This window comes from Emticicia sp. (assembly GCF_049241225.1).
Taxonomy (GTDB): domain Bacteria; phylum Bacteroidota; class Bacteroidia; order Cytophagales; family Spirosomataceae; genus Emticicia.
On the sequence record NZ_JBMLRC010000475.1, the window covers coordinates 75,384 to 133,054 of the forward strand.

The window sequence follows — 57,671 nt, forward strand, 5'->3', positions numbered from 1 at the left end:
TCCAACGTATTCATCGGTCTTACATCGTTAACATAAAACACATCAACGAAGTAGCACAAAATCATATTACGGTTGAAAAAACCATCCTACCTCTCAGCAAAGAGCTAAGAAAAGATTTACTGAGTAGGCTAAATATGATTTGAGTTACGCAATCGCTAAGGTTTGTATATTTGCAAAACCCTCAATATTCGCGAGCATCGTTTCTTCTAAATCATAGTCATCTTGTAGTCCAAGCCAAAATTTTGCGGAATTTCCAAAGTATTTACTTAGCCTAATTGCGGTATCGGCTGTGATTCTCCTCTTTCCTTTAATAATTTCAGAAAGCCTTGTCTGCGGAACATCAATTTCTTTCGATAATCGATATGTAGAAACTGAAAGTGGTATCAAAAACTCTTCTTGAAGGATTTCGCCAGGATGAATATTTCTTAATTTTTCCATACTATTCTGATTTAATGATAATCGACTATCTCAACCTCGAAGGCGTTTCCATTTATCCATTTAAAAACAATTCGCCACTGGTCATTTATTCGGATACTATAAAAATCGGATGCTTTTCCACTTAGCTTTTCAAGTCTATTAGCAGGCGGAATCCTTAAATCGTTGATATTTGTGGAGTTATTCAACATTCTAAGTTTTCTTCTTCCAATTTCTTGAATCTCTAAAGGTAGCTTTTTGACCCTTATACCATTCCAAATTTTTTCTGTATCTGAGTTTCCGAATGAACAAATCATTTAATATCGCCCTACGTTACTAACGGCAAAAGTAAGTATATATTTTTATTTTCAAAACTATTAAACTAATTCGGTAAAAAATATACCCCCTTCGGACACTTTTCAGTAGTCTTCATCCTTGATTTGTTTTTCAAGACCAACTTCCTGCCCTCTTTTGCATCAAGATTTTCAGCTACATGATTATCTAAAACAAAACCTGATGATGCAAAAAATCTTGGTAATCGTACACCTCAAAGGTTCTTCAACATTGCACTACGATGCTTTTGCACAAGACCTTAGCCATGCCGGAAAACACTTACTTCATGAAAGATTACATCATTTTGCCTCTGTCAATGAAAGTGAAATCTTAATAGCTGATGTTTGGAAATCTGCTGAAGTTTTTAGCAAATACGTCGATATTTTAATGCCTTTAGCATTGGAAAACGGCTTTATTCCAAAAGCTGAAGTAAATAAAATATATCAGGAACTCTCTTAAAAACATTCTCAACTCAAAAGCCATGAAAATAATCATTTACCTTTTCTTATTCATACTTTTATCTCTACAAATCCAAGCTCAGAGGCCAAACATTGCATACTTCTCACCAATGAGCGGACCAATTGGCTCAACCGTTACTATCACAGGCACCAACTTCAATTCGACTGCCATCCAAAACGTAGTCTATTTCGGAGCAACCAAAGCCACGGTGTCGGTAGCTTCGAGTACAAGCTTGACTGTAACAGTACCCGTTGGAGCTACCAATCAGCCGATTTCAGTACTGAATGCGTCAAACGGATTGTTTGGCTACACAGTAAAGCCATTCCACGTAACCTTCACAGGTGGAAGCATTGCGAGCAGTACTTTTGAAACCAAAGTTGATTTTGGGGCAAATACCGAATCATTGAATATGGCAACGGGCGATTTGGACGGAGATGGAAAAACCGATATAGTAACGGTAAATTTTAGTGCAGGTAATATTTCGATACTCAGAAATACTTCGACTGCTGGTACTATCAACAGCGGCTCTTTTGCAACAAAAATTGATATTTCGACAGGTACAAACCCTCGTGGTATAGCTATAGGCGATGTAGATGGTGATGGGAAACTCGATTTGGTGGTTACCAATTTTAACAGTAATACTATTTCTATCCTTCGCAATACCTCATCAATCGGATTTATCAGTTTTGCTGCAAAAGTTGATTTTGCGACCAATACAGGGCCTCGCTCGGTCTGCATCGCTGATTTTGATAGTGATGGAAAACCTGATTTGGCCATCGCTCATTCCAACATTAATATGTCAGTTTTTAAAAATACTTCGACAAGCGGGAGTATTTCTTTCAATGCAAAGGTAGATTTCGTTTTGACGGCGGGCAATAACTCGACCTATATAGGTAGTGCAGATTTTGATGGTGATGGAAAATTAGATATTGCTGTCAATAACAACGGATTAAGCACCGTTTCGATTTTCCGGAATACTGCCACCAACGGCACCATTGATGCCAGTTCATTTGCTGCCAAAGTTGATTTTAATACGGGTGCACTTCCATTTGGTTTTAGTATTGGTGATATTGACGGTGATAATAAAGCCGACCTTGCAGTCGCTAATTTTACTGGTAATTCGATGTCTATTCTTAGAAATACGGCTACAAGCGGCACCATCGATGCCAATTCTTTCGCTGCTAAATTTGACATCGCTACCGGAACTTCTTGCTCGGCAACCAACTTGGCTGATATTGATGGAGATGGAAAATTAGATTTATTGGCTGTCAACTTAGGAACCAATACGGTGTCTATTTATCGAAATACCGCCACAAGTGGTATCATTGATGCCGGCTCATTTGCAGCCAAAGTTGATTTTACGACTGCCACAGGACCACGTTTTGTATGTATCGGAGATTTAGACGGAGACAATAGACCCGACTTGGCAGTTACTACCCAAACCTCCAATGTTGTTTCGGTTTTGCGTTATGTTGAAGTGATTTCTAATCCAACTGTTGCCACCACTCAAACTACTTGTATCGGAAATACGGCTTCATTATCAGCCACTTGTGCTGTCGGAACGGTAAATTGGTATGATTACCTTGGCGTAGCTATTCCATTTGTGGGTTCGCCTTTTGTAACGCCAGTATTAACCGCCAACAGTCTTTATAAAGTACGTTGTGAAGGCTTAACAACGAGTGCCTTTGTAGATGTATGGGTTACGGTCAATCCCAAACCAACCGCCCCTACTATAACCGCCAGTGGACCAACTACTTTTTGTAGTGGAGGGTCTGTTACACTCAATTCAAACATGGGCAATAATAATGCTTTAAATTTTGCAAAAGTTAATAGCCAGTACATTACAGTGCCGCATAGTGCCAGTCTGAATCTTACCACCAGTTTTACGATGGAGGCTTGGGTCAATTATTCGGGTAGTAATGTTACCATTCTTGATAAAGGAAATTATAACTATTTGTGGTCATTAAACACCAACGGAAATGGAAATAAAATGGGATTTTATGAGCTAAGTACAGGAACATGGAAATATTCAAATGACCCTGTACCTCAAAACACTTGGACTCATGTAGCGATTGTACTCACGGGAAATACAATATTTTTCTTTATCAATGGTTTACCTTCCGGAGCAGCGAGCATGACGATTTCACAGGACAATCAGCCTTTAAACATTGGCAGACAACAGCCTACCTTTTGTGCGTGCAATCATTTTAATGGCACAATGGACGAACTCAGGATTTGGAATGTGGCAAGAACGTATGAAGAAATTATTGATAACAAGAATAAAACAGTGCCAACTAATAGTGCTGGATTGATTGCTTATTATAAATTTGATGAAGGTACAGGCACTACCACCGCAGACGCCTCTGGAAATGGCAATAACGGTACGTTTGTGAATAATCCAACTTGGCAAGTGCCTGCCACTTCGCCTGTCAATCAAATCGTTTGGTCGCCAGGAGGAGCTATCACTCCTTCACTCACCATAACTTCCGCAGGTACATACACTGCTACCTTAACAAATGGATACGGTTGCAGTAGTTCAACAAGTATTACCGTAAATACTGGCTCAAATGCCGCTTTGGTAAATCTAACAAGCCCTACCGACGACTACTCAACTGGAACTACATTAAAAACCGCTTCGAGTGTAAATGGCAAAATAACTGCCACCAACAAAGTAACTGGCACAGTCAAAGTCGATTACAGAGCAAAATCCGTAGAATTAAATGCAGGTTTTAGAGCTGATGGCGGTACAGTTTTCAGTGCTGCCATTGGTGGGTGTAATTAGATGCTCAAAATCTTCTGGTAAATAAACTGTTCCCTTCGGACAGTTTTGAAGGCGGTTCGTCCTTAATGCTTTTTTGAATAAGCATATTTACTCGTACTTCATTTCAACAATGCTTGAACTTTTTATAGATACCCATGAAAACTAACAATCTCATTCATCTTGGCAGCCGAAAAAATATTCCATCGTCAAGTATTCTGATGCTCAAGTCAGATAGCAACTATACGATTATCTATCTAAAAGATGGTAGTAAAATACTGTCCTCAACTTCGCTCGGCAAAATCGAAAAACGTTTGAAAGACTTTCAGTTTTTCAGACCCAATCGCTCAACGATTTTCAATCTTGATTTTATGGTAGATTTTGAAGGAAAGACCCAAACAGGTAGTTATGGTAAGATTTTGCTTAAAAACAACGAACAAATAACTCTTTCAAGACGAAAAAGTGAGGCTTTCTTAAAAATCATTCAGTAACAATTAAATTATCTAAAAAAGCATTAGCCATGAAAGCAAATTATACAAAAGCATTAACATTAATTTCGATTCTGTTTTTTCAAATTTCCTTTGCCCAACAGCTAAAAATCCCCATTAAATTACCTCCTAACTTGGTAAGACCTGGTGAGTTTTTACCTGTTGATACTATATATGTAACAGGTAGCAATGGAAATGTAGCCAGTTCAGGGATTCAAATTATTCCCTTGGGCAGAACGCAAGATGAAAACTATAATTATCTTACCCAAGAACAAATGATTCAGGAAGTTTTGAATAGCACTCCACAAGAAAAATACCTTAAAGCAAAATCAGGCGAAGCATTCAATCTAACGTTTGCATTTAAACTACAAGCAGGAAACTATATCAGCCCTTACATTGATACTAATGGTGGTTATCAATATCCACCTACGAGTGGAAATGATGACCAGAGTATTCAGGCATATGCTGGTCAAGAGGATATAACCAACTATCCCAACCAAATCTATCCTCAATTATCTTTATCCAATACAACTTACGAAAATGGTGGTAATACGAAAGTAGTCAGTTACACCACATCACTAAAGTTCAATATGGGCCGGTTCAAAAGTTGGTATGTATTTACATTTGGTCTTTGGCAGCGTGACGAGTTTTATAATGTTCCAAGATATAATAAATACAGTGTGGTAATTCCTTTTGTGGTAGAAGGTCCTATGATTACACCTTCACAAGCAAATCCTGTGGCAATTAAAGGGTATATAAGAGAACCCGCCATTCCACAATTCATATTACATAATCCTCCGGGGGATATGAGTTCGGTAACTTTCCAGACAAACCAAGAAGCTTGCCGTAGTATGAGTGAATCATTGACGACCGACGAAACGAACAACGGAAAACTGGACGTTACTTTAGGTATTGCAGGCTCGGCAGGGTTATTTGTATCAGTCAATTATGAATTTTCTGTAACGGCATCACTAAGTGGCGGTGGAGGCTCAACCCTTATGAAATCGAGTGGCAAACAAAATTGTGTTTCAGTTTTAAATGCTATTTCAACCGTTCCTGGCAATGCTCGAGCCAACGAAGGCTCTATTTATATTGGTTATTCATCTGATATTGCTTATGGCATGTTTCCAATTATTGCGATAAATACCACCCCCACGGTCTCAGTTGTAAGAGATTCGTCCGTTATTTTTGGATTAGTACCAGGTTCGGCAACTCCTTTTTATTATACCAAAAATGATATTTTAAATGATATTTCCCTCAACCGTGCCATTATGAATAACATGTCAAATACCCCAAAGATGAGGCATCAAGCCCAAAGTCAGATAAAAATTTGGGAGCAAGTCTTGAAAAAGGATAGCACTAATATCAATGACCCCACTTCTCCTGTTATTGAAGCCCCATTTACATTGGGAAGTGGACAGTCACGTACAACTTCTGTGACGCAATCTATCTCCACCACAGACACCTATGAGGTAAGTCATTTTTTAGAGTTGGGAGCAGGAGTAAGTTTCGTCGTAAAAGTTGGAGGCTCTGGAGTAGCAGGCGGATATGAATTCAAAACAAAAAAAACCAGAGGGGCATCTGTTTCTAATTCTAATAACAGTAGCACAACCATTGCCTATACTTTGCAAGATAATGATGCTGGTGATAGCTTTAGAATAAAAATTGTAAAAGATAAATCATACGGAACACCCATATTTTTAATAGATGAGGCTCTCACAAGAACCTCTTGCCCCTACGAAGGAGGCTACCAACGAGACCAACCACGTCTGGAAATTGTTGGAACGAGTCAGAATGCAATAAATGTTCAGAATGTAACACTCGGAACCCCAGCCTCTTTTCAAGTGCGAGTCTGTAATAATAATACTACCGAAGCTCGTGATTATAGATTAGGGTTTGTAGCTCAATCGAATAGTAGCGATTTGTTGATTACCGCAGCAGGAAGTACTGGCTCAGAATTTGGTGCATTCACAATTCCTGCAAACTCATGCCGAATACAAAACTATGATGTGAATGTCTCACGCCGCTACCCTACCAGTGACGTAAATTTTCCAAATCTCGAATTTAGACTTTATACTGAATGTGAACCCGCTATCAAATCAAGTATTTTTGCTAATGTTGGTTATGCTGCTCCACCCCCAGCAACTGTAAGTGCCAATAATACTGCGGTTTGTGCAGGTTCGCCAGTTACTTTAACAGCAAGCTGCCCTTTCAACTATACAACCAATTGGTACACTTCTTTCACGGGCGGAATCGTAGTGGCAAGTGGGGGAACCGTGACAGTCAATCCTACTTCAAACACTGTCTATTATGTAGGTTGCGAAAGCCTCAATCACGTACCTGCAAGAGTTGCGAGCAAAATTGTTTTAGTTGGTTCACCTTCTACGGTATTGAATTTAACTTCAAATTATATATCCGATTCTTTCCAAATAGCCAATACGACAATCACCGCTAATAATAAAATATTCTCGCCTGCAAGTGTAACGTATAAGGCAGGAAACTCCCTGACATTTAACCCAGGTTTCGAGGCAAAAAGTGGCAGTAACTTCATGGCGAGAATTGGAGGGTGTGGGAATTAGAAGTCTTTTAAAATACGTGTTGCTATGCCAATTCTCACTTTAAGCTTTTTTGCATTTCTATTTTTTTTTCACTAACTTAAATAAGCCTTAAAACAAGGTTTTTAGCAATGATAACTTTACACGATTGGCAATTAAATAAAGAAAAATGGCTCGATAAAGACCTCGCTCTAATGACTACTGAAGAAGGCTGGATAGAACGAACCCAGAAGGGCGGCATCAGTGTCTGGCAAAGGCCCTTTGATGATGACAAAAACGACCTTTTTAGGTGGAGATTGCCCAATGTTGCCGCCAGGCACACTGAAGTTTTTGATGTTTTCACTAATCAAATGATTGATTTTCACCATTACTGGACGGCCGAATATACCGGCGGATATGTAGTAAAGGTGATTGATGAAAACACACAAATTATCTATCAGCAATTCGACCCAAATAAACCATTTATTTCAAAAAGAGACCTTTTGTATATTCAATGGTCAAGAAAGATTGATGAGAAAACCATCCAAACCAGTTTTAGGTCAATTACTTTAGATGAAGTTCCTGTACCAAAAGGTTTTGAGCGAATTGATTGGTGGGGCGGGCATCTTTTCGAGGCAAATAATGATGGAACAAGCCAATTGGTTTTGATTGATAGAGAAAATCAAGGCGGATTTTTTCCTTCATTTATGATGAATAAAATTATGCCTCAATACCTCATTCATCAGTTTGAGAGTATCATTGCATTTTTTGAAAAAGGTGGCACAAAAACTCATCCAAAACTATCAGATACTCGAAATACGGCCCTAAGAAATAAAAACTCAACATACTAAAACAAATAAATATGGCACTTTTTGATTGGTTATCTCAATACGAAGCTACTATCAACCAGATTTGGTTATTTACAATCATTTCAACAGTAGTTCTGTACGTTGTGTGTAATCTCCTACCCGATAAAATCGTAGGAAAATTTTTACCGCTGCACAACGTTTTCAAACCACAAACTAACATCGACTTAGACTATCAGTCAATCGGTTATGTACTTTTACATACTACTTGGGCAACGAGAATCACTCATTCTACCATTATTATCGAAGCGGTTTTATGGTTTATAATTTTTGAGAGTTGGCATTGGAGTATTCCTTTTATTGCATTGCTCACAATTTTGGTTCAATCTTTTTTTATTGGAGATAAAAAGTTCGGGTTTTTCTTTATCATCATTGGAATCCTTACCTACTTCGCTGCTATTTCATGTATTCAGTTAATAGGATTTTCAGACGCAATTTTACTCTCGAAAGTTCTCTTGATGCTTGGAGGACTCATGCGGATGTTGAGCCACTCGGCTGAACTTATACCTCCGCTTTTAATCAACGAAACCGACCAGTTTGAGAAGTTAGACCCTAAGAAAATTACTTTCAGACTGCTTCTTTCTTCCCCAATCGGCTACATTGGTGAATTTGGCAGCAGCTTGCCGAATCGGATTTTACCAATCCAAGTAAACTATATTTATCAAACTATTTTTAGAATTACTCCCGAAAAAAACTTAGCGTGGAGCGAAGTAAAAGACGCTGCTAAAATGGTACTAAAGGGTGGCTATTCAAAATTAAATTCGTTGAAAAATTATTATGAAAGTGTAGTAAAAAATTGAGATATAAAATTTTGAGATTGAAGTAAAAATGCCTCATTTAACAGTAAAATGAGGCATTTTTTATGTTTTTCTTGAATAACCCTTTACTTTCCATTCACAATCGGTGAAACTTTTGTGCCAATTAGTTCAATGGCACGCATCAATTTTTCATGAGTCAAGCCCGCATTATCCATCTGAAATGTAACTCTGGTAATGCCACCCAATGCTTCACTGTGGCGAAGGATTTTTTCGGCTACCTCTTCGGGATTTCCAATTAAAAATGCTCCAAGCTTACCAGTTTGTGAATCGAAATGCTCTCGTCTAACCGGCGGCCAACCTCTTTCTTTACCAATATTCGTAAACATTTCGGCATAACCTGGATAAAATTCTTCGTGAGCATCATCGGTGTTTTCGGCCACATAACCCAATGAATGCAAACCAACTTGCAATTGATCGAGCGAATGACCTGCTTTCAAACCTGCATTTCGATAGAGATCAATCAATGGCCTGAATCGGTGGGTTTCTCCGCCAATGATTGCTACCATCAATGGCAAGCCCAACATTCCCGCACGCACAAACGACTGCGGAGTTCCGCCCACTCCTATCCAAATGGGCAGTTTTTCTTGCAAAGGTCTTGGATAAACAGCTTGATTATATAATGCTGGTCGAAACTTACCTTTCCAACTTAAAACCTCATTTTCTCTAATTTTAAGTAAAAGGTCTAATTTTTCGTCAAAAAGTTCATCATAATCTTCCAATTTTAAGCCAAAAAGCGGAAAAGCATCGGTAAACGAACCACGCCCAACTACCATTTCAGCACGACCTTGCGAGATTAAATCCAAGGTAGCAAAGTTTTGGAATGCTCTTACGGGGTCAATAGCACTCAGAACAGTAACGGCACTAGTGAGTTTTATGCGTTTGGTACGAGCGGCAGCAGCAGCTAAAATCATTGTAGGAGCTGAATCAAGAAATTCTTTACGATGGTGTTCGCCAATGCCAAAAACATCAAGCCCTACTTCATCAGCTTTTTCGATTCTTTGTAACAATTCTCTTATTGATTGCTCGCTACTTATCGTTTCACCTTGATTATTTTTTAAAACCGCCGCAAAACTATCAATGCCTATTTCCATTATTCTATAATACTTTTCGAGAATCTATTTCTTTTACTACTTTTTCTACTTTTCCAGAGTATTTGTTGCCTATAAATAAAACTAAGAAAAGTATCGCAAAAGTCCAGAAACCACCCTTGTGTGTTGCACTCCAAACGGAGCACCCAATAAGAAAACCCATTATTATTGCAATAATTATTCTCTCTTTCTTTCGTTTTTTTAACTCCTCGACTAACTCTTGGTTTGTAAATTCTTGCAACAATTTATTCTCCATAAGTCTTTAATTTTGTAAAGATTTCTCTTTCACTAAATCAACTAACAAATCAATCCAAGCATCAGAATCGTTCAAACTTTCTACCAATTGCCAGTGTTCGCCACCGTTTTCTTCAAATAGTTCTTTATATTCCTCTCCTACTTCGAGGGTTGTTTCTAAACAATCGGCCACAAACGCTGGCGAAAATGCCAAAACTTTTTTGATACCTTGTTTAGCAAAACCTTTTACAACATCTTCAGTATAAGGCTGAATCCAAGTTTCACGCCCTAGTCTAGATTGGAAACAAGTTGTATAAGTGCCTTCTTTCAAACCCAATTCTTTTACCAAAAGACGAGTTGTTTCAAAACATTCAGCACGATAACAATGCTGATTCATAGCCGTAATCGAATCACAACATGAGCCTAGTTTACAGGTATTTCCAGTACAATCTCCTTTACGAATATGACGTGCAGGAATACCATGGTAACTAAAAATTACATGTTCATAATCGTTCTCCGCCAAGTACTTTTTACCTAATTCGGCAAATGCATTGATAAATTTTGGATGATTATAGAAATAATTGAGAAACTTGATTTCAGGAATGACTTGCCACTTAGTTACGATTCGCATCACTTCTTCGTAAACCGAACCAGTAGTAGCCGAAGCATATTGCGGAAAAAATGGAATCACAATGATGTTGCTCACACCTATTTGTTGTAATGCTTTCAAACCCGACTCAATACTTGGGCTTTGATAACGCATTGCCAATTTCACCACATATTCATCGCCCAAAGCGGCTTGAAGTTGTTTTTCGTTGGCCTCTCCGTAGATTTTTAATGGAGAACCATTCTCTGTCCATAATTCTTTATAGATTTTGGCAGATTTTGGCGAACGGAACGGTGCAATAATCAAATTGACCAGCATCCAACGAGGAATGAAAGGAAAGTCAATTACTCGACCATCCATTAAAAATTCTCTCAAATACTTTCTTACATCTGGCACACTCGGACTATCGGGCGTACCAAGGTTTACTATCAAAACACCTGTCATTTTCGTTTGAATGTAGAATTAAGAATGTAGAATTAAGAATGTATTTTAAAGCACTGTATCAGAAACATTCTTAATTCTAAATTCTCAATTCTTAATTTAAAACTCTATTTTATCTTTTTTCTTATTAAAATCTTTTGCTTTGCTAAAATCTGGCTTTTTGAAATCGGTGTAAATTGATTCGGGTAAAGCTTCAAAAACTTTGATTTCTGTTAAGTCACGGTCGCCACGCTCGCCAGACAAAATAATTTTTCCATAAGGTTTATAATCTGTCCACGGGCGAGTAAAACCTGGCTTTTCATCGGTTGATTTTGCAAAGTAAGCCCACTGAGTTAGTAAATTACTTTCTTTCTCAACCCAAACTTTATACATATTGTTTGGCGTATTGCCCACTTCTTTAAAAGTCATTTGCAATAAGTACGCTTCTTTACCTGCTTCGGTTTTCTCTTCACCCAAATATTTGAGCGTTACACCATTGTCTCTCAATTTGAATGGCATCGTGAGCCAATAAGAATCATTGATCCAAGCCCCTTTACCCGCTTTCATATATTTCTTAACTGAATCCGCAGCTGTTTGTTCGGTCCCGTACTTAAAAACTTTTCCAGTATCGGTGTTGATGTTCATTAAAATCACTGATTTGTCTCTCGGAAAATCAATTCTTACATTGCCAGTCCATTTATCCCATGTGAGGGTTCTGGCACCAAAGAAATTCCAAGTAATATGGCGAGTTTCGTCCCAAGCTTTTTTGCCGCCCATGGCTGCCATTACTTTATCAGCAATTTCAATGGCTTTTGCATCAGAAGCTTCTTGTGCTTTGAGCGTTTGGCTAAATAAAGCCACGATACAAATAAATAGTAGTTTTTTCATTAAATTATAATTCTAAAGGGTTGAAATTTCTTGGCACAACATATAACAGAAATCAGTATTAATTGACCAAAATAAAGATTTTAAAACAACAATGATGGCGTCAACAACGTAGTCTACCGTATAATAAATATTTACAAAAATAAACGTTAAAACGTTTTGCGAATATTCGCTTTCTACACTAACTTTGCTCTATAAACACAAACTCCATTACCAATGAATACTTCTACCTCTTCATCGACACCAGCAATGCCCATGACTAATGAAACTGTAAATATTATAGATTTGTTACGAGTGATTGGTATGCAAGAAGTTACAAACAACGTTTTTACATTACCCAAAAAGAAGAAAAAATAAAATAGTCGACTGTCTACAGTCCACGGTCAACAGTTAGAAAACATACAACTATTGACTGTGGACAATAGACCATCGACTAATTAATAAGCTCTCACCAATTTGCCTTCCATAAAGTTTACGAACGCACGGTTCACTACTCTATTTCCGCCACGAGTTGGATAATTTCCTGTAAAATACCAATCACCAGTATGATTTGGACAAGCCTTGTGAAGATTCTCAACGGTCTGATATACCATCGCAACTTCCGCTTTCATGTTTTCTGGTGTAACGATTTCAGCAATTTTCTGAGAAATCTCCTCATCAGTAAATTTGTCGTATAATTGCTTCACGAAATTTTGTTCATAAGCATTATCAGTTTGCAATGCACCCACACTCTGTGCATAAACTTCCTGCTTCATATATTCAATACCGTTCTGACGAAGTAAATCGAGCATCGCTCTGAAAGCCACAAATTCTTTCATCTTCGACATATCAATACCATAACAATCAGGGTAACGAATCTGCGGAGCCGATGAAACAATGATTACTTTCTTAGGTCCAAGACGGTCAATCATTTTCAAAATACTCTTTTCGAGGGTTGTTCCACGCACAATCGAATCATCAATCAAAACTACGGTGTCGATGCCTTTACGCACAACTTCGTAGGTCATTTCATAGACATGCGAAACCATTTCGTCACGCTCATCGTCGTTAGTAATGAAAGTACGAAGTTTTACATCTTTCGATACTAATTTTTCGATTCTTGGACGGAAAGATAAAACTTTCTTGATTTCTTCGGGCGAAAGATTGCCTTCGGTGATGCGTTTCAAACGCCAATCGGCTAAATATTGTTCTAAACCTTCCACCATTCCGAAAAACGCACTTTCGGCTGTGTTCGGGATGTAAGAGAAAACGGTATTTTCAAGGTCATAATTGATTTCTTCCAAAATCTGAGGGATCAACAATTGGCCGAGTTTTTTACGTTCTTCGTAAATCTGAGGGTCAGAGCCACGTGAGAAATAAATACGCTCAAAACTACACGATTTTTTCTCCAGCGGTTTCAATATCTGAAACTCATTATATTCGCCGTGTTTATCAATAATTAAAGCATTTCCTGGCTGAACTTCCTTAATATCATCATAATTGGCATTGAAAGCAGCTTTGATGGCCGTTTTTTCAGAAGCCACAATCACTACTTCATCGTTTGCCCAATAGTAAGCCGGACGAATACCCGCAGGGTCACGCACAACAAATGAAGCACCAAAACCTGTCACACCAGCCATTGCATAGCCACCGTCGAAATCACGGCACGCACGGTGCAATACTCTTGGCAAATCCATGTTATCTTCGATAATATCAGAGAGGGCGGGGTTTTCGTAGATGCCTTTGAAGCGGTCGAATACTCTTTGGTTTTCTTCGTCGAGGAAGTGTCCGATTTTCTCCATTACGGTTACGGTATCTCCCAAGTCTTTCGGGTGCTGACCCAATTTTACTAATTTGTGGAAAAGTTCTTCTGCATTGGTCATGTTGAAGTTTCCTGCTACCAACATGTTTCGGCTACGCCAGTTGCTCTGACGCAACATAGGATGGCAATTTTCGATTTCGTTTTTGCCGTGTGTACCGTAGCGAAGGTGTCCGAGCCAAACTTCGCCTGAGTAAGCTACATTTTCTTGCAACCATTCGGCATTTTTGAATTTGTCGGGATTGTTGCGAAGTACATCTTTGTATTTCTCGTTAATCTTGTTAAAAATATCAACAATCGGTCGATTTTCAACGGAACGGTATCTACTTATGTAACGATGGCCAGGGGCAACATCAAGTTTTACATTTCCGACTCCTGCTCCATCTTGGCCACGATTCGATTGTTTTTCCATTAAAACGTACAATCGTTGAATGCCATAAAGGGGCGTACCGTATTTGTCGATGTAGTATTGAAGTGGTTTGCGAAGACGAACAAGGGCAATGCCACATTCGTGTTTAATTGCGTCGCTCATTGAGAATTTTTGGAGATTGGTTATGCAAAGTTCTAAAGAATATACGTGCCTTGCAAAGAAAAAGTTCTATTTGTTTTAAGAGAATGTTAAGTCGATTTTGGGAAGTTTGATATTATCTAAAATTAAGAAAATATTTTCTTTGAAAAAGGCTAATTTAAACCAATTTCAAGCTCTCAATTAGATTAATTAGCCCGCTCGGACGCATAAATAAATAGACGATAAAAAACAGAAATATCAACAAGAAGCCTTTACGAATAAAGCCAATTTGATAGTAGCGAACTCCAATTTTAGGTTCTTTGAAAATCATAAAATATGGAATCTTGATATAATAAAATATCGAAATAGCTGTGTTCAATAAGCCAAAAATCAAGACAATTAATAACATATTGCTACCCGATGTTTGGTACGATTCCCACAAGGCAGTGAAGAGGAGTAATTTACCTGTAAAACCTACGGTTGGAGGTAAACCAACCAAAGCAATCATAATTATTACAGCCGCCAAGCCCAGAAATATATTTTCCTGTCCCAACCCTCGCAGACTTTCGAGTTCGTAGCTTTCAGTTTTTAAGGCCAATAAATCTATCAGTAAAAAGGCTGCAAGTGTAATAAAAAGATAGGTAGCTATATAAAAAATTGTTGATTGAACACCAATCGTATTAGTTGCCAACAAACCCACCAGCATAAAGCCCGCATGAGCAATCGTTGAATAGCCGAGCATTCGTTTAGTATTGGTTTGCCATAAAGCCGATAAATTTCCAATCGTGATAGATGCCATGATTATGATAGCCATTATCATACGGAAATCAATACTCAATGAAGAGAAAAGACGAATCAAAACCAACACAACGGCTGCTTTTGGAGCAATTGAAAGAAATGCTACGATAGGTGTTGGAGTGGCTTCGTAAACATCGGGTGTCCAGCTATGAAATGGAACAGCCGAAAGCTTAAAAAGTAATCCACCAATTGTCATAAAAATGGCAATTTGGGCAATCCAAGTAGGATTTTGACCTAAAAATGTTGCAAATTCTTGTCCAACAAAGTTGAGTGTACCTGTCATGCCATAGAGCAGCGAAATGCCATAAAGCATAATTGCCGAACTCGTTGCTCCGAATAAAAGGTATTTGATACCAGCTTCGCTATTGTTTTTTCCTTTATTGAAAACAACTAAAATATATGAGCAAATAGAAACCATTTCGAGCGAAACATAAAGCATGAGCCAGTTGGTGGTCATGGTCATGATAAACAATCCCCAAACCAAAGCCATAAAAATAGCGTAGAACTCCCCTACTACTTTATAGCCCACCACCCAAACATGAATCAAAACCGCTACCGATGCAATAGAAATAATAAGTTTGAAGAATAAACTGACGGAATCTAAATAAATCAGTTGCCCAAAAAGTACACTTCCCGACTCGAAATATTGTTTATAAAATCCAAAAAAGGCATAAAACACAAAACCAACACTAATTAATACACTGATTATTAGCACATTAAACAATACGTAGGTGCGTTCGACATCTAATTTTTGAGAAAAAGCAATAGCGGCTACTATCACCAAAAACACTACTCCGAAGAGTAAGTCGGGCAATAGCACACGTGAACTAAAGAGAATATGTGATAATTTTTCGAGCATTGAATATTGGCTATTGGCATTTAGCTTTTGCGAAATACCAGTTAAAATTAAGTGAATAACTCATGTTACGCAGAAACAATAAAATTTACCACAAAAGACACTACGGAGACACGATTGACACAAGACATATTTTACTGAAACTTGTGTCCATTGTGGAAATCCATTGTGACTATTGTGGTTAAACATGTTAATCGTATTTTGAACATGTCTGCTAAACCTGAGTAAATAAAGTAGCTAAAAATCGAACCACCGAAGCAGCCGAATGCTAATAGCTAACCACAAAATCTAAAACCCATTTAAAAAGGCCTTCACTGATTCACCTGAAATATCAAATATGAGACTTGGGAAAATTCCAAAAATAATCGATAGGGCCGCGAGCGAATAAAGCATAACTATTTCACGGAAATCAAGGTCTTTCATATTTTCTTCCTGATTGCGATTCGCCCAAAATGTTCCGAAAAACATTTTTTGTAATGTCCAGAGGAAGTAACCGGCCGAAAGTACAATTCCAAGCATAGCAAGCATCGAAACCCAATCTGGTAAAATTTCTGACTGAAAACCACCCATGATTGTGAAGAATTCTCCCATGAACCCCGGTAAAGTCGGCAAACCTAAAGCTCCAAAAAACGCCACCGTAACTGCCAATGTGAAATACGGCATGGCACTTGACAAACCTCTGAAATTTTCGATGAGTCGGTTATGTGTTCGGTCGTAGATAACTCCAGCCACCAAAAACAACATTGCCGAGACCAATCCATGACCAAACATCTGATAGATTGCTCCATTTACACCCTCAACGGTCATTGAAGCCAAACCTAAAAGCACAAATCCCATGTGGGAAATTGACGAATAGGCAATCATTTTCTTCAAATCCTCTTGAGCAAGGGCATTATAAGCACCATAAATAATTGAAATGACACCCGCCCCCGCTACTATATAAGTAAACTGATAAGCAATATCGGGGAAAAATCCATAAGCAATACGAATGAAACCATACGCCCCTACTTTCAATAAAATACCTGCTAAAACCACCGAAACAGGCGTTGGAGCTTCGACGTGAGCATCGGGCAGCCACGTATGAAATGGTACTGACGGTAGTTTTATACCGAAACCTACAATCAACAAAACAAAGGCAAAAAGTCTGGCGGGCATTCCAAAAATCATTTGCTTCTCAACTGGGTGCAAAATACTATGCGGAATGTAGTTTTTGAAATCTACCAGTTGACGAAAGTCAAAGGTATGTACAGTTCCGCCCATTTCTTGCGAGAAAAACGAATCTTGCACCGACATCGACAGTCCAATCATCACAATAAGAATGAAAATTGAGCCAACCAATGTGTAAATAAAGAACTTTATGGCAGCATATTCTCGACGTTCACCTCCCCAAATTCCGATTAGGAAATACATTGGAAGCAACATAAACTCGAAAAATAAAAAGAATAAGAAGAAATCAAGGGCGGCAAAACAACCGATAATACTTCCCGAAAGTAATAAATAAAGCGAATGATAGGCTTTTTGGCGGTATTCAATAGTAAATGAAGCAATCGAACCAATGAGCAAGACAATTCCCGAAAGTAAAACCATTGGCATATTGATTCCATCGACTCCCAAAAGGTAATCAATCGAAAGCACACCGAGGTTTCCGAGACTCATACGAATCCATTCGTGCTGCTCAACAAATTGATAATCAGACAATTGTCTATCAAAATTATTGTAGAGCGTAAAAATATTGAGCAAATTAATGACACTCACTATCAGCGAAATCCATCGAAATGAATCTCGGTAAGTGCTTGGCAATAACAACACCATTACCGAACCAGCAAGTGGCAGAAAAATGAGTGTTGAAAGTAAAAAATTATTCATGTTTTTATTAGACGACTGTCCATAGTCGATGGACGACAGTTTTTTTATAAGATAATTTTGTCAGACAATGACAGAGACTTGCTCTATGGTCTATTGACTATTGTCAGTGGACTAAAAAAGCAAAAGAATCATCATCAAAACCAAACAAACAAAAATCGTAATGATATATGTTTGGGCTTTACCATTCTGAATCTGACGAGTATATGAGCCAATTTTTGCCGTTGTGTTGGCAACCAAACCCACAAAACTATCAATGATATTTCTTTCCAACCAATGACTCAATGAAGCCCAAGCGATTGTCAGACTACCAACCGAATTTACTGCTCCATCAATTATCTTTCTATCAAAAAGATTGATTTTGGGGCTTATCCAAAGCAATGGTTTTACGAATATAGTTTGGTACAACTCACTCAAATAAAAGTTTTTGAATATAAACTTGGCAATCATTCCCCTTGGCTCAAGCTCCTCATTATCAATTCGATAGCTTTCTTCTTTCGTAAAAATATAGCCTAAAAGTACGCCATTAAGTGCCACCAAAATAGCAATGTATGCTACCCATTGATAACTTGTGGCTTCATGATGGAAAGTATGAAAAAACCAACTGCTTTCGGCCGAAAAAGGATTCAAAGCAAATACAAACCCGATGGAAGCGATAGCCATAACTATTGATGAAAGCTCCATTGGGCCAATTTTCGATAAGAAATCAAGTAGGTCACCTTCTTGTGCGTGTCTAAGCTCGGCTTGTTGGCGTTCTTCATCATCTTCCACATTCACAATTCCTTCAATACGTTTCGCCACATTTTTATAAAAACTTTTTGCACTTGATGAAATCAGTTCGAGTGGATTATCTTCTCGTTCTAAAAACACCAAAAATACTTGTCGCATCATGTAGTAAGCACTCATACCTGATACCACTAAACACACCGCAGGGATTATAAAGTATGCTTGCTTGGGTTGGCGTGATGCCCACTCAAAGGCAGCCACTACAATGGCATCTTTTGATAGAAATCCAGAGAAAAACGGAATCCCTGCCAATGCTGCGGCACAAATCGTGTAAGTATAATAAATGATAGGAATTTCTCGGCGGAGGTTACCCATTTTACGCATATCTTGCTCATGGTGCATGTGATGAATAACTGCACCTGCCGACAAAAACAAACCTGCTTTGAAAAATGCGTGCGTAACCAAGTGAAAAAGTGCCGTATTGACCGCTCCAACTCCGATGCCGACTACCATTAAACCTAATTGAGAAATGGTAGAAAAGGCCAAGAGTTTTTTAATATCGTATTGAACAAGTGCCGAACATGCCCCGAAAAACATGGTGAGCATACCCACAACGGCCATCACGATAAGTGTATCTGGAGATAGAATTGGTTCGATTCTGGCCATTAGAAAAATACCTGCAGCAACCATCGTAGCAGCGTGAATCAATGCCGAAACTGGCGTTGGGCCTTCCATGGCATCGGGTAGCCATACTTGCAAAGGTAACTGAGCAGATTTGGCGACACATCCACAAAAAAGCAATAAGCCAATGGTTGTAATTATCGGGCTATTTAATGAGGCAGCCGACATTACCTGTGCTTTATCGACGATTGTTGTTACATCGAGCGTACCAAAATATCTGTAAACCAACAATATCCCGATAAAAAAGCCGATATCTCCAATTCTGTTCACCAAAAATGCCTTCATAGCGGCATTGGTCGCTGATTTTTTCTCATACCAAAACCCAACCAACAAATACGAACACAGCCCCACCAATTCCCAAAACATGAAAATCATCAAGAGATTCCCCGAAATCACAATGCCAATCATGGCTAAAATGAAAAGATTGAGATAGGCATAATATCGACCAAAGCTTGGGTCGCCTTGCATGTATTTGAGAGAAAAGACCTGTACCCAAAGTGCTATAAATTGCACCAAAAAGTACATCAAATACGTGAGGTCATTGAGCAGAATATCAATCGTAAAGAGTTTATCGCTGATATAAAACCAATTGTACGAGATAACATCACCCGAAATATCACTCAAGCGAATACCCATCGAGAAAAGTACGCCAATAAAATTAATAAGTATGGAAAGTAAACCAATGGATTGTTCACTCAGTTGATTTCGTTTGTACAACAAAAACGAAAAACCGAATAAATAAAACAATATATTGATTAAAATGACTAATTCAGCAGACATCCAATAGTGGTCTTTTTTTGCAAATATCCGACCTTATAAGCGATAATGCAAAAATGAAGCCGAATTTTATATAAGAAAAACACACGAAAGCGATTTATGTTTTAGTAAAAAATGATAAGTTTGTAACATAATCTCTATTTAACCTACCATAATAGTATGAAAAAGCCCTTTTTAGGATTACGCACCACTATCTACAGAGTTTCGGATATTACTGAAGCAAAAAATTGGTATAGCAATATTTTAGGCTTCGAGCCTTATTTCGACGAGCCTTTTTATGTGGGTTATAATGTAGCTGGCTACGAACTCGGCCTACAACCCGATGAAAAAAATGATGCAAAAGCTGATGGAGTAATTACGTATTGGGGCGTTGAAAACGTTGAAGAAAAGTACAATGAATTACTGGTAGCAGGGGCTACAACTTTTGAAGCTCCTACCGAAGTTGGCGGAGGAATAATTGTGGCAGCAGTAAAAGACCCTTGGGATAATGTTTTTGGTATTATTTACAACCCACATTTTAGTTTGTAGGCTATTTCACACATCGAAAACCTACGTGCATTAACGAAGTTTCGGGCGAAGTAAAAGAGCGTCCCGAAACTCGATACCCATGACACCAACCTGGCTCGCATAAAAATGAGCCACCTCTTTCTACTTTTTCAAGCGTATCGGTTGGCATTATTCCGTTGGCAATATCGGCATAGTTGATTTTCCAGTTATCGCACCATTGCCATACATTTCCTGTCATATCTGTCAGGCCAAGTGGCGTTTTTCCAAAATGTCCAACGGGCGAAGTGTAGAAAAAGCCATCGGTATTTTTATTAAAATCAGGAAAAACGCCATTCCAAGTATTGGCAAGTGGTTTACCTTCTTTAGTGATATCATTGCCAAATGGGTAAATTGTTCGGTCGTTTTTGGCATTTCGGGCGGCGTGTTCCCATTCTATCTCTGAAGGTAGTCTTTTGCCAGCCCATTTTGCGTATGCAGCGGCATCATACCAAGAAACTTGCGTAACTGGATGATTATCAGGTGCTTTAGGTTGGCCTTTTCCGAGGGGATATTCCCAGTTAGCTCCTTTTTTCAGCGTCCAACCTTTAGTATCTTTATCAAAAAAACCTCCATCACCAAAGTTTTCGGCGTAGGTTTTATAGTTGGTTGCTTTTATAAATTCACGAAACTGAGCTACAGTTACGGGCGAAATATCCATAAAAAATGGTTTTACCTCTGCCCAAAACATGGGCCTTTCAAAATCCATTCCATCAGTTGTACCGATTTGTGTATATCCGCCTGGCACATAAACCATTCCTGCGGGAATGACTAAATCTTTAGGTATTTCTTGCTTCGGAAAGTTTTTGGGAGCTTCTTTTAAGATTTTTATAGTTGGAGAGAAATCAAAAGAGGTTTGTTCTGACTTTTTTTCAGAATTGCAGGAGAGAGTAAGAGAAGTTAGAAGAAATATAAGTGTATTTTTCATTTTTTCACCACTAAGAAACAAAGGAACACTAAGCTACACTTAGCTTTTTTAGTTTTTGTACCGTTAATGCAATGGTTAAAATCCTAATCAAAAAGTGGCCAATTCACTCCCAAAAAGAAAGTACGTCTCAAACCTGGATAAGTTGAACTTACGTAATATCCATTACTTGGAAAACCTTGATTGACATGAGCAAATTTAAAGAAAAGTCTAACCTTATTGATTTTCAAATCAGCAAAAACATCAGCTACTGGAGTTCCCCAAACTTTTTGCTGGTCTTGCAAAAAGAACTGACGAGTAAGTGGCATAAAATTATTGGCAAAATAAGCCGAACGATAATATATTTCAACGCCTGCATTGATACGCAGCACTTTTGCGTAAATAAATTCGTAAGAAATCGTTGTATTATTAGCAAATTTTGGTGTTGGGAGTCGGTTTTCGGCTGTATTAGCTGTGTAATATGATTGATTGGCAATCAATAATCTTTTCCAACGATACTCTACGCCAAGGCCTACTCTAAAAACATTGATTGCTGATGAATCCTGTCTTACTTGAGCCTTTGTGTCGTAATAAATAAAGTTGGTAATAAGTGAATTATAAGCACTTGGAGAAAGTACAAAATTGCCCTTTTGCAAACTTGTAGAAGCATAAAGGTTAGTTGTAAAGGTTTTTGCGAGCGTTTTGTTCCAATCGTAGGCAATACTTGTAAACTTCTCATCTAAGATATTGGGTGGCACTCTCAAAATCGAAACTCCCGCCTTTATTCGGGGGCTTAAATATTCAGCTTGAAGTCTCAGATTTCCTAACGTATTAACCGCACCAAGTTCAGCTTCTGCATATACTCTTCTGACGCTATCAGGAAAGAAATAATTTGCCCATCCGCCCACGAGGGTTTCGGCATTTAACTTATCTGGCAAATAATTGCCCGAATCAGACCTCATCTTGTAAAAACGCTGACGTAAATATAATCGATAAGCAAAACCTTTATAGATACCTTTAATTCCGAACTTATTTTCGAGTAGATTATAGCGTAAATCCATCGAAAGGGTATCCTTAACACTCTTCGGAATAACCTGATAAAATCCTGCTTTATCAGATGAATCAGCTCCAAATTTCACATCAGTATATAAATCTCGGCGTTTCTGATAATCTAAAATATGATAAACCTGAAAACCATTCGTGAGTTTATACTGATGATAAACGTGTAATTCATTTCGCCAATCTCGTGAAGTTGCCCCAGTAAGCTTCGACAGGAAATCTCGGTAATTTCCTAAACTACTTTCTGCCACAAAAGTACTTGTATCGGATAATGGTTTGATGCCGCCTTGTTCGAGCGGAGCATGATTAAAGTGATTATAACTACCAAGAATAATATACTTGCCGTTTTTCGACTCATAATTTGAATGTAGCATCACCGCCCAACTATCAACCAATCGTTCTTCTCGGGTTTGTGGAGCTCCATATTGCTTAGAAGAAGATAAGCGTCTTACATCAAGTGTGGCGTTGAGTCGAGGTTTAATATTTTGAGAATGCGTAAAGTGCATGATGCCCGTTCCTCCACCCGACTGCACATAATTTACATTCGTATAAGGCGATTTTGTATTAAAATAAGTAGTTTTTCGCACATCAAAGGCATAAGCTCCGTAAGTCGAATAACCCAAGTTTTTAGCAATATCGGTTGTGGGAATAAAGAACAGAGGTTTTATGGCAGTACCAAGATTACCTAAATCTTGATAAAGTTGTCCGCTACGAAGATTAAAATCAAATAGATGGAAGTTTGTAAGCGTGGTGTCTGGATTATAAAAAGTCTTGCGGTTATTTAAAATATCGTCTTCGAGGATATATTTGACGGTCTTGGTACTGTAAACTTGTTTGGTAGAATCATCAAGGATTTGGGCAAACGAAAACCCATAAACCATTGACAATAAAAATGTTATAAATATATGTTTTTTGTTCATCTAAATATTCAAAAGCTAAAATAGCGGTATATTACCAACGAATCGAGAGATTTGTTCCACAAATTATAACGCAATTTACGGCAAATCTTTGAAAGGAGGGTGAAGAAAAGATTGTTAATTGTTGTTAAAGATAATGATGCATGAGTAAGTCATGGTGATTTGTGCTGTTTATCAAACCTTTTCAAATTATCACCCAGCCCAAAAACAAACCGATAAAAATGATAATGTAAGTTGGAACGAGTCGGGTTTGTAGCAGAATAAGCGTAAGAACAATTGTCAAATCAGCCACTAAATCAAAGGCCATTGGTCGGTAAAGCGATAAGGCCGCTGCTGCTGTCAGACCAGTACTGGCGGCATTGATACCTTCGAGTGAAGCTCTGATTCCACGATATTTTTTGAGTTCATTCCAAAATCGTATCACAAAGAAGATGAGAAATGTGCCAGGTAGAAAAATGCCGACTGAAGCAACAATACTTCCCAAAACTTCGCCACTCGTCCCCCACTCCCGCATAGATAAAGCTCCAACAAAAGCCGAAATCGAAAAGACAGGGCCCGGGGCAACTTCTACGATTGCAACGCCCGACAAAAACTCATCAGGAGATAAATAATGCTTAAACTCAACAAATTCATTATAGAGAAGTGGCTTCAAAATATGTCCACCCCCAAAAGCTAAACTGCCATTTCGATAAAAATTTTCAAAAAGTCTGACGGGTAAATTATTAGTAATTTTACCTAAAACCACCGAAAACATAAACACACCCAACCAAAGAAAGAAATTCGACCATTCGACTTTGATTGGCTGTTTTTCCATTTTTTCTTGCTCGCCAAACTTAAATGAGGTGGCTAAACCTCCCAACAAAATCCAGATTGGTGTAATGTACGGTGAAGGGAATACGAAAGCAGCAATGGCAGCCAAAAGCATCAAAAAAATACTCGTTTTGGTTTTGATTACTTTCACTCCAATCGAAAAAGCAGCAAAAATAATAAACGCCACACCCATCGGTTTGATGAATCGAGTGAGGTTTGTGAGTTGGTCTTTTTCTACATAAGTTACTCCCAAAGCAGCCAAAGTCATAAGTAATGTGCCTGGAAGTATCCAAACCAGAAGCGTAAGATAGGCTAAACTTGCACCACCCAATCGAAAACCTATGGCCGTGATGGTTTGGGTTGAAGTTGGGCCTGGTAAGACTTGACACAGAGCTTGGAGTTCGAGAATTTCGGCTTCGGTGATGTAATTGTGTTTTTTCACGAGTCTGTCTAAAAACATCGTCAAGTGTACTTGCGGACCACCAAAACAGGTGAGAGCAAGTATCAGTACGTCTTTCAAGAAAATGATATAACGAATCTGACGAGTTTTAGCCATATTTGGGGAAAATGTTTTTACCACTTAAGAAATAAAAGATACACTAAGCTACACCAAGAAAATGCTTAGTGTAACTTAGTGTGCTTAGTGCCTAAGTGGTGAAATTTTAAATTCTTATTTCTTAAACCCTAATTCACGCAAACGCTCAGCCAAAAATTCGCCCGCCGTCATGTTTTCGTAGCGGCGTGGATTTTCGGCATCAATGCAAGATTCCAAGCAAGTCAAATCCATATCTGCACGTGGGTGCATAAAGAATGGAATTGAGAAGCGTGACGTCTTCATTTTTTCACGTGGTGGATTTACCACTCGGTGAATGGTTGATTTTAATTTATGATTGGTCAGACGGTCGAGCATATCACCAACGTTGATGATGATTTGCTCAGGCAATGCCGTTACGGCAATCCATTTTCCATCCAAACGCAACACTTCCAAGCCTTCGGCCGAAGCCCCCATCAAAAGCGTAATCAAATTAATATCGCCATGAGCAGCGGCACGTACGGCACCTTCGGGCAAAGCATCTGGATTTTCGATAGGAAAATAGTGCAATGCACGCAAAATACTATCTCCATTACGTACTTTTTCCTCGAAGAAATCTTCTGGAAGGTCTAAATACAAAGCAATGGCACGCAAAAGTGTCTTTCCTGTATTTTCAAAAGTCTTATAAACTTCGGTTGTATATTGCTCAAATTCGGGTACTTCAGCAGGGAAAATATTTGATGGCATATCTCCTTCAACCACTGGCTGACCAACGTGATAAAATTCTTTCAAATCAGGTTTTGTAAAACCTTTAGCGGTTTCTTTGCCTTTTCCTACATACCCACGCTGACCAAGTAGTTCGGGAAACTCATATTTGGTTTTGTTTTCGTCGGGTTGGTAAAAAAACTTCTGCACCGCAGCATAGAGTTTTTCACGAAGCTCGTCTGAAAGTCCATGATTTTTTATAGCTACAAAACCAATAGTATTAAAAGCAGCACCGAGGTCCTGAACGAATTTATTTTTACGAGCGTCATCGCCAGAGGTAAAGTCCGCCAAATCAAGCGACGGGATTGAATCAAGAAGTGTTTGTTCCATAAGATGAAGATTTTTTGGCAAAAGTAAGGAAAATCATTGATTGTGTGAAATGAGAAATATCACAAACGCATTTTGTAGATTTTCCGCTACCCATATACTTTACTGATAGTGACTAAGTTTTTTACTCAAAACCAACCCGAATTTCTCAATATTTCTGCAATTAATATTCCCCAATAAGTTCCGGTTGCATTTCCTAAAGCCCCAACTAAAATTCCAGGCAATGTAAGGTCGGTTCGATTAAGGCTTCTCGAAAGTGCCATTGCCGAAGCAGAGCCACCTACATTGGCTTGTGAGGCAATCGAAACGATGTCCCAGTCTTGCTTGAATAATGCTCCAAGCCCATAAATGATGAGACCATGAACAGCAACCAAAATAGTAACGAGTACCAATAAAACAATAGCCAAAGCTCCATCTTTGAGCAATGCTGGCACATCACAATACGCCCCGATTACTGCCAAAAACAAATAAACGCCCAATAAACCAAGCAATTTATGCCCTTTCAGACGATTGACAGCAGGGATTTGTGCCAAAATCAAGGCAATAGTTGTTAGCCACAAAATAGTTGGAACTTGTGGAATCTGACTACTCAACCAAGTTGAAAGACGAATTCCGACCAAACTGATTGCTATCAAAAATGCCAAATCAAATGGACGTACACTTTCAATATCGGAAGTATAATGGTGCGTTTCGGCTTGTGTTTCTTCCGTTACTTCCATTAATGCTTTTCTCGGAAATTTCTTATTCAAAATCTGCGGCAAAGCCAGTGTGGCAATTACCCAAAGAGCAGTGATGATATTATCGGCAACGGTAGCGGCCGAAAAAAGACTTCCTTGCTGAGAAACACCATAGTGCAAAGCAACGGCATTGAAATTGATACTTCCACCGATGTATGTACCTGTGTACATTCCCCCAATTGCGTAAAACATTTCACCGATTTGAGATTTACCACTAACCAACCACATAGCTACCAAAGCACCAATCATGGTGGCAAATGAGCCAATCAGAAACATCGTGAGCATTGGTTTTCCAGCTTTTTTGAGGCTACTGAGATTGACGTTGAGCAACATCAAGAAAATAGAAAGTGGAGCAATATAAGCAAAAATACCATCGTAAAGAGGCGTGGCAGGAGTTGATGCTGGAATGATTCCCAGATTTGCAACGATAGCTGTCAGGATTATCACCATCAGTCCCGTACCGACGTGTCGGAAAAACGGTTTCTGACAAAGCCATTCTGAAATGACAATATTCAGGCATAAAATGGCCAAAATCGAAAGTGTATCGCTGAACATGAGCTGGCTTTGGGTTTAAATAAAAGAATTGAGACACAAGAAAACACTTATGTCTCAATTCTCATATTTTTATCGATTATATTTCAACTAAAGCACTCTTAATCAAAGTATTGTCTTTTGATTTTAGCTTAAATACATCGCCATTTGCTTTACTAACTGCGGCCTCGTAAAGCTCAACTTTATCTTTGCTTTTTACTTCAAGAATTACAAAAAACTGACCTTTTGCTAAGGTATTGGTTTTCAATACGAAATTATCATGAGGGGTTTCTCTATCAAAATTTGGCGTTTTAGTTTTTGCTTTGCCCGACCAAGTACTGAGCGTTTCAGCTTTGAAATCGGCAATATCAAAATGTCCTTCTCGGGCTTCTTCTTCATCCGCTGGCATTGCGGCAGTTTTGGCAGGAACAAACAAGTTCTCTACAAAATTATGAGCAGAATCTTCGACCCAAACTGCCACTACTGGAAGCTCAGTTTCTTTATTTTTCTGAATCAAGATGCTCAACGGAGTTCCTTGAGTTTCTTTATTCGTAACTACCTCGTTAAAAGTCAGTTGCTCAGGTTTTGGTGGTCTTTTTGCGGCAAAAACTCTTCCTGCTTCGGCAACTGGCTCTAATAATTCGGTTGCGGCAGCTGCTAAAATTACGACGAAGGCAATTCCCGAAATGATTAATTCTTTTTGGATTTTTCCACTCTTGCGTTCTTTTGAATATCCCGTAATCGAAGACCAGTTATTGATGATGTGAAAAATAGCAAAACCTACGAAAATCAACCCAAAAATAGTGTGGGTTATTTCGACGGCATGGGCTTTTTGCTTGACATACAACAAAATACCTGTGACAGATAGTGCTAAAAATGCAAAGGCAACAGAAAGACTGATAAGATTTTTTTTCTTCATTTAGGTAAAACAATTTGGTTATTTTTCATAAATGTAATAGAATTAGATGAATCAAAAAAAACCAATCGACATTCGGGGTACTTTTTTAGATAGAATAAATAGAACAACCTATAAATGAGGTTTCAGTCAGGAATATACACCTCGCCCCTACTTAAAATACGAGCCGTACGAATAACACCTGATTTGAGAATTTGAATATTGTTTGTTGGTGATAGGTTACTGTTTATGGGTAATTTATATTCTAGGTTAACAGTAAATTCGCCCGAAGGATGCTCGATGGATAATCTTGAATGTTGAATTGTTAATGGTGAATGATTTTTATCCAAAAATATGTTTTCATCAAGCATTAACCATTTATCATTTAACATTAAAAAAGCTGTGGCCACCGAAACCGCTGCCAAGACCCCAATAGCTTCATGCACAACGTGCGGAATGAACATTCTGGTATTAATGGCTCCGCCATTTTCGGGTGGAGATACTAAGCACATCTTTGGAATTGTTTGGTCTTTTACATCACCCAAATTCATTAAATATCCAGCTTTTTGTCTTATTTGCTCAATTTTTTGTCGGAGTGGCTCATTGGCTTCTAAAACCTCTTTACTTTCATTGCCCACAAGTCCAAAATCAGATGCTCGCATGATGACGATAGGCATTCCGTTATCAATACAAGTCGCTTCGATTCCTTCGATGATATCTGTTGCATTACCCGTTGGAAGTAATGCTCCACAAGTTGAGCCAACAGTATCTAAATAATTACAAATAATCGGAGCGGCAGTACCAACCACGCCATCAACTTTAGCATCGCCTTTATTTTCGATAATTCCATGAGGTGTTTGCACAACCACTTCACAAATGCCGCCAGTATTCATAATATTTATTTTAGCAGAAGTTGATGGGTGTTTAGCTTCAATCATACCCGTTTCGATAGCAAAATGCACAATTCCTGCTAAAATATTTCCGCAGGTTTGGGTAGTAGAAACCTTACCTTTACCGACTACTACTTGAACAAAATGGTAATCTAAATCGGCTGGGCGGCATCCCGCATTGGGATTTTCTGATTTACTAATGATTGCTACTTTACTTGTCAGAGAAGTTGCACCACCCAAACCGTCAATTTGTCGAGGGTCGCCTTCGGTTGTGCCTTCCATCGCCAAAAGTAAAATTTTGTTTCTTTCGACTTCATCTTTTGGTAAATCATCTGCCTTGAAATATAAGCCTTTTGATGAACCACCACGAATTTGGTAAAATGGAATTTTCATAAAATTCACTTTAGTTCACTTAATTTTTCTAAGTTATTTCTCGTGCCTTTGGTTACAATCGGCTCAATACCTTTGGCTTCGAGCATTTCAATTACTGCCTCCATTTCGTGCATTCTACGAATAGCATGAGTACGGCTTCCCTCCACAAAACGGTCAATCAACTCATCATTTCCACCAATCAATGAACTAATTTGTCCTCTAATATAACTTTCCATACCAAAGGCTTCACCTGCTTCCATCGCTTCGCACACTACGGCAGCAATGCCTTTATAGACAATCGAACGAAGCAGTTTTCGGGTAGCAGCATCGCCAATTTGACTATTTTCTAAAATCTTTAAGTCGAGATTTAAAGGTTTTACTTTTTCAAAAAATTCATCAGCAAATTCACCTGAAGCCAATAAAGGTGTCATCATTCCTTTGGGTGGAACGGGAGCCATAATTGCCAAATCAATTACTTTGACACCCGAAGGCTTTAAGACTTGAGCAATTTTTATCTTTTTTTCTGGCCCAGAAGTATTCATTTCGCAGAAAAACTGGTGAGGTTGCAAAAAATTCGCTAATTCTTCTGCAATTTGTATCGAAACCGATGAAAGATTTGCACTGAAAATTATATCTGCGTCTTTTACAGCTTCGACATTACTATCCTTTACTGTAATTGAATTATCTAATTTTCTAATCGGATTGGGGTCATAGGCAGTCACTTCAGCACCCAATTTCGTTAAATCATTGGCAAAATGAGAGCCTGCTTCACCAAGACCAAGAATAGCTATTTTTAATTTTTCATTATTCATTTCACATTCTCTATTTATGAATTACCAGCCAAATTTCTCTCTCCAACCATAAATATCAATCGAGACTCTGCCTTTTCTGAGTTCGGCACGTGTGCGTTCTTCCTTAGCTTCACGAGCCATTGCTTTTTCGATGGTTTCTTCGATTCTATTTTGTGGAACTACCACCACACCATCACGGTCGCCTACCACAATATCCCCCGGATTTATCAAAACATCGCCAATAATTATCGGTTCGTTGAGCGTTCCATCACCATGATTTGAAGTACCACGAATACACAAACCTCTCGAAAAAACAGGAAAACCCATTGCTTCAATATCATCGGCATCACGCACACAAGCATCTATTACTAAGCCATTTATACCTTTTGTTTTTGCTCCAAGGCTCATCAAATCTCCCCAATATCCAGCTTCATAAAATCCAGAAGTATTGGCAATCAAAACATCACCCGCCTGAGCATAGGCGTAGGCACGGTGCAACAATACATTATCCCGTGGCATAGTTTGTATGGTATAAGCAGGCCCACAAACTTTCATTTCTTTGGCAATTGGCTTGATGCCAGAAGGTAAATATCCTTTATTCCCCAAAGCCTCGCAAATGGTAGCGGCTGAGAATTTAGATAATTCTTTATACATTGTTTGATGAATGGTTTATTTGGTTAGGGGCTATCAGAAAAACCAATTTTCCAATAACAAATAACCAGTAGCGAATAACTAAAATATCGAATTTGTCACTCTTGGTAAATGGCTTTGGAATGCTTCGGCAAATTTCACCTCTTTTTTACCTGAAATTCTACGTGCGTGGTTAGCTCTTCTTCCGCCCAATTCGGTGTAGTATTCTACCAAATATTTCTGAGCTCCCATACAATTCATGGCGGCAATCTTTTTATCGAAAACCGAAGAAATATCAACGAAAGTATCGGGTTTGAAATCGCAAATTTCGGGTTGATGCGGCTCAAACGAATACCACGCTGGCGGGTCGATGTTTTTGAATGCACTGGCCACTCCTGCTCCACACGAAAGCAATCTTGCCCGTTCGGTAGCTTGGTATGCCAACGGATGGTCGGGGTTGAATGGGTCTTTGGCAGTATGCGTAAGTATAACGGTTGGCTCAAAATCGCCAATAATTTTAGTTAATTGTGCAATTCTTTCGTCAGAAATCAGCATCGGGTAGTCGCCCCAATCTAAAAACACAATGGGTGTTCCGAAAATATCGGCGGCTTGTTGAGCTTGTGCTTTACGAATGATTTTTACACTTTCTTCGCTTCGATTAGGGTCTTCTTTCCAAAGTTCCCCTGATTCGCCACGCTCTCCAAAAGAAAGGCAAACCACGAGGGTTTCTGCTCCTTGTTCAACACTTTTTGCGATTGTGCCTCCGCTTCGCCAAACAAAATCGGCTGAATGAGCAGAGATGACTAATAATTTATTCATGTCTTTTATTTTTTTATCTTTACAAATCTGAGTTCAATGAATGGCACGCTGATGACGCTGATACTTCGTAACGCTGAATTTTACGGATTTTTTTTAATTCTAAATCAACTCTTCTGGCATTGGATTTCCTCTGGTATGGAAACTTTCTACGGTTTTTAGTCCCCATGCTTGGCCTTTCATACGTTCTTCTTTGTTCCAAACTACGGTTTCGTAATCTGGGTCGAGAATAAGTCGGGCTGAGGCATTGGCTACTTCAATTCTATTGCCTCCTGGTTCGTAGAGATATAAGAAAAACGTTTGCTGAATAGCGTGTTTATGCGGGCCTGTTTCTATAAAAACACCATTTTCGAGAGCAATATCAGCGGCAATCAGGATTTCTTCTCTGCTATTTGTGGCAAATGTGAGGTGGTGTAAACGACCATTCAAACCGCTGTGGTCTTCGGTTATGGCCAAATCATACGATTTATTATTGACCGAAACCCAAACGCCTTTAGGGCCATCTTCAAATTCAATTCTTTCTGTATTTCGGCCACCCAAAACACCAAATTGAAAATCGGAAAATGCCCGAATGTCTTTTGCCAAAAGGTTCAAGTGGTCAATTCTACGCACATTTACCCCACGTGCTGGATACTTACTATTGGTATTTTTCAAAGCAGATTGCATATCACCTTCGGCTTTATATTTATGGGTATCGAAATAAATTTCGCACAAATGTCCATCTGGATAACGGAAGCGATAGGCCTTTCCATAACCACATTCGTGGTCAACCCAGCCAATGCCTAAACCTGTGGTTTCAATGGCTTTTACTCGACTTTCGAGCGATTCTCGACTTCTGGCTCTCCACGCAAAATGCCCGATTCCGCTGTGTTTGTGGGCAGTTAGTTTCAACGAATGATGTTCATAATCGTCATACGCCCGAAGGTATGCCGAATCTCCATCAGTTTCGGTAATGTACATGCCGAGTATTTCGGTAAAAAACCGAATACTTTCTTCCAATTTTGGCGTAAGAAGCTCAACATGAGCCAGATGGGCGAGTTCCCAAGTGATGTTATTCATTGTTTATTTTTTTGTTTGTAAAGACATTGCATGAAACATCTCTACGTAATGTTATTACTTACAAATTTTGTCCATCCAAACAAATAATTCTTCCAAGTCATAATCTCCCGAATGTGGTACACCCCAAGGTAAAGCAAAATCAACTTTGAAACCTTTATTTTGTAAAGTTGTTGCCAAAATTATAGATACTGCAAAACCCGTATCTTTATCTTTTGCACCGTGACGGACTCTCCAATTTTTAGCCGTTTTGGCTTGTTTATCGCCCACATAATTCATTGGATTCATCATTTTTATCGTCTGTTTGTCGGCTATTGTGGCATTTGGGTCTTTTGAATGTGTGGAAGAATAATCAGTAAAATGACGATTTTCAATCGAAGTAGTACCGAAAAGGTTGTTTTCAAACGATTTATTGTCGAGAGCATCAAAAGCGGGCGGAGTTTTCATACGTTCGAGATATACCATGTAGGCATCAAAATCGACTGAAAGTACTTTCCCATCTTTGATTTCGAAGGCATTAATTTTTGATAAATCTGTTCCCGATGACAAGGCTTTTTGAGCCGAAGCAACGATGTATGATTTTACTAATTCTTTGAAGTTACCATTCCCATCGGCATCTAAAGTCAGTTTTATGCCTGCCTCATTTTTTAGATTCAGGCTATTGAGATAATTCGGAAAAGCCGCCTTTAAATCATCAGAAACTTTGATAGATTCGGCATCTAAAACGCCCGATTTACCTCTAAAATTAAAAGAGTGTATTTTATTCAACTGCCATTCGTAGGCCATATCAGCATTTTCAAGATTGGTGATTGGACAATAAGCTGAAACAGCAAAAATATCATCGGTAGCATTGGCAGCTCCAAGAGCCTTCAGAAAAGGTTCATAATCAGCGTGATTACCCGTTGCACCCAGTAAAGTTGACATCGCCCCACCCGCACTTGTGCCGTTAGAGATAATCTTATTGGCATTTCCAGCCATAATTTTATCATTGAACTTTAGGTATCGAATTGCTGCTTTTAAATCTACAATTCCAGCTGGGGCTTTGCCTGTCAATTCCCCTTTCTCATTTTTATTAATCCTACCTCTCGCACCAGCCGAAGCCACAATATAACCTTTTGAAAGAGCGGTTATAACTGTTTTATTATTGTTCGGGAAGCCCCCTCTTTGTTCTGGAACTATAAAAGTAGCTGGTACAGCAGGCATGTATCCACCCACACGATTTGGAAAAAAAATCGGAGCAGTCTCGGCAATGTATCCGTTGATGGAGCCACCATTAAAATATTCTTCTGGTATGTAAATATTCAAAATTTGGTGCGTTAAATCTACAGGATTTGCCACATACACAATTCTTTCATAAGCCCTAACTTTGATAGTTTTACCGTTGAAATCTTGTGTTTGAACTTCATATTTTGTGGCATCAAATTGTAGCTTATCTTGTGCATTCGAGTCAGTGAAACTGAAAAATAAACTAATAAGGCTGCCAAGTAGGTAGATTTTCATATTAATGAATGAGGTATAAAATGCGTTGTAATTATTTTTACAAATTTCTTGACTTTTAATAACATTAATAGGAAACTATTTTTACTTTTATAGATAAAAATCAAACATTGACTCAATGAAACAAGAAAAGAATATCCTCAACTTTGATGGGCTTTATGGCGATGATTATGGACGTTATTCATCGGAATATATATTCTTAGAATTAATAGCTACTCGTAGCCAAACATTCGACTGGAGTATCAAACCACACATACATACACAGCTTTTTCAAGTATTTATTTTACAAAAAGGCTCACTTTTGTTCCAAGAAGCTACGAAACAGCAAGAACTTCATGCACCGTGTATTATGCTGATACCTCCTACAAAACTGCACGGATTGGTTTATACACCCAATGTTGAAGGTTATATCTTGACACTTTCGGAGAGCATTATGGAGGATATTTTTAAAACATCAAATCCGATTTGGCAAACTTATGAAGACATCAGGATTTTGAATAGTTTTGAAGAAGAAATTTCTTTTGAACAGCTTCTACGAATCTTAGTAAACATCGAAATAGAGTTATTTAGAGAAAACCCCGAACGCTTCTTGATGTTACGTTCATATCTTACGCAGTTTTTTATTTATCTGCATCGGCTCAATAAGCAAGTGGAAGCTCAAAAAGGAGATTCGTTGATGATGATACATTTCCGCAAATTTCAGCAAAACATCAAGCATTCTGAATACCCCAAAAGTATTCCCGAATTTGCCGATGAACTCAATATTACGCCCGTGCATCTGAATCGGATTTGTAAGGCCGTAGCTGGAAAATCGGCCATCGAATTAGTTCACCAAAACCTCATTCATGAAGCTCAGAAATACCTACTACATACTTCGTATTCGATTTCAGAAATTGCATATTTGCTCAAATTTGAATACCCCAATTATTTTGCGAAGTTGTTTAAAAAATACGTTGGGACGTCGCCCAATGAGTTTAGGTTGCAGGATAGGAAATGAGGAAATTTCTTACATTTGTAAAACTTAAATTTCTTTTATGAAAAATATCTTTCTTCTGATTCTAAGTATTTCTAAAATATTTGGGCAAAGTCTAAACCCTCAACTCCCCGATTTCAGCGAAGCTAAACCCATTGAAGGAATGAAGCTCGTCTGGCAAGATGAATTTAATGAAAATGGAAAACCTAACCCTAAGTTTTGGAAATCAGAAAAAGGCTTTGTCAGAAACGAAGAATTACAATGGTATCAAGAAGAAAATGCCAATTGCCAAAATGGTGTCTTGCTGATTGAAGGCAAAAGAGTGCAAATTCCAAACCCAAACTATGAGGAAGGAAATGCAAGTTGGCGAAAAAATAGAAAAGAAATCAATTTTACGTCGGCCAGTATTCAGACCAAAGGCTTGCAAGAATGGCAATTTGGCACTTTCATTATCAGAGCTAAAATCGATACAACGCTTGGCTCATGGCCAGCAATCTGGACGTTAGGGAATGCGGGAGAATGGCCATCGAATGGTGAAATTGATTTGATGGAATTTTATCGGGTAAAATCCGAACCAACAATCTTGGCCAATGTGGCCTACGGAACAGGCAAACAATATGTAGCTAAATGGGACGACTCAAAAACGAACTTGAAACATTTTACCGACAAAAATAAAGATTGGGTAAAACAATTTCATATTTGGCGAATGGATTGGACACCCGAAAGTATCAATCTGTATTTAGATGATGAATTGCTCAACTCTACTTCGCTTTCAGAAACCATCAACCCCGATGGTAAAAACCCATTTTTACAGCCACATTTTCTATTGCTAAACTTGGCAATTGGTGGACAAAATGGTGGAGAACCAAAGTCCGAAACCAAGTTAATCAAATATGAAGTTGATTATGTGAGGGTTTATCAGAAACAGTAATTCTTAATAGTATATAAAACAAACGATGGCAAGGTTTTGAACCTTGCCATCGTTAAAAAAATATTACCATTTCTTCTTTTTCTTCTTCTTATCTCCTACCGCCATAGATTGAACTTGCTGCTCTTTTTTCTTCGGACTTGCCAGTAATCTATCTGCCAAATCTGGGCGATTCAATTTGTGTAGTCGGCTGCGAATCCAGCTTCTAAATTCGGGTTTATACCAAAAAAAGAAGCGATTTTGAGCCAATTTTTCTTCACGAGTTTTGGCAGTTTTGATGGGTTGAAGCGTGTAAGGATGTACGCCCGTATAATAAATCACCTCCGCTACCGTCATTGGGGTTGGTGTGAAATCTTGTACTTGCTCCAACTGAAAACCTAAATCTTTGGTTTCAGCAGCCAAATTTGCCATATCGGCCTCCTCACAACCTGGGTGAGAAGAAATAAAATATGGAATTAACGGCTGCTTCAGATTATGCTTATCTTGAATCTTGTCGTATTTTTCCTTGAATTTTCTGAAATACTTAAACGAAGGCTTACGCATTACCCGCAAAGTATCATCTGATGTATGCTCTGGTGCAACTTTCAATCGCCCCGAAACGTGGCGAGTAACCAACTGCTCCATGTATTCGTCGTGATTGCCGTCTTTGTTATTTTTATTAAAATCATCGACCAACAAATCGTATCGTACACCCGAACCCACAAAAGCTTTTTTGATTTCGGGATGAGCATCTACTTTTCGGTAAATTTCGGTAATTGGCTTGTGCGAAGTATCAAGATTCGAGCAAATAACTGGGTGAATGCAACTCGGAGCTTGGCAACGATTACAGATTGACTCATCTTTACCTTTCATCTTATACATATTGGCCGATGGCCCACCCAAATCTGAGATATAACCTTTAAACTCAGGGTGTTTTACCAATTCTTCCACTTCTTTCATAATCGAAGTTTCGGAACGAGAAGCAATAAACTTGCCTTGGTGAGCCGAAATCGTACAGAAACTACAACCACCAAAACACCCGCGGTGCATATTTATCGAAAACTTAATCATTTCGTAAGCAGGAATCGGCCCACGATTTTTGTATTTCGGATGTGGCAAACGGGTATATGGTAAATCAAACGATTGGTCGATTTCCTTTTCTTCCATTGTCTTGAATGGCGGATTTATCACCAATGTCTTATCTCCTACTTTCTGCAAAATTCGGTTCGCCTGCCATTTATTCGACTCTACCTCTACAACCTTAAAATTAGAAGCGTATTTGAGTTTATCTTGCAAACAAACCTCATGGCTTGCAATTTCTACCGAACTCCAACCTTTATGCTCAGGAATATCATCGTGCGATTCGTGCAAATAAGCAATCTGATTGATATCTCTTACTTGCTCAAAAGTTTCACCATTTTTCAAGCGACTCAACAACTCGCGTAGTGGCTGCTCACCCATACCATAAACCAACATATCAGCCTCAGAATCAGCCAAGATTGTTGGCATCAACTCATCTTTCCAATAATCGTAGTGGGTCACACGGCGAAGCGAAGCCTCGATTCCACCAATCAAAACTGGTACATCGGGATAGAGCTGCTTTAAAATTTTGGAATAAACAGTGGTAGCATAATCGGGTCTGAAACCCGCTTCGCCACCTGGTGTGTAGGAGTCGTTGGAGCGTAAACGCTTGTTGGCAGTATAATGATTCACCATCGAATCCATGCAGCCAGCCGTTACGCCAAAGAAGTATTTGGGTTTACCAAATTTCTTGAAATCACGCAAATCGTCTTGCCAGTTTGGCTGTGCCACGATTGCAATTCTGAAGCCTTCGCTTTCTATAATCCTGCCGATTACGGCTGTTCCAAAAGCGGGGTGGTCAACGTAGGCATCGCCCGAAATCAATACTACATCTACATCAGTCCAGCCTCTTTTTTCAACCTCTTTTTTGGTAAGCGGCAACCAGTCGGTTATTGGTCTTTCTATCATATAAATAGTCTGTAATTTTTGGTTCACCGTCGGCAGTTATTGCCAAATGCTCCCCAAAAGCTATTTAGTTGTTTGATTGACTATACAATCTTATCAACTTTCTGCAAAATTACGCAAATTCTACTTAGGTTAACTAAAATTACTCGGATTTGGTTTGAGGTTTGCTCTAAATGAGAAAATTTTGATAAGATAAAAGAAAAACACCGCCCTATACAATTAATAAATCATATCGCCCTCCCCTTTTCGGGGAATATTTTCCCCAGTTTGTTACACAATATAGTCGCCTTACAAGGTGGAACAATAATTTCAGAATGAAAAACAAATTGATTCAGTAATTATCTAACACTAAAATATATACTATCATGAAAAAAGTAATTTTGATTTTAATGACGCTCACAGGCATATACGGTTGTAATACAAAATCGACTAACTCAGATGCTGAAATTGCAAAAGCCAAACAAGCGGCCGTAGATTCGATGAAGCAAGTAAATTTGATTAGTCAACAACAAAGACAAATAGATTCGTTGAAAAACGTAGCTGAGGCTAAACCAAATAATGTGAATACTGCGGCAACAGCCTCTTCGGCAAATGCCTATACTTCAAGCTCAAGAAGCACAACTCCGACAGCCCCTGTAAGTTATGCAAGTAATACGAGAAAGAAAAAAATGAGTAATGTAGCCAAAGGTGCAATTATCGGTGCTGGTGTTGGAGCTGTAACTGGTGCAGTTGTATCTAAAAAGAAAGGCCAAGGTGCAGTTATCGGTGGCGTAGTTGGTGCTGGTGCAGGTGCTGGCGTTGGTGCAGTCATTGATAAGAAACAAAGACAAAAAGAGACTGATATTTATTTTAGATAATTCTGCAGCATAATTTAAAAAAGAGAGATAAGCCGATAATCTCTCTTTTTTGTTGTTGGGGTATTTATGGGCTTCATTCTGTTACTTCAAAAAAATACGTATTTCTTTCATTTTTCTGCTTCTCGGTGTAGTATTTTTCAGTGCCTCGCTTTTCTGATTTAGTCAATTTATCATAAATCGCCCAATTTGTATCTTCGGGCTTGAAAGCATAAAGTAGATATGAATTTTCACTTTGGCATGAATTCTTTTGACAATTACTATTATTCACACCAGGATTAATATTACCTCCAAATGTCAAACTAAAAATACCTACATTCGAGCATACAATTCCGAATTTTAATTCACTTTCATCGGGATAGCCAAATCGCATTCCAAAATCGACTAAAAAGCCATCATTATAGCTTGAAATGGAGTAATTTATCAAACTTCCTTTTTGGGTCACAATTTGAAAATTATTCAGAAAATCGGTGGCGTTAAAGTTTTTTCTCCAAGCCTCCATTCTTGCCGAAAGCGTGTAAGAGGCATTCTGGAATGTGTACTCTTTGTTTGTTTTGGTCTCTCTAAGAGTAGGGTTTGGTTTTATTTCAATCCATAGAGTATCGTTTTTTGTTAAGATTGCACCTTTTGCAGAAATATTTATGGGCGTTTCAAAATATTTACTGTTAGAAATATACTTTGGACGGCAAGCTCCACAAAATAGACCAATTATCATTAAAAAAATGCGTAATCCTCCAGTTTTCATAATCATTTGCCTACTTTAAAGAAATAGTATTGCTCTAAACGAAAATCTGCTTCGGTCTTTACATTCAAATTCTTGAAGAAAGTTTCGTTGGCAGCCTTATCTGGCCAAGAAAAAGTTAGCGTTCCATAAAAGGTTTTATTATTATCAATAAAATTCATTTGTCCACCACCAAGAAAATAATCTGTCTGATTATTGGCTACTTGTGTACTCGAAAAGTTAGATAAACTAAAACCAAAAACGCCCTCTCGTTTCATCAAAAAACCAATTTTTATTTTGTAAACTTTTTGTAAGTTTTCAAAATTCATCAAATAATTAAGCTGACCTACTTTTTCTTGTTTATTAAAAATTCTACCATTTTTGAGAATGATTTCAAAAAATTGACTTTGCATAAACCTTCCTGGTTCGGTCAGATTAGATATATTAAAACTAAAATTGGCATTCAAATCATTGATTGAAGAATTTCCTTTGAGTTTACTGAGTAATTCTTGTTCGGTAAAAGAGGTTTCTAACCAAATTGTATCACCAACCGAAATTTGAAACGATTTTGCTTGCAGTATTATCGGAAAATCTGGTCTTTCTTTGAGCGTATAGGTTACTTCCTTCGGCATGATATCATCGGGTGGGCGACAACTGCTTATAAGGATATACAACAATGATAAAAGAAGCAAGATAGATTTCATCGAATAAACCGCAGTAGAAATGCTGTGCAAATAATCATAAACATACAATCTTTAAGTTTATGTTGAACAAACTTTTATCTAAATATTTATTGTACGGTTAAGTTTTTTTGATAATTATATAACAACAAATTAAGCAATATGACGTTTTATAAGCCTGAATTCAGTTTTATCGAATCCCTTTTTAATGAAACAACTAACTCTTTTTATTCTTTCGCTCATTACTTTTACATCGTGCCGAAAAGAATTTGCCAGCTTTCAGAAGTCTCCAAACATCAACTACGCTGCCAAGAAAATGCCCATAGAAATTCCTCTCGAAGTCGTTAATCCCGAACAACCAAATCTGATTGCTTCTACCCAAAATTCGTTTACCTTTACTGAATCAAAGGAAGCTTTTCAGTCAGAAAATAATGAAATAAGTACTCAAAATACACAAATCAATGATGATGGAGGAAGAAAAAAACGAAAAAAAATAAGCAAAAAACAAGAAACTTTTTTTGAAAAAATATTCCCAAATCAGCATTCAAAAGACAAAAAAACTCTAAAAAAACGCCGAAAACCAGTTCCACTTAATTCTACGATTTATACTGGCTTTATCATCTTAGGTATCGCTATTTTACTTGCTTTGGTTTCGCTCAACTCGCTTTCATTACTTTTTGGAGTGGCGGCTATTCTTTTTCTTTATTTAGGTTTCAAAAAATATTTCCGAAAGAAACGCCGACGTGATATTTTTAGATAAGCTTATTCTCGATGCCTCAATACAAAAGCCCGATTTCGTTCATATGATTTTTTGATTGATTTAAGTTTTAGGTCAGCAAGGCCTGTTTTATTAATTTGTTCGATAGCGATTTCGTAATAATCGGCCAAATAGTCTCGCAGACTATTTCGATGCTCGGCTCGCTTAAACGGACAAACATTTTCTTCTTTTTTAATCAGCTCTTCATAGTTTTCTTTTAAAAAAGATAATTCCATGTCTTCTACTTGAGCGAATAAAACATATAGTCTTTGTGAATCATGCACAAAAGGAATAATAAATGAAATAGTTTTGATTAAATGACGTACAATTATATAATCTTCTTTACCCCAATGATAAATTTGGTCGAAAGCTAGATCGACTAATTGCTCAAAGTTAAACTCTCTGATATAAATGTTTCTTTTTTGAAGAATTTCGGCATCTTTTGAAATTGAATTACTCAAGGCGGCTTTTTTTATAATATTTCCAAGGTAATCAATACAGTTTAGTGCGGTGGTTGGGTCGTTTACGGCGGGTGAGATAGCTTTGATCGCAATATCGACTAATTGTCTTATTCCGAAAGGAATATCTTGCTCATAGCTTCGAAACTTACTGATAATAAACTGATTGGCAATTTGCGTTTTTTTCTGCTCATAAAACTCCCGCTCATCTGCTGCATAAATAACCTCAACCAAGGGCATACCTTCTGGTACAAAACTACCTACATGGGGTTTTACAGAAACCTTTGAGATGTTATTCTCTGGGATAAGCCGACACAAGCCTTTATACTGTATTGAGTCAAGATAGCCACTTTCTTTGTTGATAATCAGTATTGTATTAGGTTTCTCAAATTTCAAATCAGCTACCTCATATAATTGACCAATCTCTTTAATAGTCCGTTTGGCAATATTTTGTGTGATGCTCGAAGCGTTTATATTATCAACCACGTGGTGGATAAACAGCGGAAAAACCAATAAAATCAGATAAAATGCCCCAACAATACCAAACTTTGGATAAATCAACGAAGCATCAGAAAATCCAAAGTATTGTAGGCCCATCAGGTACCCAACACAAGCTAAAAACGACCACAGGAAAAAGCGGCTGAAATGGTCGTACTCAAAAAACGAGCGAATGATTCGAGGGGAAAACTGCACCGAAGCCAACTGTAGAGCCACAAACACAAACGAAAAAGTTGTTACCACCAAAGTTGCCACGATGCCGGCCAGCGTAGAAAGATAGCCATCAAGCAGCACACCCTCTTGGCCTTTTCTGAAAAAATGCAGCATTGTTGTCAGAATCGCAACAATAAAATAGGCAAGAAGAGTGAGATATTTCCAATCTTGCTTTATACGTTCGTGCAATGAAATAAGCTTACGTTTCAAATGATTAGATTAGTTTTGGACGTAAATGTAAAAAAACTTTCGATTTGATAGCCCCCAATCACCCTAAATGTTCGGAAGTTTTATTGAAAAAAAATATTCATTCACCTTAAAACAGGTATTTTTACGCATACGCAAAAGCTTTCCACCCACTACTTTTGACTTTCCGAACGTAACCCAAAACACTTTTTATTCTTTAACATTAATTTAATGGCAAAAAATATAGACTGATATAAAATTTGTGCCATTTTGTGTAAAATTATCAGTAAAACATAATTTTTAGGTTAAAGATACAAACTATAAAGAAGGTTTGATTTACCGTTAAATACCAACTATATACCATGAAAACTCTTTATTTAACCCGCCGTCAGCAAATAGAAATTGATAAAATCATGTATTTGCAAAGCGAAAGCAATTATACACTAATCCACACAATTCACCAATCTAAAACAGTTGCCTCACAAACGCTTCATTTAGTCCACTCATCTATCGACTACGACAAATTTATTCGCATTAGTCGAAGCCATATTATAAATATTGCGTATATCTCTGCTTATAGCCTTGAAAACAATAAACTTACATTAAAGCTCTCGAATGGAGAACGCTTTACAGCCTCCAGAAGAAGAATCAGAAATTGTCTGGATAAAATCGAAACCGCACAGAAACTAAATCAGAACATTTAATAGTCTGAACTTACAGTATATTCCTTCAGATTATTCATTAAAACAAAATTGCTATTAATCTCTCACGCTGCTTTGATTATTAAAAACTCTGCTATAACTCTTATTAAGTAAATGGCCAATGGCAATCGACAATACCAATTTGTATAAAATACTGATAATAAGCATTTTTCTAGCCTGACGACTATTAACTACAAACTACTTTTCTCAGATTTTAGGCACCCTTTTACTTGGATGTATTTCGATCATCGTTTTACAATACTTAGAACAAAACGACCTACTCAAGCAACTACCAAAATTAACAAAACTAAAACTTAGGGTCGGTATTAAAAATGCAAAAATTTTGCTATGTACGCCTATCAAAAAAATATACGAAGTGGTTTGAATTCGCGGCAGAGGCAGCCCGCTGAAAGGTAGATCAAAAGCAAATCATCAGGCTTCTCATTTAGCATGCAATTATTTATCTCTAGAATTGATTTATGCCAAACTTGAAAATCAATAATTCAAAAAACTTTTAGGTAATACTTTACAGATGATCAACTACACTGTAATTTAAGTAAGTACAACATTTTTTTCGTGTCCCTCCCTCCTCATCGGGGAGGAAAAGAAAGGGTGGAATTTGTAAGCAATTGATAATTAGTCTGTTTTGACTCCTCTCTAACGGCAGAGGCCGACCATCCTCCCCGATGGGGAGGGAACTAAAGCAAAACTTATACTAACTTAGTTTACAGTGTACAAACAAATCGGCCAAATTAGTGAGAAATAGTAAATTCAACTCTACCAAAATCAAGGCTTTTATAAATGTCACTACTCAAAATAGTTTCCCTATGAAGGATAAAGAAAACAAATGGTATTTGCCCCAAAAAAACGACCTATTTTTTGATTTTTATGTAGTAATGTCAAAAATGAGTTAAAGAATGCCAAAAATGAGATAACAAAAATCAGTTTTTTGACTCTACATTTGTCTCAGTAAGTTCAAAAAAAACAGCTTATAATCATGAAAACTAAAAAACAAAAACCTCTCATTAGGGGCAGCACAATCATGCCCTTCTCAAATCTATTCTCAACTATTTTTATCAAATCACATACTATTTAAATGATATAAAACAATGGACTTTCAAATTTGGAATAATAATGACAGAGGCGGCCTAAATGACGTTTTTTCGGGTGCTCAAGGCCAAGATAATATTACTGGAAATACTGATTCATTAGAAACTTATGACTCAACTTGGGTAATTATTTTCAATGATACAAACTACAGAGGTAACTCAAAAAAAATTGGGCCAAATACCTATCTCTCCGACCTCAATCATGTAACAAGATATGACACCAATGGACATGAGCAAGGAGATTGGAAAAATCAAATGAAAAGCTTTATCCTCTATAAACAACAACCAGCATTTTGGGGTGGAAATTCATACACAACACCCTCAAACTCTCAGCTATTTGCTCTGCATAACGGAGAAGTTTTATTTACAGAAAATGCAGGTTTCTTGGGTGACAATCGCACTTTTCAAGCTCCATATAATTGTGGCTCTGTTGCAAACGTGGGCTACACCACCAATTCTGTTCACATGACTGGGGCGTATAGTATCACAGCTTTAAATAATGGCCCTCAATCGTGGCTAATAATTTTTGATGATACAGATTTTAAAGGAAACTTCCTTAAAATAAATCCCAATACCCCCTATTCAGACCTAAATAATGTAGAAAGGGATAATTTAAGTGGAAGTAAACAAGGCGATTGGAAGAATCAAGTTCAGTCGTTCTTGATTTATCCATCTGAGCCAGCATTTTGGGCAACCAGCTATCAGCGGCCTTACATCGATTTCACTACATTATTTAATCTATACCCTGCTACAACTAATCATGCTTCTGATAACAAAGTGGTTTATGTTGTGGAAGATTCGCAATATACTGTTAATTGTCCGAGCTTTTCGGAACAATCTACAACCAAATCATTATCTGCCAATTTGAATGATGATACGGATAATCTTCCATCGGATGGTTGGACAAAATACAGTGTTCATCTGCAACACGACAATTCTGTTTTCGTACAAAACGACACAGTCAATTTTGATGCATATTTTGATAATTATGGCAATTTAGTATCTATTCAGCATTTTAACTGGTCATCAAAAGGTGCATATCAAATTTCTAATGAAATCATAAAAAGTGTAGATTTCATAGCATGGTATTTAGGGACCACTGGAGCCATTGAAACACTAGGGATTTCGGAAGAGGCCGCCGATACGTTTGTGGATGTTTTCGATTTTGTCACGGGAGCATTCAATAAAATTGCAAATGCGGTTTATAAAGCAACTGATAATGGCGGGCAGTTTTACTTTTTGGCAGTAGTATGCCATACCCTAAATAGAATATGTACAACCGTATCTTCACCATTCAATGTAGAGGTTTATACAAACCCAAATGATACCCGAAAAAACTATCAAATGTCATTTAGCAACGCTAATTTCCCTAGTGCTCTGAAAAGTGCTATTGGTAGCTCCGCTAATCTAAATTGGCAAGTAAAACAAGATTTATTTTCTACATCTAATACCGAATTCCAGCAGGTGGTTGAATATACTTACCAAAATTATCCATTCCGTACTTGGTATCAAGAATCATCTGTATCAGCTAAATTAGGAATGTTTGTTTCGTGCAAAATTGATTATGAAATTGGCGATAATTCAAAAGATGACCATATTATTGTATTGATGGGCTTCAAATTACCAAGTACTACTGGAGCCTCTCCAATCCTAACTTTTGCACAAGCAATTGTTCAATTTACAGATGGCTCAAATACTAATATCATCACGCCACCATATAATTCAATTGCAAATACAACCTATCATACTTCTGATATTATCAGCTCTATTTACAACTATATACACAATGCTTTAAGTGGTGTAAAAACTGATAATAATTCAAATGGCAGACCGTACATTGCTGATGTCACTAAAAATAACATGATAGCCATAAGCAACTGTATGAGTTTTAGTTAATTTATTGTTAGTATATTAAAAAGCAGGCTCGGTCGGGTCTGCTTTTCTTTTTATTGATTTTACTATTTGTTTTATGAGGGTAGTCATTCATTCCCCAATAAGCACTATCTTTGCCAAAAAACTCCAAGATTTTATCGCAAATGAAGCAATACCACGATTTATTAAAGCATATTCTCGAAAACGGCACAAAAAAAACTGACCGAACAGGCACTGGTACTATTAGTGTTTTTGGCTACCAAATGCGTTTCAATCTGCAAGAAGGTTTTCCGCTCGTTACGACCAAAAAAGTGCACACAAAATCTATCATTCATGAGCTACTTTGGTTTATTAAAGGAGAAACTAATATTGCTTATTTGAAAGAAAATGGTGTTTCGATCTGGGACGAATGGGCCGACGAAAACGGTGATTTGGGGCCAGTTTATGGAAAGCAATGGCGTAGTTGGGAAGCTCCAAACGGACAGGTGATTGACCAACTGAAAGATGTGCTAAATCAACTAAAAAAATCGCCTGATTCACGCCGAATCATTGTTTCGGCTTGGAATGTGGGTGAGTTATCGCAAATGGCATTGATGCCTTGTCATGCTTTTTTTCAGTTCTATGTGGCTGATAATAAGCTTTCTTGCCAATTATACCAACGCAGTGCCGATGTATTTTTGGGGGTTCCGTTCAATATTGCATCTTATGCACTTTTCACGATGATGGTTGCTCAAGAATGCGGCCTCGAAGCTCATGAGTTTATTTGGACAGGTGGCGATACACATATTTATCTAAACCATTTGGAGCAAGTTGAAAAACAACTTTCTCGTGAACCACGTAAACTACCAAAAATGACTTTAAACCCAGAAGTAAAAAGCATTTTTGATTTTAAATTTGAAGATTTTACACTTTCCGACTACGACCCACATCCGGGTATAAAAGCCCCAGTAGCCGTATAAAAATAATAGCCGTTGCAAACGCAGCGGCTCTTATTTTATTACAAAGGTTTTTAGTGTTGACGAAGTTTGTCTAGGCTTTGCTGACAACTCTCCATATTATTTGCGGTCACCTGCCAAAGCGATTCCACGTAAAGATTGCGTAGTGATTACAAAATCTTTTTTCAATTTCTCAGTACCTAATTCTACTACGAAAGTATATTCGCCATCAACCAAGTTCGACAAATCAAATGCTTTTACATATTGAGTATCGTTCGATGGATAATCGTAGAAAAACAAATTGTTTTCTTTATCAACCAAAGAGATTTTAGTTTTTTGTTTCGAAGGATTTTCAAAAGCTAATTTGAAACGTAAATTTCCTAAGTCTTGTACGCTCAATGTGCTTTTTTCAGTCGATGCAACTTTACCAGCTGCTTTCGTTTGAGCCATTCCTTCTGTTGAAGCAGTTGCTAATGTGAATACTACTGCTAATGCTTTGATGATATTTTTAGTGTTCTTGTTCATTTTCTTAATTGTTTAATGTCTGTTTGTTAATAAAAATGTGAATTTTGAAAAATTAATTGTTGCTCGCTAAAGAAACTCCTCTAAGAGTTTTGGTTGTGATAGCGAAATCTTTCTTCAATTTTTCTTTACCTGTTTCTACTACGAAACTATATTCACCGTCAGTCAAGTTAGAAAGGTTAAAAGCTCTAACATATTGAGTATTACCGTATGTGTACTCATCGAAAAGTACATTGTTTTCTTTATCGAGTAAATATATTTTCGTTTTTTGTCGCAAAGGGTTTTCAAAAGCTAACTTAAAGCGAAGACTCCCCATGTCTTGAACGCTCAAATTTGTAACTGTAGCTGTTGAACTTGTTTTTCCTGCGGCAGGCGTTCCTGAAGCAGCTTTGGCTTGTGCCATTCCTTCTGTTGCTGTTGCCGAGACAATCGCTGCGGCAAGGGCCAATACTAATGCAGATTTTTTCATAATTTTCTTTGTTTGTGTTTTCTTTGGAGTACTATTTAAAAAAGTTAAAACTAAAAAAAGTCATATCAATTATTTACCTCCGTCGAAAACCTTTGTGTTGCAAATGTATGTAAGTATTTGAACACAAGTCAATTAAGAAATCGTTAATTTCTGAAAGTTGTTTTAAAATTATAGCAGAATATTAGAATATTACAACGTTTTTCGGAATACTTCAAGAGAAAATTTGAATAATCCTATTAAATTAATAGACTAAATAGCAGTCAAAATATCACTTTTTTGAGTCAGTTTGCAATACTTCCTTACAATAGTACAAAAACCGATTTTTTGACCGTTTTTACGCATTTTTGCCAAATATTCTTTTTCAAAGATTATGTAGAATTTTATTTTTAAAATATTTTAATAAATATTGTTGTAAAACAATTTCCCAAATTGTGATAGTGATACCGTTTATGTAAATGCTTTGGTAGAAATTCAAAAAAAATCGTAAATCGTCGTTCAAAAATCGTCAATCGTTCAGATGCTCAAAGTCAAAAACTTTTCAAAAAGCTATAATAACCACACAATCGTTGCGGTTGAAAACTTAGAAATTCCCGAAGGAATTCATTGGTTCAAGGGCATCAACGGGTCCGGAAAATCAACTTTCTTTCGTTCGGTAGCAGGAATTATTCCTTTCGATGGCGAAATTTCTTGGAATAATCTCGACATCAGAAAAGATGCGGTTGCCTACCGAATGCAGGTAAACATGAGCGAAGCCGACCCACTTTACCCCGATTATTTGTCGGGATACGATTTATTAACTTTTATTGCTGAAGCAAAAAAAGCCGACGCTTCGCAACTCAAACTACTCACTGAAGTTTTGGGAGTAGATGTTTACTGGAAATCGGCCATCGGCACTTATTCGAGTGGAATGCTCAAAAAAATCTCATTATTGAGTGCATTTCTCGGAAAACCCAGCCTAATCATGCTCGATGAACCCCTCATTACGATAGACGACCGCTCGGTGCAGATTGTCTATGAACTCGTAAAAGAATATGCCGAAAAACAAGGCGTGAGTTTCCTGCTTTCATCACATCAAGACTTCCGATTTGAGAAATTAGCTATCAAGAATATGTATTTGGTTCAAAATCAAACCATTACGCAATTATGAATACAATCTCTCGCATACTCAGTCTGACGATTACGAAAGAATATTATCGCCAAAATGCCATTTTTATATTTGCCGTGATGATGTTTTCGTTCGGTTTCTTACGAGCAAACGAACACATAACTATAATCAAATTAGTCTTAAAACTACCTTCGATGCTCGCTCTGACATTTTTGGTTTGGGCATTACATACCATCAAGGTCATGCTCTTCGCTCTCAGAATGTTTGAGGCGAAATCCAACGAATTTCTTTACAACATAAGGCTTTTTTCAGCACCAAAGCGTTATCTCGCATTGGGCTTGATGCAATTTAACCTCATCCAACTTACTTTTCTATATTCACTATGGATGATAAAAATCGGGATTGAAGAAAAACAATTCTTAGCCACACTAAGCATCATTTGCTTTAATATCATATTTATATTAGTAGGAATCATCGTTTACGAGTATCGTATCAAGCATCCAAATGTTGTTCGAGCTACTGCGAAACCTATTCAAAATCTTCTCAGTCGTTTCCGAACACCTTCTTATCTTTTTTTTATCAGATATTTGTTTGCCAAACAACCCGTATTGTTATTACTAAGCAAACTTTTTTCGTGCTTTATGCTTATTGGCGTTTGTGGTCTTTACCCAACCGATGCTTACGACGAACGCCTTTTGGCCCTCGGCGGACTCTTTGCAGCAGCTGGACATTCGGTTTTTTGTCAACAGTTTTACTATTACGAAAATCAATTTTTGTCATTGAGTCGTAATCTGCCGCTAAGTTCACAACAGCGACTTTTGGGCTACTTACTCACCTATTCTTTGCTACTCATTCCCGAATTGATTGTTTTGCTGCGTAACCTACCCGAGGGCGTGAGTTATCTTTTTGCTCTGCAACTCATTATTCTTATTCTTTCGATGATATTTCTCAACCATCATACGCAGTATATCAATAATGTATCAAACGATGCCTATTTACAGCGGTTGTTTTTTGCAGGAATTCTGTTTTTACTATTGATAATGTTCAAAATTCCAGTAATTTTGATGGCATTAGTCAATTTCTTACTGGCTATTTTCGTTTTCCACAAAAACTATTACAAAAGCCAGTCTTCATAAATCAAATAGCTATGATTCGCTTCTTTTTTCTGTTTGCTCTTCTATCACATTTTTGTTCAGCCCAAGGGATATTCAAACTCTCAGGCGAAGTACAAAATCCGACCGAAAGAAAAGTTTTAATTACGCTTTACCGAGACTGGGTTGGCGACGAAGAAGAATACGAAATCAAACTCAACGATAAAAACCAGTTTAGTTTTAGCACGAGCCTCAATCATGTGGCCTACATTGATTTTTATTACGCCGACCAAGGTTTCCATTATTGGATTATCGAGCCAGAAGATGACATTTCAATGAAATTTACTCCTAAAAACTTTTGGTCTTCGTTGAAATTTACGGGAATGGGGTCGGATAAGCTCAATTATTATGTGAAACAACGAGAAAAATTTGAAGAAAAACGAGATTTTGAAAAAGAAGCTGATGTCCTCAGCAAAGCCCCACAAGAACAATACTTTGATTTTTTGGACAATGAACAGCAAGTTCAAATCGAATTTCTTGAAAAAACCCCTTTCCTTTCCGACAACTTCATTCAATCTCGTAAGGCCGATATTATTGGAACTCTACAAAACTACAAAGTAAATTTTTTGTCGGGGAATAAGTACGCATCTTGGACAGAAGAAAAAGTAAAGAGTTCGTTAAAAATAGAGGAACTCCCCGACTCTGTACAAGCACATTCGCTCGAATACGGCAATATGTTTCAGAATCTAATGGATTTATTCGTAGCAAAATCGGCCGTCAGAAAACGTAAAGATTTGACCGAACTTGAAGAGATTAATCTCATCAAATCATCGTATTCTCGTGCTTATTTTTCATTTCAATTGATAGAACGAGTAACGGCCTTCAAACTAAAGAATATGATTGAAGCCGAAAATATTACGCCAAAAATTCAGTCAATGGTCGATGATTTTCTGGCAACCGCCACGAGCCGAGACTATAAAAATTATCTTTCAAAGAAAGTAAGCTTCTCTAAAACGCTTGCCAAAGGCTCGCCCGCCAAACCATTCAAGCTAAAAGATATGGATGGCAAAGAAGTTTCTCTCAAAGATTTTCTAGGTAAAACAGTCTATCTCGATTTTTGGGCAAGTTGGTGTGGGCCGTGTATTTATGATCTGAAATTTATGGATACCGTGAAAGCAAGGTTTAAAGATGAAGTAGTTTTTATTCAGATTTCGCTCGATAATGATGCCGAATGGCGTGAAGCAATAAAAATGTACGATGTAAAAGGCATCAACCTCAGAGCCGACGAAAATAGTACGATTACTAAAAACTACGGCGTAACGGGCATTCCTGCCTACTATTTAATTGATAAAAAAGGAAACTTCGCAGTTTCTCAAGTAAGCGACCCCAGCAACGACGAAGGTCAAGAATTAATCAGACAAATTGAGGAGGTTTTGCAGAGGAAGTAAATCGCCTACTTATTAAGAATCTGCTTAAATTCATTCAACTTTACCACGTTTAAAGGAGGAAAATCTATTTTCTTGAAAACGTCAAAATGCTTATCGTTTGAAACTAAATAATGAGCATTGGTAGAAATAGCAAGGTCAGAAAATTTATTATCGTCTGGGTCATTGATAATCAACCCTAAACGAAAATATGGAACGGCTAATTCAGTATTTGGCGAGGTAAGTAGAATTTTCAGGACTACATCTGCGGTTTCGGGGCTATAAAATTCGCTAAGTTTTTCTTCATACTCTTGTAAAATTTCGGTACTTACAACCCAAGTAAATTCCTTATTTCTGAACGCCAAGTAAAGCCAAAAATAGTCTCCATTAGCAGGAATAGAAGCAATCAAGCAATTTGTATCAATAACTACCCGCATTATTTTGTACGTTGGCTATTATTCAACACATTTTCAAAGTCTTCTTTTGTGTATCCTTTCTGATTAATGGCATGTTGTACTTCTTTTTGAAGCAAATTATCATAATACTTCAAAAGCATTTCATTGATTTCAGCTTGTTCAGTTTCAGACATTTTCCTACTAAACAGCTTCAATAGATTCAACTGAACATCATTTAAACTTTGGGCAGAAACACTCATAATATTATGGTTTTATGACTCAAATATATGTAAATTTAATTCTTTCTGTATGAAATGTAATTAATTTATAGCTTGTTGAATTATTCATTTGCATATATTCGCTTAATTTTTCAGCAAAAAAATTAAGCGAATATGCCAAAACATTTAATAATTTTCCTACTCAGCCTACTATCATTCAAAACATTCGCTCAAGAAGAAAACCCTTACGAAGCCTATAAAGTAAAATGGATTGGCAAACCAGCACCCGATTTTAAATATAAAGATATTAGCGGAAAAGAGTTTTTCTTATCCGACCTCAAAGGAAAAGTTGTCTTAATGAATTGTTGGTTCATTAACTGCTCTGGTTGCAGAATCGAATACCCTGGCTTACAGAATCTAAAAAACAGACTCGAAAAACAACACAAAGCCGACCAAATTGTACTGCTTTCGCTGGCTCTCGATTCTAAAGAACAATTGCAGGAATACTTTAAGAAAATGCCACTTAATTTCTTTCACATGGCCGATGCGGGCGAAATCACACAAGGTATTTATGGGGCTTTGGGTTTCCCAACAAACCTCATTATCGACCAAAATGGTATTATCAGACACATAAAACTCGGTGGTTCTCCGCAATCGGCTGATGATATTGAATATGAGATGTTGCAATTATTGAAGAAATAGAACTTTATGATAATATACTCTATTTTTCAACTACCTTTATCTTTGCTGACTGTGTACCTACAAACCAGATTATTATAAAATCTAAAAAAAGTTCCTCACTATTGTTTCCTTGGGTCATCCTTATTTTTACCCAATCATCAATTTCTCACTTGGCCGGTCATTCAAAACTCCCATACATTTGATGCAACAAAACGCAACAAATTATGTGGACATCTATCCTCAAAAGAATCTTAAATATCAGTAAAGCACAAGCACACTCGGCACTCGATACTATCGAAGACCCCGTGCAAATGATGCAATTGGCAGTAGCTGAACTGGAAGCCTCGATAGTCAAATTATCGAAAGCTGTGGCCGTAGCGATGGCCAATCAGAAAAAGCTGCAAAAAGACCACGAGCAATTTAAGCTCGAAGCTATTTCGTGGTACCAGCGAGCGGCTTTGGCTATGCAAAACGGCAATGAAGATTTAGCAAAAAAGGCTTTAACTCAAAAAACACTTGCCGAAAAAAAGGAAATTGAATACGGACTTCTGGCCGAAAATTCACAAAGAATGGTTGAGCAACTCAATGCTCAATTAGATGAATTTAAGCTAAAACTTGAAGAAACCTCCACCAAACAAAAGATTTATGCCGCACGAGCCGAAACCGCCAAAGCACAAAAACAAATTGCGGAATCGATCGGTGGACTTAATGCAAGTGCATTGGCAAACCTCGAAAAGTATGAAGATAAAATCAATCAGTTGGCAGCCGAAGCGGAGAGTATTTCGGCCATGAATTCGGCAAAAAACAATCTGAATCGAGAGTTCCGAGAAATAGAAACAGAACTAAACGTTCAGTCAGATTTTGAGCAATTAAAGGCACAACTGGAGCAAAAATCCATGACCGAAAAACCACTCGATTTAGAGGCTATCGAAGTAAAATTTAAAGAAATGCAGTCGAAAACACCTCACATCGAGCAAAAACAAGACTTAAATAAATTATTAAACGAATTTTTCAAACAGTAAAAAGCTATGTCTATCAACTTAAAAAAGGGAGGTTCGATTAACCTCAGCAAAGAAATGACCAAACTCAACAAAGTAATGATTGGGTTAGGTTGGGAAAAAACCAATATGAATATCGACCTCGACGCTTCGGTCTTCATTTTAGGTGGCAATCAAAAACTCATTGCCGATGATTATTTTGTGTTTTATAATAACCTAAAATCTCCCGATGGGGCCATTCAACACACGGGCGATAATCGTACAGGTGCAGCCGAAGACGACGACGAAATTATTTTGGCAAACCTCGAAACTATTTCACCCAATGCTCAAGAGTTGGCTATTTGTGTTTCGATTCACGACGCCGTCAATCGTGGGCATAACTTTGGCTTACTCAAAGATGCCTACATTCGTATCGTTGATGTTGATTCTAAAAAAGAAATCACCAAATACGATTTAGATATTTCGCATGCCTTTGATAACGCCGTTGTTTTTGCACAAGTCAGAAGGTCGGGTAATGAATGGCATTTTTCGGCCAACTCGCAAGGCTCGATGGCTGAATTACAGGGTTTGGTTGATAAATACGCTTAAAAAATTCACACAATGATAAATCTGACAAAAAACGCAAGAATATCGCTTGAAAAAAACGGAATCGAGCTAAAAGAAATAACCGTTGGCCTCGACTGGGGAAGTATCAAACAAAAAAGTTTCTTTGGTTTGCTGAATACGCAAGAAGCCGTTGATTTAGATGGAAGCGTGACGCTTTTCGATAAATTTATGAATGAAATCGAAACGGTTTACTACGGAAATCTAAAATCAAAAGATGGCACTATCAGACATAGCGGTGATGACCGAGTCGGTGATTCGTCGGCCGATAATAAAGATAATGAAGTGATTAGTATTAATCTTGAGCGAATTTCAAATGATGTAAATAGTATTTATTTCTACCTAAATTCATACAAACAGCAAGATTTTGCTACCATTCCGTACGCAAAAATCAGAATCATTGAAGGCAAGCACCACAACCCACAACAAGTTTTTGCTTCCTTCAATTTATCAACGGATGACTCTTATCGAGGCTACGTTTCGATGCTGATGGCAAAACTCAAACGTGTAGGCACACGTTGGGAATTTACGGCACTGGGAGAACCAGTTTCAGCCAAAGACATTGCCGAAACCATCAGATTGATAAAGCATAGTTATGCCTAAGGTTGTGTAAAGAGAGAGCCGTTGCATGCAACGGCTCTACGTCTCAACGTCTCTATATTTCTATTTTTTCCTCCTTCCTAAATATTCTTCTATTTCTACCAAACTCAAAGCATTGAAGGTCATATTTTTAGTTAAACCGCCTTTCCGGGCAGCTGCCACACCATAGTGCATATCGTGGTAGCCCTGCATTTCATGAGCATCTGGATTGATACTCAACATCACGTTTCGGTCGAGGGCATATTCAATCCAACGCCAATCGAGGTCAAGTCGGTATGGACTGGCATTGATTTCTATTACTACTCCGTTGGCAGCACAACAATCAATAACTTCCTTATAATCAATTGGGTAGCCCTGTCGAGAAAGCAATAAACGACCCGTTGGGTGGCCTAAAATTGTCGTATAAGGATTTTCGATAGCACGCACCAAACGCTCAGTTGCACGGGCTTGATTCATCGTAAGGTTCGAGTGAACCGATGCAACGATATAATCAAAACTTGCTAAAACCTCATCGGGATAATCAAGGGAGCCATCACCCAAAATATCAGATTCGATTCCCTTCAAAATCTTGAAAGGGCGGTCAGCCGATAACTTTTTATTCAGCTGTTCAATCTCGGCGTGTTGCTGTTGTACTTTCGTAATCAACAAACCACTGGCATAGGTGGCAGACTGCGAGTGGTCGGCAATACCTAAATATTCAAAACCTAATTCCTTGCAATAAGTGGCCATTTGTTCGAGTGAATGTTGCCCATCAGAATAAGTTGAGTGATTATGCAAAATACCTTTTAGGCTATCCCACGTTACTAAATCTTCGTTCTTATTTTTCTTTATCCAATCAAATTCGTTTACGCCCTCACGCATTTCTGGAATGATATACGGAACTCCGAATTTTTCATAAATGGCAGTTTCGGCAGCATCTTGGGTCAGACCTTCGGTCAGACCATTAGCCAAAATTGTAGAAAGAGCAACGCTCAACAATGAAACGCCACTTTCGTTGCGGTGTTTTAAATGGTTTTCGTTTGCTGTATAAACAAATTGCTTGTTAAGTAATTCATTTTCAGCAACATAACGAATCTCGATGCTAATTTTATTCTCCAAAAACTTCCCACGCCACACAAACGGAGAAGAAGTTTTCTCATCTTTTATAAAACCTTCGGCAGTGAAATCGGGTAAAGAATCGGTATAAGCTGCTAAGAAAGTAAGTGTATCAACGGTTTCTGATTTTCGGCGGACTTGCCCCGAAATTTCTACTTTATCGAAGCTTTTCTTGAGTTCTTCCAAAATGATTTCTGCCAGAATAGCGGCCTTATCCATTCTCAGTTTTCCTGCTTGGCTTTGAATAAATTTCAACGATTCAAGAATTGACTCCTGTGTTTTTCCACCAAAACCTTTTACTTTCGATATACTTCCGTTTTCACAAGCAATCTGTAATTCGTTGAGGTTATCAATGCCCAATTCATTCCACAAAACTTTGATTTTCTTTGCTCCCAGCCCTTTAATCTTAAACATTTCGATAACACCTTCGGGAGTTTTGGCCAGTAAATCCTGCAAATCTCTGAGCTGGCCAGTGCTTACCATCTCTAAGATTTTACCAGCCATCATTTTTCCAACTCCTTGAATTTGAGTCAGTTGCGGGAAATCTAATTGCGATAACTCGCCTACGTATTTATCCAGATTATAGGCGGCATTGGTATATGTTTTTATTCTAAACTCGTCTTCGTTGTGGAGTTCGAGTAGTTTTGCGGTAAGTTCGATAGTATCAACAATATCGGAGTTAGACATCATAGTTTTTTCTTAATTTTTCTGCAAATTACGTCAAATTCATCTGAAAAAAAATCAAAAAAAAAACTCGCAGAGGCCAAGCCTCCGCGAGTTTTTTACGAAATAATCAATCGAATATTACAATGTCGCCAATACATTATTCATATTTCTAACTGCATCAGCCGATTTTGCAAACGCAGCTTGCTCTTCTTGATTCAAACGGATGTTGATGATTTTCTCCCAACCGTTACGGCCAATTACTACTGGCACACCCATACAGATGTCTTTTTGACCGTACTCACCATTTAGGTAAACACTCGAAGGAATTACTTTTTTCTCGTCACGCACGATAGCCTCAACAACCGCACAAGAAGCGATACCTGGAGCATACCAAGCCGAAGTACCCAACAATCCTGTAAGCGTAGCACCACCAACCATTGTGTCGGCAGCAACTTTTTCCAATACTTCTTTTGATAAGAAACGGCTCACTGGAATGCTATTTACAGTAGCCAAACGAGTCAAAGGAATCATGGTAGTATCGCCGTGTCCACCGATTACTTGTCCGTGAATATCACTTTGAGCAAAACCAGTTGCTTGAGATAAATAATAACGGAAACGTGATGAATCCAACGAGCCACCCATACCAATGATACGTTTTTTGTTTACACCCATTTCTTGAGCTACTTGATACGCCAAGTAAGTCATTGTATCCATTGGGTTAGAAACAATCAACAAAATCGCTTTTGGTGAGTGAGTTAAGATTTTTGTAACTACATCTCTTACGATACCAGCGTTGATACCAATCAACTCTTCACGAGTCATACCTGGCTTACGTGGTAAACCTGAAGTAATTACTACTACATCAGATTTTGCAGTTTTTGTATAATCATTTGTCGAACCGATGATAGTTGTATCAAAGCCCTCTAATGAAGCTGTTTGCATCAAGTCCATTGCTTTTCCTTCAGCAACAC

55 protein-coding genes (1 of these 55 only partly in view) are annotated in these 57,671 nt (G+C 37.8%); 23 read left to right on the plus strand and 32 right to left on the minus strand.

Annotated features, from left to right (window positions below; translation table 11 throughout):
- Nucleotides 1-8: 8 nt before the first annotated feature.
- Entirely contained in the window at nucleotides 9-143 is a 135-nt protein-coding gene (locus ACOVO2_RS24720; RefSeq protein ID WP_421772608.1) for a LytTR family transcriptional regulator DNA-binding domain-containing protein, read from the plus strand.
- Between the two features lies 1 nt (nucleotide 144).
- Here the strand turns inward: ACOVO2_RS24720 and ACOVO2_RS24725 are convergent, their stop codons facing one another.
- Nucleotides 145-438 carry a HigA family addiction module antitoxin gene (locus ACOVO2_RS24725; protein ID WP_421772542.1) on the minus strand — a complete coding sequence of 98 codons (294 nt, stop codon included), beginning with the start codon at nucleotides 436-438 and terminating at the stop codon, nucleotides 145-147.
- Nucleotides 439-449: 11 nt separating this feature from the next.
- A complete protein-coding gene (locus ACOVO2_RS24730; protein WP_421772543.1) occupies nucleotides 450-731 on the minus strand; it encodes a type II toxin-antitoxin system RelE/ParE family toxin in 282 nt (93 codons plus the stop codon).
- Between the two features lie 199 nt (nucleotides 732-930).
- On the opposite strand from ACOVO2_RS24730, the gene ACOVO2_RS24735 reads away from it, so the two are divergent.
- From ACOVO2_RS24735 to ACOVO2_RS24760, 6 genes are all read left to right on the plus strand, one after another.
- Nucleotides 931-1,206 carry a hypothetical protein gene (locus ACOVO2_RS24735; protein WP_421772544.1) on the plus strand — a complete coding sequence of 92 codons (276 nt, stop codon included), beginning with the start codon at nucleotides 931-933 and terminating at the stop codon, nucleotides 1,204-1,206.
- Between the two features lie 22 nt (nucleotides 1,207-1,228).
- Nucleotides 1,229-3,988: an FG-GAP-like repeat-containing protein gene (locus tag ACOVO2_RS24740; RefSeq protein ID WP_421772545.1), complete on the plus strand. Its 2,760-nt coding sequence runs from the start codon at nucleotides 1,229-1,231 to the stop codon at nucleotides 3,986-3,988.
- A 134-nt stretch (nucleotides 3,989-4,122) separates the two neighbouring features.
- Nucleotides 4,123-4,455 (plus strand): LytR/AlgR family response regulator transcription factor, encoded by a 333-nt coding sequence (locus tag ACOVO2_RS24745; RefSeq protein ID WP_421772546.1) that lies wholly within the window; start codon nucleotides 4,123-4,125, stop codon nucleotides 4,453-4,455.
- Between the two features lie 29 nt (nucleotides 4,456-4,484).
- The gene (locus tag ACOVO2_RS24750; RefSeq protein ID WP_421772547.1) at nucleotides 4,485-7,031 is read left to right on the plus strand and encodes an immunoglobulin domain-containing protein; all 2,547 of its coding nucleotides are present in this window, start codon (nucleotides 4,485-4,487) and stop codon (nucleotides 7,029-7,031) included.
- A gap of 107 nt (nucleotides 7,032-7,138) precedes the next feature.
- Nucleotides 7,139-7,837, plus strand: a complete 699-nt coding sequence (locus ACOVO2_RS24755; RefSeq protein ID WP_421772548.1) for a hypothetical protein — start codon at nucleotides 7,139-7,141, stop codon at nucleotides 7,835-7,837.
- Between the two features lie 11 nt (nucleotides 7,838-7,848).
- Entirely contained in the window at nucleotides 7,849-8,652 is an 804-nt protein-coding gene (locus tag ACOVO2_RS24760) for a hypothetical protein (RefSeq protein WP_421772549.1), read from the plus strand.
- An 83-nt stretch (nucleotides 8,653-8,735) separates the two neighbouring features.
- On the opposite strand, the gene ACOVO2_RS24765 is transcribed toward ACOVO2_RS24760, so the two are convergent.
- The 4 genes from ACOVO2_RS24765 to ACOVO2_RS24780 all read right to left on the minus strand — a co-directional run bounded on the left by ACOVO2_RS24765 (nucleotide 8,736) and on the right by ACOVO2_RS24780 (nucleotide 11,907).
- Nucleotides 8,736-9,761: an LLM class flavin-dependent oxidoreductase gene (locus ACOVO2_RS24765; protein WP_421772550.1), complete on the minus strand. Its 1,026-nt coding sequence runs from the start codon at nucleotides 9,759-9,761 to the stop codon at nucleotides 8,736-8,738.
- 4 nt (nucleotides 9,762-9,765) lie between these two features.
- A complete protein-coding gene (locus tag ACOVO2_RS24770) occupies nucleotides 9,766-10,014 on the minus strand; it encodes a hypothetical protein (RefSeq protein WP_421772551.1) in 249 nt (82 codons plus the stop codon).
- Nucleotides 10,015-10,020: 6 nt separating this feature from the next.
- Nucleotides 10,021-11,043, minus strand: a complete 1,023-nt coding sequence (gene hemH / locus ACOVO2_RS24775) for a ferrochelatase (protein WP_421772552.1) — start codon at nucleotides 11,041-11,043, stop codon at nucleotides 10,021-10,023.
- A gap of 96 nt (nucleotides 11,044-11,139) precedes the next feature.
- Nucleotides 11,140-11,907: a hypothetical protein gene (locus ACOVO2_RS24780; RefSeq protein WP_421772553.1), complete on the minus strand. Its 768-nt coding sequence runs from the start codon at nucleotides 11,905-11,907 to the stop codon at nucleotides 11,140-11,142.
- Between the two features lie 213 nt (nucleotides 11,908-12,120).
- On the opposite strand from ACOVO2_RS24780, the gene ACOVO2_RS24785 reads away from it, so the two are divergent.
- Nucleotides 12,121-12,261, plus strand: coding sequence for a hypothetical protein (locus ACOVO2_RS24785; protein WP_421772554.1), 141 nt, complete (start codon nucleotides 12,121-12,123; stop codon nucleotides 12,259-12,261).
- An 80-nt stretch (nucleotides 12,262-12,341) separates the two neighbouring features.
- Here the strand turns inward: ACOVO2_RS24785 and ACOVO2_RS24790 are convergent, their stop codons facing one another.
- From ACOVO2_RS24790 to nuoL, 4 genes are all read right to left on the minus strand, one after another.
- Nucleotides 12,342-14,234: an amidophosphoribosyltransferase gene (locus ACOVO2_RS24790; RefSeq protein WP_421772555.1), complete on the minus strand. Its 1,893-nt coding sequence runs from the start codon at nucleotides 14,232-14,234 to the stop codon at nucleotides 12,342-12,344.
- Between the two features lie 154 nt (nucleotides 14,235-14,388).
- Nucleotides 14,389-15,867: an NADH-quinone oxidoreductase subunit N gene (locus ACOVO2_RS24795; RefSeq protein WP_421772556.1), complete on the minus strand. Its 1,479-nt coding sequence runs from the start codon at nucleotides 15,865-15,867 to the stop codon at nucleotides 14,389-14,391.
- A 285-nt stretch (nucleotides 15,868-16,152) separates the two neighbouring features.
- Nucleotides 16,153-17,730 carry a complex I subunit 4 family protein gene (locus ACOVO2_RS24800; RefSeq protein ID WP_421772557.1) on the minus strand — a complete coding sequence of 526 codons (1,578 nt, stop codon included), beginning with the start codon at nucleotides 17,728-17,730 and terminating at the stop codon, nucleotides 16,153-16,155.
- Between the two features lie 111 nt (nucleotides 17,731-17,841).
- Nucleotides 17,842-19,914 (minus strand): NADH-quinone oxidoreductase subunit L, encoded by a 2,073-nt coding sequence (nuoL, locus tag ACOVO2_RS24805; RefSeq protein WP_421772558.1) that lies wholly within the window; start codon nucleotides 19,912-19,914, stop codon nucleotides 17,842-17,844.
- A 156-nt stretch (nucleotides 19,915-20,070) separates the two neighbouring features.
- On the opposite strand from nuoL, the gene ACOVO2_RS24810 reads away from it, so the two are divergent.
- Complete coding sequence (locus ACOVO2_RS24810; RefSeq protein ID WP_421772559.1) at nucleotides 20,071-20,439, plus strand: VOC family protein; 369 nt, start codon at nucleotides 20,071-20,073, stop codon at nucleotides 20,437-20,439.
- A gap of 1 nt (nucleotide 20,440) precedes the next feature.
- Here the strand turns inward: ACOVO2_RS24810 and ACOVO2_RS24815 are convergent, their stop codons facing one another.
- The 12 genes from ACOVO2_RS24815 to ACOVO2_RS24870 all read right to left on the minus strand — a co-directional run bounded on the left by ACOVO2_RS24815 (nucleotide 20,441) and on the right by ACOVO2_RS24870 (nucleotide 33,986).
- Complete coding sequence (locus tag ACOVO2_RS24815; protein ID WP_421772560.1) at nucleotides 20,441-21,382, minus strand: formylglycine-generating enzyme family protein; 942 nt, start codon at nucleotides 21,380-21,382, stop codon at nucleotides 20,441-20,443.
- 83 nt (nucleotides 21,383-21,465) lie between these two features.
- A complete protein-coding gene (locus ACOVO2_RS24820) occupies nucleotides 21,466-23,337 on the minus strand; it encodes a putative porin (protein ID WP_421772561.1) in 1,872 nt (623 codons plus the stop codon).
- A 181-nt stretch (nucleotides 23,338-23,518) separates the two neighbouring features.
- A complete protein-coding gene (gene chrA, locus ACOVO2_RS24825) occupies nucleotides 23,519-24,700 on the minus strand; it encodes a chromate efflux transporter (RefSeq protein ID WP_421772562.1) in 1,182 nt (393 codons plus the stop codon).
- Between the two features lie 114 nt (nucleotides 24,701-24,814).
- Nucleotides 24,815-25,771 (minus strand): isopenicillin N synthase family dioxygenase, encoded by a 957-nt coding sequence (locus tag ACOVO2_RS24830; protein WP_421772563.1) that lies wholly within the window; start codon nucleotides 25,769-25,771, stop codon nucleotides 24,815-24,817.
- Nucleotides 25,772-25,896: 125 nt separating this feature from the next.
- Nucleotides 25,897-27,060: a DUF819 domain-containing protein gene (locus tag ACOVO2_RS24835; RefSeq protein WP_421772564.1), complete on the minus strand. Its 1,164-nt coding sequence runs from the start codon at nucleotides 27,058-27,060 to the stop codon at nucleotides 25,897-25,899.
- Nucleotides 27,061-27,136: 76 nt separating this feature from the next.
- Entirely contained in the window at nucleotides 27,137-27,955 is an 819-nt protein-coding gene (locus ACOVO2_RS24840) for a DUF4405 domain-containing protein (RefSeq protein ID WP_421772565.1), read from the minus strand.
- A gap of 122 nt (nucleotides 27,956-28,077) precedes the next feature.
- The gene (locus ACOVO2_RS24845) at nucleotides 28,078-29,214 is read right to left on the minus strand and encodes a PrpF domain-containing protein (RefSeq protein ID WP_421772566.1); all 1,137 of its coding nucleotides are present in this window, start codon (nucleotides 29,212-29,214) and stop codon (nucleotides 28,078-28,080) included.
- Nucleotides 29,215-29,219: 5 nt separating this feature from the next.
- The gene (locus tag ACOVO2_RS24850) at nucleotides 29,220-30,005 is read right to left on the minus strand and encodes a DUF1932 domain-containing protein (protein ID WP_421772567.1); all 786 of its coding nucleotides are present in this window, start codon (nucleotides 30,003-30,005) and stop codon (nucleotides 29,220-29,222) included.
- 21 nt (nucleotides 30,006-30,026) lie between these two features.
- Nucleotides 30,027-30,638, minus strand: a complete 612-nt coding sequence (locus ACOVO2_RS24855) for a 4-carboxy-4-hydroxy-2-oxoadipate aldolase/oxaloacetate decarboxylase (protein WP_421772568.1) — start codon at nucleotides 30,636-30,638, stop codon at nucleotides 30,027-30,029.
- A gap of 78 nt (nucleotides 30,639-30,716) precedes the next feature.
- Entirely contained in the window at nucleotides 30,717-31,433 is a 717-nt protein-coding gene (locus ACOVO2_RS24860; protein ID WP_421772569.1) for a PIG-L deacetylase family protein, read from the minus strand.
- 99 nt (nucleotides 31,434-31,532) lie between these two features.
- Nucleotides 31,533-32,489 carry a VOC family protein gene (locus tag ACOVO2_RS24865; protein WP_421772570.1) on the minus strand — a complete coding sequence of 319 codons (957 nt, stop codon included), beginning with the start codon at nucleotides 32,487-32,489 and terminating at the stop codon, nucleotides 31,533-31,535.
- A gap of 54 nt (nucleotides 32,490-32,543) precedes the next feature.
- The gene (locus tag ACOVO2_RS24870; RefSeq protein WP_421772571.1) at nucleotides 32,544-33,986 is read right to left on the minus strand and encodes a subtype B tannase; all 1,443 of its coding nucleotides are present in this window, start codon (nucleotides 33,984-33,986) and stop codon (nucleotides 32,544-32,546) included.
- A gap of 115 nt (nucleotides 33,987-34,101) precedes the next feature.
- Between ACOVO2_RS24870 and ACOVO2_RS24875 the strand changes: the two genes are divergently transcribed.
- Both ACOVO2_RS24875 and ACOVO2_RS24880 read left to right on the plus strand, forming a co-directional pair.
- Nucleotides 34,102-34,980, plus strand: a complete 879-nt coding sequence (locus tag ACOVO2_RS24875; RefSeq protein ID WP_421772572.1) for a helix-turn-helix domain-containing protein — start codon at nucleotides 34,102-34,104, stop codon at nucleotides 34,978-34,980.
- Between the two features lie 37 nt (nucleotides 34,981-35,017).
- Nucleotides 35,018-35,887, plus strand: a complete 870-nt coding sequence (locus ACOVO2_RS24880; protein ID WP_421772573.1) for a glycoside hydrolase family 16 protein — start codon at nucleotides 35,018-35,020, stop codon at nucleotides 35,885-35,887.
- A 63-nt stretch (nucleotides 35,888-35,950) separates the two neighbouring features.
- On the opposite strand, the gene ACOVO2_RS24885 is transcribed toward ACOVO2_RS24880, so the two are convergent.
- Complete coding sequence (locus ACOVO2_RS24885; RefSeq protein ID WP_421772574.1) at nucleotides 35,951-37,852, minus strand: YgiQ family radical SAM protein; 1,902 nt, start codon at nucleotides 37,850-37,852, stop codon at nucleotides 35,951-35,953.
- Between the two features lie 362 nt (nucleotides 37,853-38,214).
- On the opposite strand from ACOVO2_RS24885, the gene ACOVO2_RS24890 reads away from it, so the two are divergent.
- On the plus strand, nucleotides 38,215-38,706 hold the full coding sequence (locus tag ACOVO2_RS24890) for a YMGG-like glycine zipper-containing protein (RefSeq protein ID WP_421772575.1): 492 nt from the start codon (nucleotides 38,215-38,217) through the stop codon (nucleotides 38,704-38,706).
- 73 nt (nucleotides 38,707-38,779) lie between these two features.
- On the opposite strand, the gene ACOVO2_RS24895 is transcribed toward ACOVO2_RS24890, so the two are convergent.
- Nucleotides 38,780-39,448, minus strand: coding sequence for a hypothetical protein (locus tag ACOVO2_RS24895; RefSeq protein ID WP_421772576.1), 669 nt, complete (start codon nucleotides 39,446-39,448; stop codon nucleotides 38,780-38,782).
- A 2-nt stretch (nucleotides 39,449-39,450) separates the two neighbouring features.
- Nucleotides 39,451-40,056 (minus strand): hypothetical protein, encoded by a 606-nt coding sequence (locus tag ACOVO2_RS24900; protein WP_421772577.1) that lies wholly within the window; start codon nucleotides 40,054-40,056, stop codon nucleotides 39,451-39,453.
- A gap of 256 nt (nucleotides 40,057-40,312) precedes the next feature.
- On the opposite strand from ACOVO2_RS24900, the gene ACOVO2_RS24905 reads away from it, so the two are divergent.
- On the plus strand, nucleotides 40,313-40,864 hold the full coding sequence (locus tag ACOVO2_RS24905; protein WP_421772578.1) for a hypothetical protein: 552 nt from the start codon (nucleotides 40,313-40,315) through the stop codon (nucleotides 40,862-40,864).
- A gap of 2 nt (nucleotides 40,865-40,866) precedes the next feature.
- Here ACOVO2_RS24905 and ACOVO2_RS24910 read toward each other — a convergent pair whose 3' ends face one another.
- Nucleotides 40,867-42,240 carry a DUF2254 domain-containing protein gene (locus tag ACOVO2_RS24910; RefSeq protein WP_421772579.1) on the minus strand — a complete coding sequence of 458 codons (1,374 nt, stop codon included), beginning with the start codon at nucleotides 42,238-42,240 and terminating at the stop codon, nucleotides 40,867-40,869.
- 338 nt (nucleotides 42,241-42,578) lie between these two features.
- Here ACOVO2_RS24910 and ACOVO2_RS24915 point away from each other — a divergent pair, with 338 nt between their 5' ends.
- The 3 genes from ACOVO2_RS24915 to ACOVO2_RS24925 all read left to right on the plus strand — a co-directional run bounded on the left by ACOVO2_RS24915 (nucleotide 42,579) and on the right by ACOVO2_RS24925 (nucleotide 46,857).
- Nucleotides 42,579-42,920 (plus strand): LytTR family transcriptional regulator DNA-binding domain-containing protein, encoded by a 342-nt coding sequence (locus ACOVO2_RS24915; protein WP_421772580.1) that lies wholly within the window; start codon nucleotides 42,579-42,581, stop codon nucleotides 42,918-42,920.
- A 1,106-nt stretch (nucleotides 42,921-44,026) separates the two neighbouring features.
- Nucleotides 44,027-45,922 (plus strand): hypothetical protein, encoded by a 1,896-nt coding sequence (locus ACOVO2_RS24920; protein WP_421772581.1) that lies wholly within the window; start codon nucleotides 44,027-44,029, stop codon nucleotides 45,920-45,922.
- A 140-nt stretch (nucleotides 45,923-46,062) separates the two neighbouring features.
- Nucleotides 46,063-46,857 (plus strand): thymidylate synthase, encoded by a 795-nt coding sequence (locus ACOVO2_RS24925; RefSeq protein ID WP_421772582.1) that lies wholly within the window; start codon nucleotides 46,063-46,065, stop codon nucleotides 46,855-46,857.
- A 96-nt stretch (nucleotides 46,858-46,953) separates the two neighbouring features.
- Here ACOVO2_RS24925 and ACOVO2_RS24930 read toward each other — a convergent pair whose 3' ends face one another.
- Nucleotides 46,954-47,358 carry a hypothetical protein gene (locus tag ACOVO2_RS24930; RefSeq protein ID WP_421772583.1) on the minus strand — a complete coding sequence of 135 codons (405 nt, stop codon included), beginning with the start codon at nucleotides 47,356-47,358 and terminating at the stop codon, nucleotides 46,954-46,956.
- A gap of 52 nt (nucleotides 47,359-47,410) precedes the next feature.
- Nucleotides 47,411-47,824 (minus strand): hypothetical protein, encoded by a 414-nt coding sequence (locus ACOVO2_RS24935; protein WP_421772584.1) that lies wholly within the window; start codon nucleotides 47,822-47,824, stop codon nucleotides 47,411-47,413.
- Between the two features lie 517 nt (nucleotides 47,825-48,341).
- On the opposite strand from ACOVO2_RS24935, the gene ACOVO2_RS24940 reads away from it, so the two are divergent.
- The 3 genes from ACOVO2_RS24940 to ACOVO2_RS24950 are packed head-to-tail and all read left to right on the plus strand — an operon-like array spanning nucleotide 48,342 to nucleotide 51,468.
- Entirely contained in the window at nucleotides 48,342-48,971 is a 630-nt protein-coding gene (locus tag ACOVO2_RS24940; RefSeq protein ID WP_421772585.1) for an ABC transporter ATP-binding protein, read from the plus strand.
- Nucleotides 48,968-50,065, plus strand: coding sequence for a hypothetical protein (locus ACOVO2_RS24945; protein WP_421772586.1), 1,098 nt, complete (start codon nucleotides 48,968-48,970; stop codon nucleotides 50,063-50,065). Before ACOVO2_RS24940 ends, ACOVO2_RS24945 begins: the two co-directional genes overlap by 4 nt.
- Nucleotides 50,066-50,076: 11 nt before the next feature.
- Complete coding sequence (locus ACOVO2_RS24950; protein WP_421772587.1) at nucleotides 50,077-51,468, plus strand: TlpA family protein disulfide reductase; 1,392 nt, start codon at nucleotides 50,077-50,079, stop codon at nucleotides 51,466-51,468.
- A gap of 5 nt (nucleotides 51,469-51,473) precedes the next feature.
- On the opposite strand, the gene ACOVO2_RS24955 is transcribed toward ACOVO2_RS24950, so the two are convergent.
- Nucleotides 51,474-51,881: a putative toxin-antitoxin system toxin component, PIN family gene (locus ACOVO2_RS24955; protein WP_188771203.1), complete on the minus strand. Its 408-nt coding sequence runs from the start codon at nucleotides 51,879-51,881 to the stop codon at nucleotides 51,474-51,476.
- On the minus strand, nucleotides 51,881-52,099 hold the full coding sequence (locus ACOVO2_RS24960; protein WP_421772588.1) for a hypothetical protein: 219 nt from the start codon (nucleotides 52,097-52,099) through the stop codon (nucleotides 51,881-51,883). The genes ACOVO2_RS24955 and ACOVO2_RS24960 overlap by 1 nt, the downstream gene beginning before the upstream one ends.
- Before the next feature lie 132 nt (nucleotides 52,100-52,231).
- On the opposite strand from ACOVO2_RS24960, the gene ACOVO2_RS24965 reads away from it, so the two are divergent.
- The 4 genes from ACOVO2_RS24965 (at nucleotide 52,232) to ACOVO2_RS24980 (ending at nucleotide 54,942) form a co-directional block, all read left to right on the plus strand.
- On the plus strand, nucleotides 52,232-52,759 hold the full coding sequence (locus tag ACOVO2_RS24965) for a peroxiredoxin family protein (RefSeq protein ID WP_421772589.1): 528 nt from the start codon (nucleotides 52,232-52,234) through the stop codon (nucleotides 52,757-52,759).
- A 203-nt stretch (nucleotides 52,760-52,962) separates the two neighbouring features.
- The gene (locus ACOVO2_RS24970) at nucleotides 52,963-53,760 is read left to right on the plus strand and encodes a PspA/IM30 family protein (RefSeq protein ID WP_421772590.1); all 798 of its coding nucleotides are present in this window, start codon (nucleotides 52,963-52,965) and stop codon (nucleotides 53,758-53,760) included.
- Between the two features lie 6 nt (nucleotides 53,761-53,766).
- Nucleotides 53,767-54,324, plus strand: a complete 558-nt coding sequence (locus ACOVO2_RS24975) for a TerD family protein (RefSeq protein ID WP_421772591.1) — start codon at nucleotides 53,767-53,769, stop codon at nucleotides 54,322-54,324.
- Nucleotides 54,325-54,336: 12 nt separating this feature from the next.
- Complete coding sequence (locus tag ACOVO2_RS24980; protein WP_421772592.1) at nucleotides 54,337-54,942, plus strand: TerD family protein; 606 nt, start codon at nucleotides 54,337-54,339, stop codon at nucleotides 54,940-54,942.
- 60 nt (nucleotides 54,943-55,002) lie between these two features.
- On the opposite strand, the gene ACOVO2_RS24985 is transcribed toward ACOVO2_RS24980, so the two are convergent.
- Nucleotides 55,003-56,721, minus strand: coding sequence for a PHP domain-containing protein (locus ACOVO2_RS24985; RefSeq protein ID WP_421772609.1), 1,719 nt, complete (start codon nucleotides 56,719-56,721; stop codon nucleotides 55,003-55,005).
- 117 nt (nucleotides 56,722-56,838) lie between these two features.
- Nucleotides 56,839-57,671 carry the 3' portion of a malate dehydrogenase gene (locus tag ACOVO2_RS24990; RefSeq protein WP_188771223.1) on the minus strand. It continues 106 nt past the right edge of the window, so 833 of the gene's 939 nt are visible here — the last part of the coding sequence; its start codon lies beyond the right edge, outside the window — the gene reads right to left on this strand; it ends in the stop codon at nucleotides 56,839-56,841.

Coding starts and splice junctions, on each gene's coding strand:
- ACOVO2_RS24725 (WP_421772542.1), bottom strand. CDS start 438: ATGGAAAAATTAAGAAATATTCATCCTGGCGAAATCCTTCAAGAAGAG.
- ACOVO2_RS24730 (WP_421772543.1), bottom strand. CDS start 731: ATGATTTGTTCATTCGGAAACTCAGATACAGAAAAAATTTGGAATGGT.
- ACOVO2_RS24735 (WP_421772544.1), top strand. CDS start 931: ATGATGCAAAAAATCTTGGTAATCGTACACCTCAAAGGTTCTTCAACA.
- ACOVO2_RS24740 (WP_421772545.1), top strand. CDS start 1,229: ATGAAAATAATCATTTACCTTTTCTTATTCATACTTTTATCTCTACAA.
- ACOVO2_RS24745 (WP_421772546.1), top strand. CDS start 4,123: ATGAAAACTAACAATCTCATTCATCTTGGCAGCCGAAAAAATATTCCA.
- ACOVO2_RS24750 (WP_421772547.1), top strand. CDS start 4,485: ATGAAAGCAAATTATACAAAAGCATTAACATTAATTTCGATTCTGTTT.
- ACOVO2_RS24755 (WP_421772548.1), top strand. CDS start 7,139: ATGATAACTTTACACGATTGGCAATTAAATAAAGAAAAATGGCTCGAT.
- ACOVO2_RS24760 (WP_421772549.1), top strand. CDS start 7,849: ATGGCACTTTTTGATTGGTTATCTCAATACGAAGCTACTATCAACCAG.
- ACOVO2_RS24765 (WP_421772550.1), bottom strand. CDS start 9,761: ATGGAAATAGGCATTGATAGTTTTGCGGCGGTTTTAAAAAATAATCAA.
- ACOVO2_RS24770 (WP_421772551.1), bottom strand. CDS start 10,014: ATGGAGAATAAATTGTTGCAAGAATTTACAAACCAAGAGTTAGTCGAG.
- hemH (WP_421772552.1), bottom strand. CDS start 11,043: ATGACAGGTGTTTTGATAGTAAACCTTGGTACGCCCGATAGTCCGAGT.
- ACOVO2_RS24780 (WP_421772553.1), bottom strand. CDS start 11,907: ATGAAAAAACTACTATTTATTTGTATCGTGGCTTTATTTAGCCAAACG.
- ACOVO2_RS24785 (WP_421772554.1), top strand. CDS start 12,121: ATGAATACTTCTACCTCTTCATCGACACCAGCAATGCCCATGACTAAT.
- ACOVO2_RS24790 (WP_421772555.1), bottom strand. CDS start 14,234: ATGAGCGACGCAATTAAACACGAATGTGGCATTGCCCTTGTTCGTCTT.
- ACOVO2_RS24795 (WP_421772556.1), bottom strand. CDS start 15,867: ATGCTCGAAAAATTATCACATATTCTCTTTAGTTCACGTGTGCTATTG.
- ACOVO2_RS24800 (WP_421772557.1), bottom strand. CDS start 17,730: ATGAATAATTTTTTACTTTCAACACTCATTTTTCTGCCACTTGCTGGT.
- nuoL (WP_421772558.1), bottom strand. CDS start 19,914: ATGTCTGCTGAATTAGTCATTTTAATCAATATATTGTTTTATTTATTC.
- ACOVO2_RS24810 (WP_421772559.1), top strand. CDS start 20,071: ATGAAAAAGCCCTTTTTAGGATTACGCACCACTATCTACAGAGTTTCG.
- ACOVO2_RS24815 (WP_421772560.1), bottom strand. CDS start 21,382: ATGAAAAATACACTTATATTTCTTCTAACTTCTCTTACTCTCTCCTGC.
- ACOVO2_RS24820 (WP_421772561.1), bottom strand. CDS start 23,337: ATGAACAAAAAACATATATTTATAACATTTTTATTGTCAATGGTTTAT.
- chrA (WP_421772562.1), bottom strand. CDS start 24,700: ATGGCTAAAACTCGTCAGATTCGTTATATCATTTTCTTGAAAGACGTA.
- ACOVO2_RS24830 (WP_421772563.1), bottom strand. CDS start 25,771: ATGGAACAAACACTTCTTGATTCAATCCCGTCGCTTGATTTGGCGGAC.
- ACOVO2_RS24835 (WP_421772564.1), bottom strand. CDS start 27,060: ATGTTCAGCGATACACTTTCGATTTTGGCCATTTTATGCCTGAATATT.
- ACOVO2_RS24840 (WP_421772565.1), bottom strand. CDS start 27,955: ATGAAGAAAAAAAATCTTATCAGTCTTTCTGTTGCCTTTGCATTTTTA.
- ACOVO2_RS24845 (WP_421772566.1), bottom strand. CDS start 29,214: ATGAAAATTCCATTTTACCAAATTCGTGGTGGTTCATCAAAAGGCTTA.
- ACOVO2_RS24850 (WP_421772567.1), bottom strand. CDS start 30,005: ATGAATAATGAAAAATTAAAAATAGCTATTCTTGGTCTTGGTGAAGCA.
- ACOVO2_RS24855 (WP_421772568.1), bottom strand. CDS start 30,638: ATGTATAAAGAATTATCTAAATTCTCAGCCGCTACCATTTGCGAGGCT.
- ACOVO2_RS24860 (WP_421772569.1), bottom strand. CDS start 31,433: ATGAATAAATTATTAGTCATCTCTGCTCATTCAGCCGATTTTGTTTGG.
- ACOVO2_RS24865 (WP_421772570.1), bottom strand. CDS start 32,489: ATGAATAACATCACTTGGGAACTCGCCCATCTGGCTCATGTTGAGCTT.
- ACOVO2_RS24870 (WP_421772571.1), bottom strand. CDS start 33,986: ATGAAAATCTACCTACTTGGCAGCCTTATTAGTTTATTTTTCAGTTTC.
- ACOVO2_RS24875 (WP_421772572.1), top strand. CDS start 34,102: ATGAAACAAGAAAAGAATATCCTCAACTTTGATGGGCTTTATGGCGAT.
- ACOVO2_RS24880 (WP_421772573.1), top strand. CDS start 35,018: ATGAAAAATATCTTTCTTCTGATTCTAAGTATTTCTAAAATATTTGGG.
- ACOVO2_RS24885 (WP_421772574.1), bottom strand. CDS start 37,852: ATGATAGAAAGACCAATAACCGACTGGTTGCCGCTTACCAAAAAAGAG.
- ACOVO2_RS24890 (WP_421772575.1), top strand. CDS start 38,215: ATGAAAAAAGTAATTTTGATTTTAATGACGCTCACAGGCATATACGGT.
- ACOVO2_RS24895 (WP_421772576.1), bottom strand. CDS start 39,448: ATGAAAACTGGAGGATTACGCATTTTTTTAATGATAATTGGTCTATTT.
- ACOVO2_RS24900 (WP_421772577.1), bottom strand. CDS start 40,056: ATGCCGAAGGAAGTAACCTATACGCTCAAAGAAAGACCAGATTTTCCG.
- ACOVO2_RS24905 (WP_421772578.1), top strand. CDS start 40,313: ATGAAACAACTAACTCTTTTTATTCTTTCGCTCATTACTTTTACATCG.
- ACOVO2_RS24915 (WP_421772580.1), top strand. CDS start 42,579: ATGAAAACTCTTTATTTAACCCGCCGTCAGCAAATAGAAATTGATAAA.
- ACOVO2_RS24920 (WP_421772581.1), top strand. CDS start 44,027: ATGGACTTTCAAATTTGGAATAATAATGACAGAGGCGGCCTAAATGAC.
- ACOVO2_RS24925 (WP_421772582.1), top strand. CDS start 46,063: ATGAAGCAATACCACGATTTATTAAAGCATATTCTCGAAAACGGCACA.
- ACOVO2_RS24930 (WP_421772583.1), bottom strand. CDS start 47,358: ATGAACAAGAACACTAAAAATATCATCAAAGCATTAGCAGTAGTATTC.
- ACOVO2_RS24935 (WP_421772584.1), bottom strand. CDS start 47,824: ATGAAAAAATCTGCATTAGTATTGGCCCTTGCCGCAGCGATTGTCTCG.
- ACOVO2_RS24940 (WP_421772585.1), top strand. CDS start 48,342: ATGCTCAAAGTCAAAAACTTTTCAAAAAGCTATAATAACCACACAATC.
- ACOVO2_RS24945 (WP_421772586.1), top strand. CDS start 48,968: ATGAATACAATCTCTCGCATACTCAGTCTGACGATTACGAAAGAATAT.
- ACOVO2_RS24950 (WP_421772587.1), top strand. CDS start 50,077: ATGATTCGCTTCTTTTTTCTGTTTGCTCTTCTATCACATTTTTGTTCA.
- ACOVO2_RS24955 (WP_188771203.1), bottom strand. CDS start 51,881: ATGCGGGTAGTTATTGATACAAATTGCTTGATTGCTTCTATTCCTGCT.
- ACOVO2_RS24960 (WP_421772588.1), bottom strand. CDS start 52,099: ATGAGTGTTTCTGCCCAAAGTTTAAATGATGTTCAGTTGAATCTATTG.
- ACOVO2_RS24965 (WP_421772589.1), top strand. CDS start 52,232: ATGCCAAAACATTTAATAATTTTCCTACTCAGCCTACTATCATTCAAA.
- ACOVO2_RS24970 (WP_421772590.1), top strand. CDS start 52,963: ATGTGGACATCTATCCTCAAAAGAATCTTAAATATCAGTAAAGCACAA.
- ACOVO2_RS24975 (WP_421772591.1), top strand. CDS start 53,767: ATGTCTATCAACTTAAAAAAGGGAGGTTCGATTAACCTCAGCAAAGAA.
- ACOVO2_RS24980 (WP_421772592.1), top strand. CDS start 54,337: ATGATAAATCTGACAAAAAACGCAAGAATATCGCTTGAAAAAAACGGA.
- ACOVO2_RS24985 (WP_421772609.1), bottom strand. CDS start 56,721: ATGTCTAACTCCGATATTGTTGATACTATCGAACTTACCGCAAAACTA.